The organism is Mycobacterium sp. 3519A (assembly GCF_900240945.1).
Taxonomy (GTDB): domain Bacteria; phylum Actinomycetota; class Actinomycetes; order Mycobacteriales; family Mycobacteriaceae; genus Mycobacterium.
On the sequence record NZ_OESG01000013.1, the window covers coordinates 2569305 to 2625181 of the forward strand.

At 67.5% G+C, this 55877-nt stretch carries 59 protein-coding genes (2 of these 59 cut by a window edge); 40 read left to right on the forward strand and 19 right to left on the reverse strand.

The features are described from left to right. Window positions 1-644 carry the final stretch of a DNA polymerase IV gene (locus tag C1A30_RS20190; RefSeq protein ID WP_200828381.1) on the forward strand. The gene continues 709 nt to the left of window position 1, outside the view, so only the last 644 of its 1353 coding nucleotides appear in the window; its start codon lies beyond the left edge, outside the window; the stop codon is at window positions 642-644. On the opposite strand, the gene C1A30_RS20195 is transcribed toward C1A30_RS20190, so the two are convergent. Both C1A30_RS20195 and C1A30_RS20200 read right to left on the reverse strand, forming a co-directional pair. Then, window positions 626-1078 (reverse strand): hypothetical protein, encoded by a 453-nt coding sequence (locus C1A30_RS20195; protein ID WP_101949897.1) that lies wholly within the window; start codon window positions 1076-1078, stop codon window positions 626-628. The genes C1A30_RS20190 and C1A30_RS20195 overlap by 19 nt on opposite strands. 12 nt (window positions 1079-1090) lie before the next feature. Next, window positions 1091-2023 carry an asparaginase gene (locus C1A30_RS20200; protein ID WP_101949898.1) on the reverse strand — a complete coding sequence of 311 codons (933 nt, stop codon included), beginning with the start codon at window positions 2021-2023 and terminating at the stop codon, window positions 1091-1093. A gap of 43 nt (window positions 2024-2066) precedes the next feature. On the opposite strand from C1A30_RS20200, the gene lspA reads away from it, so the two are divergent. From lspA to C1A30_RS36355, 7 genes are all read left to right on the forward strand, one after another. Beyond that, on the forward strand, window positions 2067-2630 hold the full coding sequence (gene lspA, locus C1A30_RS20205; RefSeq protein WP_101949899.1) for a signal peptidase II: 564 nt from the start codon (window positions 2067-2069) through the stop codon (window positions 2628-2630). Further along, window positions 2627-3556, forward strand: coding sequence for an RluA family pseudouridine synthase (locus tag C1A30_RS20210; protein ID WP_101949900.1), 930 nt, complete (start codon window positions 2627-2629; stop codon window positions 3554-3556). The genes lspA and C1A30_RS20210 overlap by 4 nt, the downstream gene beginning before the upstream one ends. Continuing rightward, complete coding sequence (gene rarD / locus C1A30_RS20215; RefSeq protein WP_101949901.1) at window positions 3553-4455, forward strand: EamA family transporter RarD; 903 nt, start codon at window positions 3553-3555, stop codon at window positions 4453-4455. The genes C1A30_RS20210 and rarD overlap by 4 nt, the downstream gene beginning before the upstream one ends. Window positions 4456-4485: 30 nt before the next feature. After that, window positions 4486-4866 (forward strand): YciI family protein, encoded by a 381-nt coding sequence (locus C1A30_RS20220; protein WP_101949902.1) that lies wholly within the window; start codon window positions 4486-4488, stop codon window positions 4864-4866. 22 nt (window positions 4867-4888) lie between these two features. Next, entirely contained in the window at window positions 4889-6091 is a 1203-nt protein-coding gene (locus C1A30_RS20225; RefSeq protein WP_235010009.1) for an RNA polymerase sigma factor, read from the forward strand. 31 nt (window positions 6092-6122) lie between these two features. Further along, window positions 6123-6836, forward strand: a complete 714-nt coding sequence (locus C1A30_RS20230; RefSeq protein WP_101949903.1) for a TetR/AcrR family transcriptional regulator — start codon at window positions 6123-6125, stop codon at window positions 6834-6836. Window positions 6837-6908: 72 nt separating this feature from the next. After that, window positions 6909-7043 carry a hypothetical protein gene (locus C1A30_RS36355; protein WP_255413236.1) on the forward strand — a complete coding sequence of 45 codons (135 nt, stop codon included), beginning with the start codon at window positions 6909-6911 and terminating at the stop codon, window positions 7041-7043. Here the strand turns inward: C1A30_RS36355 and C1A30_RS20235 are convergent. Continuing rightward, a complete protein-coding gene (locus tag C1A30_RS20235; protein ID WP_101949904.1) occupies window positions 7040-7378 on the reverse strand; it encodes a helix-turn-helix domain-containing protein in 339 nt (112 codons plus the stop codon). The genes C1A30_RS36355 and C1A30_RS20235 overlap by 4 nt on opposite strands. A 38-nt stretch (window positions 7379-7416) precedes the next feature. On the opposite strand from C1A30_RS20235, the gene C1A30_RS20240 reads away from it, so the two are divergent. Further along, window positions 7417-8037, forward strand: coding sequence for a carboxymuconolactone decarboxylase family protein (locus tag C1A30_RS20240; protein WP_142392635.1), 621 nt, complete (start codon window positions 7417-7419; stop codon window positions 8035-8037). A gap of 12 nt (window positions 8038-8049) precedes the next feature. After that, the gene (dnaE, locus tag C1A30_RS20245) at window positions 8050-11577 is read left to right on the forward strand and encodes a DNA polymerase III subunit alpha (protein ID WP_101949905.1); all 3528 of its coding nucleotides are present in this window, start codon (window positions 8050-8052) and stop codon (window positions 11575-11577) included. Window positions 11578-11664: 87 nt separating this feature from the next. On the opposite strand, the gene C1A30_RS20250 is transcribed toward dnaE, so the two are convergent. Together C1A30_RS20250 and C1A30_RS20255 are read right to left on the reverse strand one after the other, a co-directional pair. Continuing rightward, on the reverse strand, window positions 11665-12498 hold the full coding sequence (locus C1A30_RS20250; protein WP_101949906.1) for a class I SAM-dependent methyltransferase: 834 nt from the start codon (window positions 12496-12498) through the stop codon (window positions 11665-11667). Between the two features lie 35 nt (window positions 12499-12533). Then, window positions 12534-13280, reverse strand: coding sequence for a hypothetical protein (locus C1A30_RS20255; RefSeq protein WP_101949907.1), 747 nt, complete (start codon window positions 13278-13280; stop codon window positions 12534-12536). A 29-nt stretch (window positions 13281-13309) separates the two neighbouring features. Between C1A30_RS20255 and C1A30_RS20260 the strand changes: the two genes are divergently transcribed. Next, window positions 13310-13711, forward strand: a complete 402-nt coding sequence (locus tag C1A30_RS20260; RefSeq protein WP_101950343.1) for a polyketide cyclase — start codon at window positions 13310-13312, stop codon at window positions 13709-13711. Here C1A30_RS20260 and C1A30_RS20265 read toward each other — a convergent pair. Continuing rightward, window positions 13708-13899, reverse strand: a complete 192-nt coding sequence (locus C1A30_RS20265; protein ID WP_101949908.1) for a hypothetical protein — start codon at window positions 13897-13899, stop codon at window positions 13708-13710. The genes C1A30_RS20260 and C1A30_RS20265 overlap by 4 nt on opposite strands. An 86-nt stretch (window positions 13900-13985) precedes the next feature. Between C1A30_RS20265 and C1A30_RS20270 the strand changes: the two genes are divergently transcribed. Together C1A30_RS20270 and ilvA are read left to right on the forward strand one after the other, a co-directional pair. Further along, window positions 13986-14426 carry a nitroreductase family deazaflavin-dependent oxidoreductase gene (locus tag C1A30_RS20270; RefSeq protein ID WP_101949909.1) on the forward strand — a complete coding sequence of 147 codons (441 nt, stop codon included), beginning with the start codon at window positions 13986-13988 and terminating at the stop codon, window positions 14424-14426. 26 nt (window positions 14427-14452) lie between these two features. After that, window positions 14453-15733 (forward strand): threonine ammonia-lyase IlvA, encoded by a 1281-nt coding sequence (gene ilvA / locus C1A30_RS20275; protein WP_101949910.1) that lies wholly within the window; start codon window positions 14453-14455, stop codon window positions 15731-15733. Here the strand turns inward: ilvA and treZ are convergent. The 4 genes from treZ to C1A30_RS20295 are packed head-to-tail and all read right to left on the reverse strand — an operon-like array spanning window position 15721 to window position 23985. Next, window positions 15721-17457, reverse strand: a complete 1737-nt coding sequence (gene treZ / locus C1A30_RS20280; protein WP_101949911.1) for a malto-oligosyltrehalose trehalohydrolase — start codon at window positions 17455-17457, stop codon at window positions 15721-15723. The two genes, ilvA and treZ, sit on opposite strands and share 13 nt — an antisense overlap. Further along, on the reverse strand, window positions 17450-19654 hold the full coding sequence (gene treY / locus C1A30_RS20285) for a malto-oligosyltrehalose synthase (protein ID WP_101949912.1): 2205 nt from the start codon (window positions 19652-19654) through the stop codon (window positions 17450-17452). The genes treZ and treY overlap by 8 nt, the downstream gene beginning before the upstream one ends. A gap of 3 nt (window positions 19655-19657) precedes the next feature. Further along, window positions 19658-21808: a glycogen debranching protein GlgX gene (gene glgX, locus C1A30_RS20290; RefSeq protein WP_101950344.1), complete on the reverse strand. Its 2151-nt coding sequence runs from the start codon at window positions 21806-21808 to the stop codon at window positions 19658-19660. Then, window positions 21808-23985 (reverse strand): acyltransferase family protein, encoded by a 2178-nt coding sequence (locus tag C1A30_RS20295; protein ID WP_200828315.1) that lies wholly within the window; start codon window positions 23983-23985, stop codon window positions 21808-21810. Before C1A30_RS20295 ends, glgX begins: the two co-directional genes overlap by 1 nt. An 81-nt stretch (window positions 23986-24066) precedes the next feature. Here C1A30_RS20295 and C1A30_RS20300 point away from each other — a divergent pair, with 81 nt between their 5' ends. The 4 genes from C1A30_RS20300 to C1A30_RS20315 all read left to right on the forward strand — a co-directional run bounded on the left by C1A30_RS20300 (window position 24067) and on the right by C1A30_RS20315 (window position 27797). Beyond that, window positions 24067-25368, forward strand: a complete 1302-nt coding sequence (locus C1A30_RS20300; protein WP_200828316.1) for an adenosylmethionine--8-amino-7-oxononanoate transaminase — start codon at window positions 24067-24069, stop codon at window positions 25366-25368. A gap of 106 nt (window positions 25369-25474) precedes the next feature. Then, a complete protein-coding gene (locus C1A30_RS20305) occupies window positions 25475-26620 on the forward strand; it encodes an 8-amino-7-oxononanoate synthase (RefSeq protein WP_101949913.1) in 1146 nt (381 codons plus the stop codon). Continuing rightward, window positions 26617-27288 (forward strand): dethiobiotin synthase, encoded by a 672-nt coding sequence (gene bioD, locus C1A30_RS20310; RefSeq protein WP_101949914.1) that lies wholly within the window; start codon window positions 26617-26619, stop codon window positions 27286-27288. Before C1A30_RS20305 ends, bioD begins: the two co-directional genes overlap by 4 nt. Next, window positions 27288-27797 (forward strand): 2'-5' RNA ligase family protein, encoded by a 510-nt coding sequence (locus C1A30_RS20315; RefSeq protein WP_101950347.1) that lies wholly within the window; start codon window positions 27288-27290, stop codon window positions 27795-27797. The genes bioD and C1A30_RS20315 overlap by 1 nt, the downstream gene beginning before the upstream one ends. Here the strand turns inward: C1A30_RS20315 and C1A30_RS20320 are convergent. Continuing rightward, window positions 27790-28125: an MmcQ/YjbR family DNA-binding protein gene (locus C1A30_RS20320; RefSeq protein WP_101949915.1), complete on the reverse strand. Its 336-nt coding sequence runs from the start codon at window positions 28123-28125 to the stop codon at window positions 27790-27792. The genes C1A30_RS20315 and C1A30_RS20320 overlap by 8 nt on opposite strands. 96 nt (window positions 28126-28221) lie before the next feature. Here C1A30_RS20320 and C1A30_RS20325 point away from each other — a divergent pair, with 96 nt between their 5' ends. After that, window positions 28222-30978 (forward strand): LuxR family transcriptional regulator, encoded by a 2757-nt coding sequence (locus C1A30_RS20325; RefSeq protein ID WP_235010011.1) that lies wholly within the window; start codon window positions 28222-28224, stop codon window positions 30976-30978. 1 nt (window position 30979) lies between these two features. Here the strand turns inward: C1A30_RS20325 and C1A30_RS20330 are convergent, their stop codons facing one another. Next, window positions 30980-31558 carry a TetR family transcriptional regulator gene (locus tag C1A30_RS20330; RefSeq protein WP_101949916.1) on the reverse strand — a complete coding sequence of 193 codons (579 nt, stop codon included), beginning with the start codon at window positions 31556-31558 and terminating at the stop codon, window positions 30980-30982. A 96-nt stretch (window positions 31559-31654) separates the two neighbouring features. Here C1A30_RS20330 and bioB point away from each other — a divergent pair, with 96 nt between their 5' ends. The 3 genes from bioB to C1A30_RS20345 are packed head-to-tail and all read left to right on the forward strand — an operon-like array spanning window position 31655 to window position 33470. Beyond that, a complete protein-coding gene (gene bioB, locus C1A30_RS20335; RefSeq protein WP_101949917.1) occupies window positions 31655-32650 on the forward strand; it encodes a biotin synthase BioB in 996 nt (331 codons plus the stop codon). Then, window positions 32651-32851: a hypothetical protein gene (locus C1A30_RS36105; RefSeq protein ID WP_101949918.1), complete on the forward strand. Its 201-nt coding sequence runs from the start codon at window positions 32651-32653 to the stop codon at window positions 32849-32851. It abuts the gene before it with no gap. Further along, window positions 32838-33470 carry a DUF2567 domain-containing protein gene (locus C1A30_RS20345; RefSeq protein ID WP_101949919.1) on the forward strand — a complete coding sequence of 211 codons (633 nt, stop codon included), beginning with the start codon at window positions 32838-32840 and terminating at the stop codon, window positions 33468-33470. Before C1A30_RS36105 ends, C1A30_RS20345 begins: the two co-directional genes overlap by 14 nt. Here C1A30_RS20345 and C1A30_RS20350 read toward each other — a convergent pair. Together C1A30_RS20350 and C1A30_RS20355 are read right to left on the reverse strand one after the other, a co-directional pair. After that, on the reverse strand, window positions 33436-34773 hold the full coding sequence (locus C1A30_RS20350) for a lipase family protein (protein ID WP_101949920.1): 1338 nt from the start codon (window positions 34771-34773) through the stop codon (window positions 33436-33438). The genes C1A30_RS20345 and C1A30_RS20350 overlap by 35 nt on opposite strands. Before the next feature lie 43 nt (window positions 34774-34816). Next, window positions 34817-35518, reverse strand: coding sequence for an NUDIX domain-containing protein (locus C1A30_RS20355; RefSeq protein ID WP_101949921.1), 702 nt, complete (start codon window positions 35516-35518; stop codon window positions 34817-34819). 46 nt (window positions 35519-35564) lie between these two features. Here C1A30_RS20355 and nadA point away from each other — a divergent pair, with 46 nt between their 5' ends. The 4 genes from nadA (at window position 35565) to C1A30_RS20375 (ending at window position 39786) form a co-directional block, all read left to right on the forward strand. Further along, window positions 35565-36608 (forward strand): quinolinate synthase NadA, encoded by a 1044-nt coding sequence (gene nadA / locus C1A30_RS20360; protein WP_101949922.1) that lies wholly within the window; start codon window positions 35565-35567, stop codon window positions 36606-36608. Next, window positions 36605-38149, forward strand: coding sequence for an L-aspartate oxidase (locus C1A30_RS20365; RefSeq protein WP_101949923.1), 1545 nt, complete (start codon window positions 36605-36607; stop codon window positions 38147-38149). The genes nadA and C1A30_RS20365 overlap by 4 nt, the downstream gene beginning before the upstream one ends. After that, window positions 38149-39006, forward strand: coding sequence for a carboxylating nicotinate-nucleotide diphosphorylase (nadC, locus tag C1A30_RS20370; RefSeq protein WP_101950349.1), 858 nt, complete (start codon window positions 38149-38151; stop codon window positions 39004-39006). Before C1A30_RS20365 ends, nadC begins: the two co-directional genes overlap by 1 nt. Window positions 39007-39252: 246 nt before the next feature. Continuing rightward, the gene (locus C1A30_RS20375) at window positions 39253-39786 is read left to right on the forward strand and encodes a hypothetical protein (protein ID WP_235010013.1); all 534 of its coding nucleotides are present in this window, start codon (window positions 39253-39255) and stop codon (window positions 39784-39786) included. 119 nt (window positions 39787-39905) lie between these two features. On the opposite strand, the gene C1A30_RS20380 is transcribed toward C1A30_RS20375, so the two are convergent. Continuing rightward, window positions 39906-40496 carry a TetR/AcrR family transcriptional regulator gene (locus tag C1A30_RS20380; protein WP_101949924.1) on the reverse strand — a complete coding sequence of 197 codons (591 nt, stop codon included), beginning with the start codon at window positions 40494-40496 and terminating at the stop codon, window positions 39906-39908. Between the two features lie 64 nt (window positions 40497-40560). Here C1A30_RS20380 and C1A30_RS20385 point away from each other — a divergent pair, with 64 nt between their 5' ends. Continuing rightward, entirely contained in the window at window positions 40561-41586 is a 1026-nt protein-coding gene (locus tag C1A30_RS20385) for an alcohol dehydrogenase catalytic domain-containing protein (RefSeq protein WP_101949925.1), read from the forward strand. Here C1A30_RS20385 and C1A30_RS20390 read toward each other — a convergent pair. Next, complete coding sequence (locus C1A30_RS20390; RefSeq protein WP_101949926.1) at window positions 41576-42214, reverse strand: LysE family transporter; 639 nt, start codon at window positions 42212-42214, stop codon at window positions 41576-41578. The two genes, C1A30_RS20385 and C1A30_RS20390, sit on opposite strands and share 11 nt — an antisense overlap. A gap of 21 nt (window positions 42215-42235) precedes the next feature. Then, window positions 42236-42655: a nitroreductase family deazaflavin-dependent oxidoreductase gene (locus C1A30_RS20395; RefSeq protein WP_200828318.1), complete on the reverse strand. Its 420-nt coding sequence runs from the start codon at window positions 42653-42655 to the stop codon at window positions 42236-42238. Window positions 42656-42711: 56 nt separating this feature from the next. On the opposite strand from C1A30_RS20395, the gene hisD reads away from it, so the two are divergent. The 9 genes from hisD to C1A30_RS20440 are packed head-to-tail and all read left to right on the forward strand — an operon-like array spanning window position 42712 to window position 49861. Beyond that, on the forward strand, window positions 42712-44040 hold the full coding sequence (hisD, locus tag C1A30_RS20400) for a histidinol dehydrogenase (protein ID WP_101949927.1): 1329 nt from the start codon (window positions 42712-42714) through the stop codon (window positions 44038-44040). Further along, the gene (locus C1A30_RS20405) at window positions 44037-45143 is read left to right on the forward strand and encodes a histidinol-phosphate transaminase (protein WP_101949928.1); all 1107 of its coding nucleotides are present in this window, start codon (window positions 44037-44039) and stop codon (window positions 45141-45143) included. The genes hisD and C1A30_RS20405 overlap by 4 nt, the downstream gene beginning before the upstream one ends. Further along, the gene (hisB, locus tag C1A30_RS20410) at window positions 45140-45754 is read left to right on the forward strand and encodes an imidazoleglycerol-phosphate dehydratase HisB (RefSeq protein ID WP_101949929.1); all 615 of its coding nucleotides are present in this window, start codon (window positions 45140-45142) and stop codon (window positions 45752-45754) included. Before C1A30_RS20405 ends, hisB begins: the two co-directional genes overlap by 4 nt. Window positions 45755-45762: 8 nt before the next feature. Then, on the forward strand, window positions 45763-46395 hold the full coding sequence (hisH, locus tag C1A30_RS20415; RefSeq protein WP_101950352.1) for an imidazole glycerol phosphate synthase subunit HisH: 633 nt from the start codon (window positions 45763-45765) through the stop codon (window positions 46393-46395). Window positions 46396-46399: 4 nt separating this feature from the next. Beyond that, window positions 46400-47134, forward strand: coding sequence for a bifunctional 1-(5-phosphoribosyl)-5-((5-phosphoribosylamino)methylideneamino)imidazole-4-carboxamide isomerase/phosphoribosylanthranilate isomerase PriA (priA, locus tag C1A30_RS20420; RefSeq protein ID WP_101949930.1), 735 nt, complete (start codon window positions 46400-46402; stop codon window positions 47132-47134). Between the two features lie 6 nt (window positions 47135-47140). Then, window positions 47141-47956 (forward strand): inositol monophosphatase, encoded by an 816-nt coding sequence (locus tag C1A30_RS20425; RefSeq protein WP_101949931.1) that lies wholly within the window; start codon window positions 47141-47143, stop codon window positions 47954-47956. Then, window positions 47956-48738, forward strand: a complete 783-nt coding sequence (gene hisF / locus C1A30_RS20430; RefSeq protein WP_101949932.1) for an imidazole glycerol phosphate synthase subunit HisF — start codon at window positions 47956-47958, stop codon at window positions 48736-48738. The genes C1A30_RS20425 and hisF overlap by 1 nt, the downstream gene beginning before the upstream one ends. Continuing rightward, window positions 48735-49082 carry a phosphoribosyl-AMP cyclohydrolase gene (gene hisI / locus C1A30_RS20435; protein ID WP_101949933.1) on the forward strand — a complete coding sequence of 116 codons (348 nt, stop codon included), beginning with the start codon at window positions 48735-48737 and terminating at the stop codon, window positions 49080-49082. The genes hisF and hisI overlap by 4 nt, the downstream gene beginning before the upstream one ends. 5 nt (window positions 49083-49087) lie before the next feature. After that, window positions 49088-49861: an SDR family NAD(P)-dependent oxidoreductase gene (locus C1A30_RS20440; protein ID WP_101949934.1), complete on the forward strand. Its 774-nt coding sequence runs from the start codon at window positions 49088-49090 to the stop codon at window positions 49859-49861. A 100-nt stretch (window positions 49862-49961) separates the two neighbouring features. Here the strand turns inward: C1A30_RS20440 and C1A30_RS20445 are convergent, their stop codons facing one another. Together C1A30_RS20445 and C1A30_RS20450 are read right to left on the reverse strand one after the other, a co-directional pair. Continuing rightward, window positions 49962-50759 (reverse strand): ABC transporter ATP-binding protein, encoded by a 798-nt coding sequence (locus tag C1A30_RS20445; protein ID WP_101949935.1) that lies wholly within the window; start codon window positions 50757-50759, stop codon window positions 49962-49964. Beyond that, window positions 50756-51220, reverse strand: coding sequence for a peroxiredoxin (locus C1A30_RS20450; RefSeq protein WP_101949936.1), 465 nt, complete (start codon window positions 51218-51220; stop codon window positions 50756-50758). Before C1A30_RS20450 ends, C1A30_RS20445 begins: the two co-directional genes overlap by 4 nt. 68 nt (window positions 51221-51288) lie before the next feature. Here C1A30_RS20450 and C1A30_RS20455 point away from each other — a divergent pair, with 68 nt between their 5' ends. From C1A30_RS20455 to trpB, 5 genes are all read left to right on the forward strand, one after another. Further along, a complete protein-coding gene (locus tag C1A30_RS20455) occupies window positions 51289-52020 on the forward strand; it encodes a mitomycin antibiotics/polyketide fumonisin biosynthesis protein (RefSeq protein WP_101949937.1) in 732 nt (243 codons plus the stop codon). Continuing rightward, window positions 52021-53547, forward strand: coding sequence for an anthranilate synthase component I (locus tag C1A30_RS20460; protein ID WP_101949938.1), 1527 nt, complete (start codon window positions 52021-52023; stop codon window positions 53545-53547). After that, window positions 53544-54122: a TIGR02234 family membrane protein gene (locus C1A30_RS20465; protein WP_101949939.1), complete on the forward strand. Its 579-nt coding sequence runs from the start codon at window positions 53544-53546 to the stop codon at window positions 54120-54122. Before C1A30_RS20460 ends, C1A30_RS20465 begins: the two co-directional genes overlap by 4 nt. A 71-nt stretch (window positions 54123-54193) precedes the next feature. Then, entirely contained in the window at window positions 54194-55012 is an 819-nt protein-coding gene (gene trpC / locus C1A30_RS20470; protein ID WP_101949940.1) for an indole-3-glycerol phosphate synthase TrpC, read from the forward strand. A gap of 35 nt (window positions 55013-55047) precedes the next feature. Further along, a protein-coding gene (trpB, locus tag C1A30_RS20475) for a tryptophan synthase subunit beta (protein WP_101949941.1) crosses the window boundary here: on the forward strand, window positions 55048-55877 show its 5' portion. Its footprint extends 430 nt past the window's final position; 830 of the gene's 1260 nt are visible here — the first part of the coding sequence; its start codon is at window positions 55048-55050; the stop codon falls past the right edge of the window.

The following is a 55877-nucleotide window of genomic DNA, read 5'->3' on the forward strand; positions in this document are numbered from 1 at the left end:
CCCCCGCCAAACAGATCAGTGCGGAATCCACCTTTCCCGAAGACCTGACCACGCTCGATCAGCTGCGGGAGGCGTTGGGGCCCATCGGCGAACACGCCCACGCCCGGTTGGAGAAGGACGGTCGCGGCGCCCGCACCGTCACGGTCAAGCTGAAGAAATCCGATATGAGCATCCTGACGCGGTCCGCGACGCTTCCGTACGCCACCACCGATGCGTCGACGCTGACCGCGATGGCCCGGCGGCTGCTGCTCGACCCCCTCGAGATCGGCCCGATTCGTCTTGTCGGCGTTGGGTTTTCGGGGTTGTCCGACGTCCGCCAGGAATCGCTGTTCCCTGACCTGGAATTGGCGGCCGAGGACGTGTCGAACAGCACCAGCCTGCCGCCGACCGTCACCGAACTGGCGGCCACCCCGCCCGCATGGCGGATCGGCGACGACGTGGTGCACACCGACTACGGCCACGGCTGGATTCAAGGGGCGGGACACGGCGTGATGACCGTGCGGTTCGAAACGCGCGGCACGGGCCCAGGACCCGCGCGCACGCTTCCCGACGACGAGCCACGGATCGCGCGGGCCAACCCCGTCGACAGCCTCGACTGGCCGGACTACATCGAGGAGCTGAGCCGCTACCAGAGTTCGCCGTGAGAAGGGGCCAGCAGGAAGCCGTGGCTGTTGTACGTCTCGCAGCGCACCGCGCCGTCGTCAACGACGGCGCAACTCGCGCCCCAGTTCTCCAGCCGTTGTCCCGCAGGCAGGACGTCGACGTCACGGGTGAACGACCCGGTGTCCGAGTGGCGGTATTCCGCGGGCGCCCAGCTGTTGACGACGGTCTGGTTGGTGCCAGGCGGCGCATCAGTGGGCACGGCGTCGCAGCCCACCGGCCCGCCGTTCGGCCCGATGCCGCATGAGCGGCCGTCGGGTGTCCTGAAGAATACGTAGTAGAAGTCGTCAGGCGTGGTGTAGTGGCCCTGCGCGATCGGGTAGGCGCGAATGTCGTCGGCAGGCGGATCGGCGCCCGCAGGCGGTGCGGCGGCCAGCGCCAGACCGGCGATCGCGGCCGCGGTCCACCTCGACTCCATCGTCTTGTTCTATCAGCCCCAGCGGGCGACGACGTCGCCGACGGGCGAGCCCGCCGCCAGCGCGGCCATCACCAACACCCTCGCCTGCGCGGCGTGTAGTCGCGGCACCACGACCGCCCCGGCGTCCACCAGTTCGCGGCCGGGTCCGTAGCCGGCGCTGACGTGCCCGCCGGGCACCCGGGTCGACAGCGCCACCGTGACACCGTCGCGGCAGTGCCGCCGCGCCCCGTCGATCACGGCCGCGCCCGCATTGCCCGAACCGACGGTCTGCAGCACGATGCCGCGGGCGCCTGCGGCCACGCACGCATCCATCGCGACGGCGTCCGACCCGGCGTACACCGCGACGGTGTCGACCCGAGGCGCCTGCGCCGCCGACAGCGGCCCCAGGTACGGCCGGGCTTTGTCACGCTGCGGCAGATACCGACCGTCGACGACGGTGCCGACCACGTGGCCGGTGAACCCGCGCAGGTCGCCAGTCGCGGTCTTCTGCAGGCCCAGCGGCTGCCACACCGTGCCCGCCAGGCTCACCAGCACGCCGAGGCCGCGGGCATCCGGGCTGCCTGCCAGCGCCAGCGCGTTGCGCAGGTTCGCAGGCCCGTCGGCGTCCGGCGCGTCGGCGCTGTGCAGCGCACCGGTCATCACCACGGGCATCGCGCCGTCGTAGGTCAGTTCCAGCCAGAGCGCCGTTTCCTCCATGGTGTCGGTGCCGTGCGTGATCACGACGCCGTCGGCGCCCGCGTCCTTGCAGGCAGTCAGCACCGCATCGCGAATTCGAGCCCAATGCGCCGGTGTCAGCTGCGAGCTGTCGACCGACATCACATCGACCACGTCGACGTCGAGGCCTGCGGTCAGATCGGAGCCGCTGCGGGTCGGCCGCTTGATCCCGTGTTCGTCGCTGCTGGTGGCGATGGTGCCTCCGGTGGTGACGACGACCAGGCGACCCATGGGGGAAATCATCGCAAAACGACTCTCCTGCGATGATGGGGGAGTGACCGATGAATCCCCGGGGACGGCCGAACCCGTGACTGACGAGGCGGCCCCGTCCGAGCCTGCACCGAAGAGGCTGCGCCTGCTGCTAGGCGTCGCCGCGGTGGTGCTCATCCTGGACATCGTCACCAAGGTGCTCGCGGTCCGGTTGTTGACCCCCGGCCAGCCGGTGTCCATCGTCGGCGACACCATCACCTGGACGTTGGTGCGCAACTCCGGTGCCGCGTTCTCGATGGCGACCGGCTACACCTGGGTGCTGACCCTGATCGCCACCGGCGTGGTGATCGGCATCATCTGGATGGGCAGGCGCCTGGTCTCGCCGTGGTGGGCGCTCGGCCTCGGCATGATCCTCGGCGGCGCGATGGGCAACCTGGTCGACAGGTTCTTCCGCTCACCGGGTCCGCTGCGCGGGCACGTGGTCGACTTCCTGTCGATCGGGTGGTGGCCGGTGTTCAACGTGGCGGACCCGTCGGTGGTCGGCGGGGCGATCCTGCTGGTTGCGTTGTCGCTGTTCGGTTTTGACTTCGACACGGTCGGCCGTCGCAAGGCCGACTCGTCCGAGTGACGACGCGGTCGATGCCGGTCCCCGAGGGGCTGGCGGGTATGCGTGTCGACGCCGGGTTGGCGCGGCTGCTCGGGTTGTCGCGGACCGCTGCGGCGGCGCTGGCCGAAGACGGCGGCGTCGAGGTGGACGGTGCGCCTGCGGGCAAGTCGGACAAGTTGACGGCGGGCGCCTGGTTGGAGGTGCGGCTGCCGGAAGCGCCTGCCCCGGTGGAGAACACGCCCGTCGACATCGAGGGCATGGCGATCCTGTACTCCGACGCCGACATCGTCGCCGTCGACAAGCCGCCGGGGGTGGCCGCGCATGCGACGGTCGGGTGGCACGGCCCGACGGTGCTCGGCGGACTTGCCGCCGCAGGCTTCCGCATCAGCACCTCGGGCATCCACGAGCGGCAGGGCATCGTGCATCGCCTCGACGTCGGCACCTCCGGCGTCATGGTGGTGGCGCTGTCCGAGCGTGCCTACACAGTGCTGAAGCGGGCGTTCAAGCAGCGGACCGTCGAAAAGCGTTACCACGCACTGGTTCAGGGGCACCCGGATCCGTCGAGCGGAACCATCGACGCCCCGATCGGCAGGCACCGCGGCCACGACTGGAAGTTCGCGGTGACCGAACACGGCAGGCACAGTGTCACGCATTACGACACGCTGGAAGCGCACCAGGCGGCCAGTCTGCTCGACATCGAACTGGAGACCGGACGCACGCACCAGATCCGGGTGCACTTCGCCGCACTGCACCACCCGTGCGCCGGGGACCTCACCTACGGCGCCGATCCGACCTTGGCGAAAAAGCTTGGCCTGGAACGGCAATGGCTGCATGCACGGTCGCTGGCGTTCGCTCATCCCGCCGACGGTCGTCGCGTCGAGATCACCAGCCCCTATCCTGACGATCTGCAACACGCGCTGGACGTGTTGCGTAACCACGAACTGTGAGCGAGCAGCGTAGAGCGGGGTTGTTGTTCGGGGTCGGCGCGTACGCGTCGTGGGGACTGTTTCCCGCGTTCTTCCCGCTGCTGGAACCCGCGGGCGCGTTCGAAATCCTGGCCCACCGCATCGTGTGGTGTTTCGCGTTGATGGTCGTGGTCGTCGCGGCGGTGCGCCGACTCTCCGATATTCGCGCGATGTCGGGGCGCACCTGGCTGTTGCTGACCTTCGCGTCGGCGCTGATCTCCGCCAACTGGCTGATCTACATCTACGCCGTCAACAACGGTCACGTCGTCGACGCCGCCCTCGGCTACTTCATCAACCCGCTCGCCACCGTCGCGCTGGGCCTGCTGATCTTTCGTGAGCGGCTCAACCGAGCCCAGTTCGCGGCCCTGGCGGTCGCGGTCGTGGCAGTGGTGGTGCTGACGGTGGAGGTGGGTCAGCCACCGCTGATCGGGCTGGGGCTGGCGCTGTCGTTCAGCTCCTACGGCGCGGTGAAGAAGGTGGTCCCGGTCGATCCGCGGGTCAGCGTCGGCATCGAGGCGGCTATCGCGACGCCTTTTGCGCTGGCCTTCCTCGTCGTCATCGAGGTCACCGGCCACGCGACGTTCACCAGCCTCGGCGCGGGCCACATCGCGCTGATGGTGATGTCCGGCGTACTGACCGCGGTGCCGCTGCTGCTGTTCGCGGCCGCCGCACAGCGGCTGCCGCTGGTCACGCTGGGGCTGCTGTTCTACCTGACCCCGGCCATGCAGTTGACCTGGGGCGTGGTGGTCGGCCACGAGCCGATGCCGCCCGCGCGCTGGCTCGGCTTCGGGCTGATCTGGGTGGCGCTGGCCGTTTTCAGCGCCGACGCGCTGTGGCGGGCCCGTGTCGATCGGCGCGCACTCGAATCGTCATCCCTGTGATGACACCATCGAGTCAGGAGGAAACCAGTCATGCGCTACGGCCTGTTGATGCACTACCAGGAGGGCTCTGAGATCGGGTTGACGGAGGAGGACATGGCGCCGGCCATGGCCGCCTTCCAGCGGTACGCCGACGACCTGTCGGCCGCAGGCGTGCTCGTCAGCACCGACGTGTTCGAGTCCGTCGTCGCCACCACCACCGTCACCGCCAACAGCGGCACCCTCGAAATCCAGGACGGGCCGTTCGCCGACACCAAGGAGAAGCTCGGCGGCATCTTCGTCATCGAGGTCGACAATCTGGACGAGGCGCTGAAGTGGGCGCAGCGCAACCCCGCCAACAGTTGGGGCTGGATCGAGATCCGCCCGGTGGGACGGACCTACGCCGCGGACCGCGGGTGGTACACCCCTGAGTGAGCCTGCCGACGTAGGAGCCCGGGTGGCGGCACTCACCCGGGACTCCTACGGCAAGCTGCTCGCCGTCCTGGCGGCGCCGACCCGCGACATCGCCGCCGCCGAGGACGCGCTGGCCGACGCGCTGGAACGCGCGCTGGTCCGCTGGCCAGACGACGGCGTCCCGGCCAACCCGGAAGGCTGGGTGCTGACGGTAGCGCGCAATCGACTGCGGGACCTGTGGAAGTCTGCGGGGCATCGGATGACCGAATCGCTGGGTGAAAGCGACTACGCTGCAACGGCTTTCGATGATCACACGCCCGCCGTCCGCGACCGGAGGCTGGAGCTCATGCTGGTCTGCGCGCATCCGGCGATCGCGCCGAACATCCGGACGCCGCTGATGCTGCAGTGTGTGCTCGGCGTCGAGGCCGCCGCCATCGCCACCGCGTTCGCCGTTGCGCCTGCGACGATGGCGCAGCGACTGGTGCGCGCCAAGAAACGCATCCGCGACGCGGGCATCCCGTTCGTGCTGCCGGAGCCCGAGGATCTGGCACGGCGGCTACCGGCCGTGTTGGAGGCGGTCTACGGCGCCTATGCGATCGACTGGCAGTCCGCGCCGCAGGGCGCACCCGTCGAATCCCTGGCAGCCGAGGCGCTGCACCTGGCACTGGTGCTCGCCGAGTCACTGCCCGACGATCCGGAGGTGCTCGGCCTCGCGGCGCTGGTGTGCCTGTCGGAGGCGCGCAGACCGGCCAGGCGCACCGCCGACGGCTGCTTCGTCCCTCTCGACGAACAGGACAGCGGACTGTGGGATTCGGCGTTGATCACCCGCGGCGAGGCGTTGCTGCAGCGCGCCCATCGACACGGTGCCCCTGGCCGGTTTCAGTACGAGGCGGCGATCCAGTCGGCCCATTGCGCCAGGGCGGTGCACGGCACCGTCGACCTGGCCGCGCTGCGGAAACTGCACCGTGCCGTGCTGCGGGTGGCACCGTCGCTCGGCGCGGCCGTCGCGGCGGCGGCCGTCGACGGCCAGATCGACGGCGCGCCAGCAGGGCTGCGTGCGCTGGACGGCATCGACGACGCGGCCGTGGCGCGGTTCCAGCCGTACTGGACGACGCGGGCGCATCTGCTCGCCGAGGCGGCACGCCCCGCGGAGGCCGCGGGCGCCTTCCGCAGAGCGATTGCACTGACCGCCGACGCGGGGGTGGCCGAGTACCTTTTGCGGTGTTTGCGTACGATCACCGGTTGACCGGCCGATAGCTATGCCATAGCGTTTGCTCGTGGAGTCTGACGCGGAGCCGCTACCTGCTGCCAGGGGGCGGGGCCGCCCCGTAGGTGCCGATTCGGCCGAGACACGTGCGCGCATCCTTCGCGCGGCCCGCGATGTGATCAACGAACGCGGCTTCGAAGGCGCCAATTTCCAGGCCATCGCCTCCCGCGCCGGACTCAGCAGGCCGACCATGCACTACTACTTCCACGCCCGCGAAGAGATCTTCGAGTGTTTGATCGCGGAGTCGTATTCGATTGTCGCCGACTGCATTGCGCGAGCGAAACGCGAAGACACCCTGTTGAATCAGCTGTCGAAGTTCGTCATCACAGCACACCGGTCGGGACTAGCGGACCGGTCGATGCTGCAGTTCACGATCACCGCCAGGTTGGAATCCCAGCGCAGCTCCAGCCTGCGCGAGCAGCGCAGTCCGGTGCTATCGGCGGTCCACGGCTTCTACACCACGATCGTCGAACAGGCCGTCGCCCGTGGTGAGATCGCCGCAGACACCGACGTCGGCGCCGTGGTGAACATGCTGCTCGCGCTGTTCCTCGGAATGGGGTTCTACGCCGGATTCATTGCCGATGAAAACGATATGCCGGCCGTTGCCAAGCAACTTCATCGGCTGATGACGCACGGATTGCTGGATCGCCGCAGGAACGGTCGTCCGCTCACCGTCGCGCCGCCGGTGTCCGCCGGGGCGGGTGTCGACGCACTGACGGGCTGACGACTCGCGCGATCTTCTTTTCGAGGGAAACACCCGATTTCTTTCGGCGCCGGCCGCAATACCGTTCTGGGCATGGTTGGCATCTGGTTCGCAATCCTCGTCGCGGCATTCATCGCGGCCGGGATTCTCACCCAAGTCGGCTGGGAACTGCGTCCAATGCCCGCGGTGAAACGGATGCTGCGGCGCGGACGCTCACGCGTCGACTAACTCGCGTCGCGGGGAACCGCCGCACCCGCCCAGCGGTCGGCCCAATCCTGTAGTGGCTCAAGGGCAGTCATCAACGCCCGGCCTTGCGCGGTCAGACGGTAACCACCGGTGTCATGGTCGACTATGCCGAGGTCGCGAAGCTCGCGAAGCCGGGTGTTGAGGGACCCGGGGTTGGAGTCGCAGGCGTCCTGCAGGGCGCGGAAAGTCAGCGGCTCGCCGCGAAGCTCCCACAGCACCCGTAAGGCTCCACGCCGGCCCAACATGTCCAGTGCCGCCATGATCGGCCTGCCCGACGTCGACCCCCGCACCGGCGAACCGAATTTCGGTGAAGTCATGCTTCACATTTTGTAGCACGACCGCGTAGGGTGCCAGCATGACATGCTACAAATTTGATAGCGCCAGGATCGCTCCGCCGCCCGCGCCGCTCGACCCGGACATGCACGACGCGATCGATGCGGTCATGAAAGGCGCACCACCGCTGCAGTTTTTCCTGGTCATGGCCCGTGATCGACGGCTGTTCTTCAAGTTCTTCAACGCCGGCCTGCTCGACCGCGGGCATCTGACCATCAGGCAGCGCGAGATCGTCATCGACCGGGTGACGGCGTCGTGTGGTGCCGAATACGAGTGGGGAGTGCACGTCACGGCGTTCGCGGCGAAGGCCGACCTCACCGAGGCCCAGATCCTCTCGCTGGTCACCGGCGGACCCGACGACGACTGCTGGGCCGACGACGACCGAGTGCTCATCAGGTTGTGTGACAGCCTCCAGCAGACGTGCGCGATCGACGACGACCTCTGGGCTGAATTGACCGCGCGCCACAGTGACGAGGCCATTCTGGAGTTGCTCATGCTGGCAGGCACCTACCGGACCGTGAGCTACTTGGTGAACGGTCTGCGGCTGCCGCGGGAACCCGGCGCCCGCCGGTTCCCGGAACAGCGAACCGCCGCAAAAGACACGCACCTCGACACGCCGGGATCTGTCGGCGCTCGGTCATAGACTGGCGTCCCTATGAACTCCTTCGTGCACCTCCACAATCACACCGAGTACTCGATGTTGGACGGTGCGGCGAAGGTCAAGCCGATGCTCGCCGAGGCGCAGCGGCTGCAGATGCCCGCGATCGGGATGACCGACCACGGAAACATGTTCGGCGCCAGCGAGTTCTACAACGCCGCCACGGAAGTGGGCATCAAGCCGATCATCGGCATCGAGGCCTACATCGCGCCGGGTTCGCGCTTCGAGACCAAGCGCATCCTGTGGGGCGATCCGAGCCAGAAGGGTGACGACGTCTCCGGCAGCGGCTCGTACACCCACATGACCATGGTGGCCGAGAACGCCACGGGTCTGCGCAACCTTTTCAGGCTGTCGTCGATGGCGTCGTTCGAAGGCCAGCTCGGCAAGTGGGCGCGCATGGACGCCGAACTGATCGCCGAGCACGCCGAGGGCATCATCGCCACCACCGGCTGCCCGTCCGGCGAGGTGCAGACCCGGCTGCGGCTGGGCCACGACCGCGAAGCGTTGGAGTCGGCGGCGAAATGGCGCGAGATCTTCGGTGCCGATAACTATTTCCTCGAGCTGATGGACCACGGCCTCGACATCGAGCGCCGGGTCCGCGAGGGGCTGCTGGAGATCGGCCGCAAGCTCGGCATCCCCCCGTTGGCCACCAACGACTGCCACTACGTCACCCGCGACGCCGCGCACAACCACGAGGCGCTGCTGTGTGTGCAGACCGGCAAGACGCTGTCGGATCCCACCCGGTTCAAGTTCGACGGCGACGGCTACTACCTCAAGTCCGCCGCCGAGATGCGCCAGATCTGGGACAACGACATCCCCGGCGCGTGTGACTCCACCCTGCTGATCGCCGAGCGGGTGCAGTCCTACGCCGACGTGTGGGAACTGCGCGACCGGATGCCGATCTTCCCGGTGCCGGAAGGACACGATCAGGCGTCGTGGCTGCGTCACGAGGTCGACGCCGGCCTCGCGCGTCGGTTTCCCGACGGTGTGCCGCAGGAGTACATCGACCGCGCCGCCTATGAGATCGAGGTCATCTGCGCCAAGGGCTACCCGTCCTACTTCCTGATCGTGGCCGACCTGGTGAGCTACGCCAGGTCGGTCGACATCCGGGTCGGGCCCGGCCGCGGTTCGGCCGCCGGGTCACTGGTCGCCTACGCACTGCGGATCACCGACATCGACCCCATCGAGCACGGGCTGCTGTTCGAGCGGTTCCTGAACCCCGAACGCGCATCGATGCCCGATATCGACATCGACTTCGACGACCGCCGTCGCGGTGAGATGGTGCGCTACGCCGCCGACAAGTGGGGCAGCGACCGGGTCGCCCAGGTCATCACCTTCGGCACCATCAAAACCAAAGCGGCGCTGAAGGATTCGGCCCGCATTCACTACGGCCAGCCCGGCTTCGCGATCGCTGACCGGATCACCAAGGCGCTGCCGCCGCCCATCATGGCCAAGGACATCCCGCTGTCCGGTATCACCGACGCCAACCATGAGCGGTACAAGGAGGCCGCCGAGGTCCGCGGGCTGATCGACACCGATCCCGACGTCCGCACCATCTACGAGACCGCCCGCGGTCTCGAGGGTCTGATCCGCAACGCCGGCGTGCACGCCTGCGCAGTGATCATGAGCAGCGAGCCGCTGACCGAGGCCATCCCGCTGTGGAAACGGCCGCAGGACGGCGCGATCATCACGGGCTGGGACTACCCGTCGTGTGAGGCCATCGGCCTGTTGAAGATGGACTTCCTCGGCCTGCGCAACCTGACGATCATCGGTGACGCGCTGGAGAACATCAAGGCCAACAGGGGAATCGAGCTCGATCTGGAGTCGGTTCCGCTCGACGACCCCGCCACCTACCAACTGCTCGGCCGCGGTGACACGCTCGGCGTGTTCCAGCTCGACGGCGGGCCGATGCGTGACCTGCTGCGCCGCATGCAGCCCACCGGTTTCGAGGACGTCGTCGCCGTCATCGCGCTGTATCGACCCGGCCCGATGGGCATGAACGCGCACAACGACTACGCCGACCGCAAGAACGGCAAGCAGGCCATCAAGCCGATCCATCCCGAACTCGAGGAGCCGCTGCGCGAGATCCTGGCGGAGACGTACGGCCTGATCGTCTACCAAGAGCAGATCATGCGCATCGCGCAGAAGGTGGCCAGCTACTCGCTCGCTCGAGCAGACATTCTGCGAAAAGCCATGGGCAAGAAGAAGCGCGAGGTGCTCGACAAGGAGTACGAGGGCTTCTCCGAGGGCATGAAGGCCAACGGGTTCTCGGCGGCGGCCATCAAGGCGCTGTGGGACACGGTGCTACCGTTCGCCGACTACGCGTTCAACAAATCGCATGCCGCCGGGTACGGACTGGTGTCGTACTGGACGGCGTATCTGAAGGCGAACTACCCGGCCGAGTACATGGCGGGCCTGCTGACGTCGGTCGGCGACGACAAGGACAAGGCCGCGGTGTACCTGGCCGACTGCCGCCGGTTGGGCATCACAGTGCTGCCGCCCGACGTCAACGAGTCGAGCCTGAACTTCACCTCGGTCGGGGAGGACATCCGCTACGGCCTCGGGGCGGTGCGCAACGTCGGCGCGAACGTCGTTTCCTCCCTTGTCGCTACCCGCACCGAGAAGGGTAAGTACATCGACTTCTCGGACTACCTCAACAAGATCGACATCGGCCCCTGCAACAAGAAGGTGACCGAATCGCTGATCAAGGCGGGGGCGTTCGACTCGCTGGGGCATCCGCGCAAGGGGCTGTTCCTGATTCACACCGACGCGGTCGACTCGGTGCTCGGCACCAAGAAGGCCGAGGCGATGGGCCAGTTCGACCTCTTCGGCGGCGCGGACACCGCGACCGACGCGGTGTTCACCATCAAGGTGCCCGACGAGGAGTGGGAGGACAAGCACAAGCTGGCGCTCGAGCGCGAGATGCTGGGTCTCTACGTGTCGGGGCATCCGCTGAACGGCGTCGCGCACCTGCTGGCCATGCAGGTTGACACGCAGATCCCGGCCATCCTCGACGGGGACGTCGCCAACGACGCCCAGGTGGTGGTCGGCGGCATCCTCGCGTCGGTGAACCGCAGGGTCAACAAGAACGGTTTGCCTTGGGCGTCAGCGCAATTGGAAGACCTCACCGGCGGCATCGAGGTGTTGTTCTTCCCGCAGACCTACTCGATGTACGGCGGCGAGATCACCGACGACGCGGTGGTGCTGGTCAAGGCGAAGGTGGCCGCGCGCGACGACCGGATCGCGTTGATCGCACACGAACTCGTGGTGCCGGACTTCTCCAGCGCGCAGGTGGACCGACCGCTGGCGGTCAGCCTGCCGACGCGGCAGTGCACCGTCGACAAGGTGTCGGCGCTCAAACAGGTGCTGGCGCGGCATCCCGGCACGTCGCAGGTGCATCTGCGACTCATCAGCGGTGAGCGGATCACCACGCTGGAACTGGATGCCTCGCTGCGGGTGACACCGTCGTCGGCGTTGATGGGCGACCTGAAGGCACTGTTGGGACCCGGCTGCCTCGGCGGCTAGCACGCATACGGACCCGAGACTACGGTTTCTGACGAGATTCGGCCCAGAATTCGTCAGAATCCGTAGTCTCGCGGGTCATAAGTGAAATCAGAACGCGTAGCGCAGGATTCGGGCCTTACGCGCGCCGGCCTTGCTCGTGCCGGCCAGTTTGGTCGCCACCCGGATCCAGCCCGGGAACAGGTCGATCTCCGGTTGGTGGGTCAGACTGGCCTCCTCGACCAACGTCATCCGCGGGTTCCACGTCTCGGGGTGGTGCGCGTCCTTGAATCCTGCGTAGCCCCACTGGCTTCCGACGTCTTTGAACATCTTCTGCGGTGCGACCCTGATGGCCAGCTTGCTGAACCAGCCGATGCGTCCGTAGTCGTTGAATGCCAACTCGCCGGTGCGGAAGTGCTCGGTGATCCGCAGGAACACGTCGACGATGACCGCTTCTGGAAGGAAGGCGAACAACCCGTCGGCGATCAGTATCGTCGGGCGATCCGCCGGAATCGTTTCCGGCCAACGCTTTTCGGTCAGCGACACCGGCACCGAATGCGAATGCGGGTCGGCGGGCAGCACCTCGTCGCGCAGCGCCATGACGCCGGGCAGATCGACGCTGTACCAATCCACTGAGGCCGGTGGCTGCACCCGGTAGAAGCCGCTGTCGAGGCCGGCGCCCAGGTCGACGACAACGGCATCCGGATGCCGACGGATGAACGCGCGCACTCGATCGTCGAGCATTCTTGCGCGCAGCGCGGTCTGGCAGATCACACTGGTCTGCACGCCCAACCCGGCGAAGTCGTAGTCGATCTTGCCGACGACGTCGTCGGCAAGCGTGTCGCCGAGGATCGGTCGCGCCCAGCGGCTGTCCAACGCTCTGGCGTATTCGGTGAGAAATGCGGTCTGTTCGACGGGTGTCAGTGCAGCGGTTGCGATTCCCATGACCGTGAACGTACTCCTGTTTCTCGGCTGAACGATCAGCCCAAAACGTTCACCGCCCTTGCGATTACGAGTCCGGCGGTGGTCAGTGCGACCATCGCCTGCACCGTCATCATCATCTTCGCCCACCGCGACAACGGCATGGTGTCGGTCGGCGAGAACGCCACCACGTTGGTGAAGCTGACGTAGAGGTAGTCGACGAACATCGGGCGCCACCCGGGCCTGGCCAGCTTCGCGGTGTCGGGATCCATCTGAGGGAACATGAAATCGGGGTACGGACGCGTGCCCGCGCGCCGCGCGAACGGCCCGCCGCGGTCCAATTCCCAGTACCAGATACCGAACACGATGATGTTGGTGACGAATATTGCCGAGCCGCTGCCAAGCAGCAGGGCGGCGTCATTGCTCACTTCGCCGGTGATGATGCGGGCGTCCAACACGATGGCCGACAGCGTGTTGTCCAGCGTGATGGCGCCCAACAGCACCCACGTCGCGTACTTGCCGAGCAGCGTGGAACGGGTCAGTCGCAGCGGGTTGAGCACCACAAGGACGGCCAGCAGGAGCACCTCGGCGATGACCAGCGGCCAGCGCGGAACCAGCACATAACTCTTCGAGATCACCATTTGCAGCGTGATCGCGGCGATCAACGCGGCCAGCACCGGCAGCCGGCTTTCCGGATCGCCCGGCCGCAGCCACGACGGGATGTGGCGCTCGGTGTGCGAGGCAAGGAGTTCGGCGCGCTTCACGAACTCGTCGACGGCCTTCGACGGTTCCGGTGTGGTGTCCATCAGGTCAGTGTGTGCGCCACGATGGACAGATGGAGTCGCGACACGTCAGCAGATGGATCGAAGCCGGGCCAGGCACCGTCTACGAATTCGCCGCCGACCCGCACACCTGGCCGAGGTGGGCGGCCGGGTTGGCCGAGGGCGGCCTGCGGCAGACCGCCGACGGGTGGATGGCCAACTCGCCGATGGGACAGGTCACCGTCGAGTTCACGCCGGCCAACGCGTTCGGCGTGCTCGACCATGTGGTGCGACTGCCGACCGGCGAAGCGGTCTACAACCCGATGCGGGTGATTCCGGGCGGCGTCGGCGAGGACCGCTGCGAGGTGCTGTTCACCGTGCGCCGACGCGACGGTATGACGGAGGAGCAGTTCGACGCCGACGTCGCGGCGGTGGCCGCGGACCTGGAGACGCTGCGGCGGCTGGTGGAGGCCTAGCGGCGCTGGAACGCGCCCAGCGTCAACCAGACCATGGTGCCTGCGGCCGCGGCGGCCAGTACCGACGGCGCGGCGCTGCCGGTCGCGACGGCGACGATCACCAGGACGACGAACGCGATGGCAAGCGCGAGCAGCTTGTACACCGGCCATGGCACGCCGGCGATGCTGACTTCGTCCCGCACGGTCATGTTTTGACGATATCTCGCAATTGAGTTTTCGGTCAACCGAAACACGGGTCGGTGGCCTGCTTTGCTAGCGGGTCTAAGCTGGCGGAATGCCACTTTCCGGAGACTACGAACCGAGCCCATCCGACTGGGTGCGCGACCACGCCGACAAGATCATGCAAGCCGGCACCACCGACGGTGTCGACATGAAGGGCAAGCCCCTGATTCTGCTGACCACGGTCGGCGCCAAGACCGGCAAGATCCGCAAGACGCCGCTGATGCGGGTCGAGCACGACGGCCAGTACGCGGTGGTGGCTTCGCTGGGTGGGGCTCCGAAGAACCCGGTCTGGTACTACAACATCAAGGCACACCCGCGCGTCGAACTGCAGGACGGCGAGGTCACCAAGGAATACGAGGCCCGCGAGGTGGTCGGCGACGAGAAGGCCGTCTGGTGGGAGCGCGCCGTCGAGGCCTGGCCGGACTACGCCGAGTACCAAAAGAAGACCGACCGGCAGATTCCGGTCTTCGTGCTCACTCCGATTTCCGGATAACCGCTGGTTGGTGGCACCATTGATCGGTGTCCGCTGAACTGAGCCAGAGCCCCTTGACGTCACCGCTGTCCGCGGCCGACATCGACGAGGCCGCTCAGCGAATTTCCGGCGTGGTGCTGCGCAGCCCGCTGCAGTACAGCGAGCGGCTTTCGGAGGCCACCGGCGCGACGGTCTACCTGAAGCGCGAGGACCTGCAGGCGGTCCGGTCGTACAAGCTGCGCGGTGCGCACAACCTGCTGATGCAGTTGTCCGACGAGGAGATCGCCGCTGGTGTGGTGTGTTCGTCGGCGGGCAACCACGCCCAGGGTTTCGCGATGGCGTGCCGCTCGATGGGCATCCACGGCCGGGTGTACGTGCCCGCCAAGACGCCGAAGCAGAAGCGTGACCGCATCCGCTACCACGGCCGCGAATTCATCGAGCTGATCGCGGTCGGCAAAACCTACGACGAGGCCGCCGCGGCGGCGCTCGATGACGTCGCCAGGACCGGCGCGACATTGGTGCCGCCGTACGACGACCTGCGCACGATGGCGGGTCAGGGCACCATCGCCGCCGAGATCCTCGACCAACTCGACGAGGAGCCGGACCTGGTGATCGTGCCGGTCGGCGGCGGTGGCTGCATCTCGGGCATCACCACCTATCTGGCCGAGCGGACGACGAACACGTCGGTGCTCGGCGTGGAACCCGCGGGGGCGGCGGCGATGATCGCGGCGTTGGCCGCGGGGGAGCCGGTGACGCTGGAGCACGTCGACCAGTTCGTCGACGGTGCCGCGGTGAACAGGGCCGGGGCTCGGCCCTACGCGGCGTTAGCCGCGGCCGGGGACATGGTGTCGATCACCACGGTCGACGAGGGCGCGGTATGCACCGCGATGCTCGACCTGTACCAGAACGAGGGCATCATCGCCGAACCGGCGGGTGCGCTCTCGGTGGCCGCGTTGATGGAGGCCAACATCGAGCCGGAGTCGACTGTGGTGTGCCTGATTTCGGGTGGCAACAACGACGTGTCGCGGTACAACGAGGTGCTCGAGCGCTCGCTGGTGCACCTCGGTCTCAAGCACTACTTCCTGGTGGACTTCCCCCAGGAGCCAGGGGCGCTGCGCCGGTTCCTGGACACCGTGCTCGGGCCGAACGACGACATCACGCTGTTCGAATACGTCAAGCGCAACAACCGCGACACCGGTGAGGCGCTCGTCGGCATCGAGTTGGGTTCGGCGGCCGACTTCGAGGGTCTGCTGGAGCGGATGAAGGCGTCCGACATCCACGTCGAGCCGCTGGAGCCGGGCTCGCCGGCGTACCGCTACCTGCTCTGATCGGCGCGGCGCAGGACCGCGAACGAATGTCCGCCCAACCGGGTGGCTTTTGCCTGTACCGCGGGCTCGCCCGACGCCAAAGCCACTTCACCGGCGACGGGGACGTCGACGGGCTCGGTGCCGAGATTGCATGCGATGGCCAACGAACCGCGGTGCATCACGATCCATCGGGCGTCCTCGTCGTAGTCGACGGTCATGTCGTCCAGCCACGGATCGGCCATGTCGGGTTCGTTGTGCCGCAACGCGATCAGCTGTTGATAGAGCCTGCGCAGCCGACCGTGCTCGCCGTCGTCGATCTCGGACCAGTCGAGCTTGGACCGCTCATAGGTGGCGGGGTCCTGCGGATCGGGGATCTCGTCGGCGTTCCAGCCGTGTTCGGCGAACTCCCGCTTGCGGCCCTCCGCGGTGGCCCTCGCCAGCTCGGGTTCGGGATGCGAGCTGAAGAACTGGAACGGGGATGACGAACCCCATTCCTCGCCCATGAAAAGCATTGCGGTGTAGGGGGATCCGATTGCCAGCGCGGCCTTGACGGCCAGCTGTCCGAAGGTGAGGTTCTGCGACGGCCGATCGCCGGTCGCGCGGTTGCCCACCTGGTCGTGGGTCATGGTGTATGCCAGCAGCCGGGTGGCGGGGATGCTCCCGGTGTCCAGCGGGCGGCCGTGGCGCCGGTGCCGGAACGACGAGTAGGTGCCCGCATGGAAGTAGCCGTGTTTCAACGTCTGCGCCAGCGTCTGCAACGATCCGAAATCGGCGTAATACCCCTGCTGTTCGCCCGAGACCGCCGCGTGGATCGCGTGGTGGATGTCGTCGTCCCATTGCGCCGTCATGCCGTAGCCGCCGCGGTCGCGCGTGGTGATCAACCGCGGATCGTTGAGATCGCTTTCGGCGATCAACGACAACGGCCTGCCGAGTTCCTCGGCGAGCGCGTCGGTTTCGGCGGACAGTTCCTCGAGGATGTGGATCGCCGTGGTGTCGACCAGTGCGTGCACCGCGTCCAGGCGCAATCCGTCGGCGTGGAAGTCGCGCATCCACCGCAGCGCGCAGTCGATGATGTAGCGGCGCACCTCGTCGGCGTCGGCATCGGAGATGTTGATCGATTCGCCCCACGGGTTGCTGCCCGTCGACAGGTACGGCCCGAACTTCGGAAGGTAGTTTCCCGACGGGCCGAGATGGTTGAACACCGCGTCGATCAGCACGCCGAGGCCGCGTCGGTGACAGGCGTCGATGAACCGGATCAGACCGTCGGGGCCGCCGTAGGGTTCGTGCACCGCGTACCAGAGCACGCCGTCGTAGCCCCACCCGTACGTCCCGCCGAATGCGTTGACGGGCATCAGCTCGACGAAGTCCACACCCAGATCGACCAGATAGTCCAGTTTCTCGATGGCCGAGTCGAAGGTGCCCTGCGGGGTGAAGGTGCCGACGTGTAGCTCGTAGATCACCCGGCCCTCGATCGAGCGGCCCGCCCAGTCGTCGTCGGTCCACGCATCGGTGGCGGGCTGCCACAGCTGCGACCGTTCGTGTACACCGTCGGGTTGGCGGGCCGACCGTGGATCGGGCAGCACCTTCGGGTCGTCGTCCAGGACGAAGCCGTACCGCGCGTCGGGCGCCGTGTCGACCGAGGCTCGCCACCAGTCGTCGTCGGACCGGTTCATCGGATACAGGGTGCCGTCGACGTCGAGGCGTACTTGCTGCGGCCGCGGCGCCCACACTGCGAAATCAGTCATCGGTTCGCTCCAACAACGCGACCGGAGCCGCTGCGAAGAGGTCGGGTGCCGCGACACGTCCTGACCACCGGTTGCCGCTGATGCGGTCGGTCCATTCGCCGTCGGGTAGCACCAATGTGGTATCGCCCCAGCCGGTTTCGGCCAGCCGGACAGAATGCCGGGTCACCGCGGTCACTACGTCGTCACCGCGAAGAAAGGCCACGAGGTGTTCGGCGCCCGCGCCCTGGGGCAGCAGCGGCGTGTAGCCGCCGTCGACGAACGTGTCCGGACGGTCGCGACGCAGCCGCAGGGCGGCGCGCGTCACCGTCAGCTTCGGATGTTGCGAAGCCTGCTGTCGCGCAGCGTAATCCACCGGCCGCCGGTTGTCCGGGTCGACGAGGCTGTCCTCCCACAACTCGGTGCCCTGATACACGTCGGGCACCCCCGGCGCGGTCAGCGCCACCAGCTTCTGGCCGAGGCTGTCGTTGTGGGCGTGTTCGTCGAGTCGGCCGACCAACGACGTCAGGCCGGCCCCGATCGGACCGTCCAGCACCGCGTCCAGCCACTCGTGCACGGCTTTTTCGAACGCGATGTCGGGATCGTTCCACGACGTGTGCGTCGCGGCTTCCCGGATGGCCTTCTCGGCGTAACCGTGCAACCGGTCGCGCAGCTCGTCGGTCACCACACCGTCGACCGGCCACACGCCGAACATGTTCTGCAACAGGAAAAGCCCGGTGGACGCGTCCGGCGGGGGTGTCTGTAGCGCCCACTTGCCGACCAGCTCCGCCCACAGCGACGGCACCTGCGACAGCAGCCCGATACGGGCCCGCACGTCTTCACCGCGTTTGGTGTCGTGGGTGGTCAACGCCACCATGGCATGCGGCCAGAGCCGGGCCCTTGTCGCGGCGCGCTCGTGGAACTCCGCGACGCTGACCCCGAACCGCTTGGGCTCTCCGCCCACCTCGTTCAGCGACACCAACCGGGCGTCCCGGTAGAACAGGCAGTCTTCCATCGACTTCGCGGTCGCCGCACCACACAGCTGCTGCAGTCGCACCGCCGACTCGGTGCTGGCCGACACGGCCGACGCCACGATGGTCAGCGGTTCTGCCAATTCCGGGACGGTCGTGACTGTTTCGGCCAGCGCCTCGGACAGCACCAGCGACAGCGACCGGTAGTCGCAGCGGTAGACCGGCACCCGGCTGATCAGTTCGGCGACCGCCCTTGGGATTTCCGGGTGGTCGGTGCCCGTCGCGGAGACGATCGTGCGGTGCAGCCGCGCCAATTCGCTTCCCAGTGTGTCGGTGACCGCTTCGGCCTTCAGCCTGCGGGCCAACACCGGCATCTCGTCGTAGTCGGCGCCGGTCGAGTTGAACAGCGCGGTGAGCGGTTCGGCGCCCGCCGGATCGAGGAACAGCCCACCGATTTCGCGCAACGCGTCGTAACCGGTCGTTCCCGCCACGGGCAGCGTCGTCTCCAGTGGCTCGTCGACGGCCAGGATCTTCTCGATCACGATCCACGCCTGCGGCCCGACCAGTTCCCGCAACCATACGAGATAGCCTGCGGGATCTGACAATCCGTCGGGGTGGTCGATCCGGATGCCGTCGACGAGGCCGTCGGTGAACCAGCGCTTGACTTCGGTGTGGGTGGCGTCGAACACCGCGCGGTCTTCCTGGCGCAGCCCCGCAAGCGACGTGATGGAGAAGAACCGGCGATATCCGCAGATGCCGTTGCGCCACCCGATCGGGCGGTAGTGCGTCTGGTCGGCGGGATAGTTCGGCGGGGCGTCGTCGTCATCGGAACCCAGCACCGGCAGCACGATCCGGCCTTGCGGATCGAGGTCCCAGTCGATGTCGAAATACGAGGCGTAGGGCGAATTCCGGCCCTTCTCCAGCACGTCGCACCACCAGCGGTTCTGGGTCGGATCGTCGACGCCGACGTGGTTCGGCACGATGTCCACGACCAGGCCCATGCCGCGTTGTCTGGCCGCGGCCGAGAGCCGCGCCAATCCCTCCGCGCCGCCGAGGGCGGGGGAGACGGTGGTGGGGTCGGTGACGTCGTAGCCGTGTGTCGAACCGTCGGCGGCGGTGAGGATCGGCGACAGGTACAGGTGAGAGACGCCGAGGTCGTCGAGATAGTCCAGCACCGCGATGGCGTCGTCGAAGGTGAAGCAGTCACCCCGCATCTGGAGGCGATACGTCGAAAGCACTCGAGAAGCCATGTGTCAGGCGGTCTTACGCAGCACAAGCAGGGACCTCGAGTGCAGCGAGATCTTCTTGCCTGCCGTGACGACCAGTTCGGTGGATCCCGTCGCGTCGGCGGTGTCGAGCACGGCGGTCCACTCCTTGGCGTAGTTGCCCTTCGGGGTCACGAAGTCCTGCGGCTTGTCGTGTGCGTTGAAGCACAACAGAAATGAGTCGTCGACGACCCGCTCGCCGCGTGCATTGGGGGTGGGGATGGCCTCGCCGTTGAGGAACACCGCGACGCACTTGCCCAACCCGGTGCCCCAGTCCTCGGGCGTCATCTCCTTGCCCGCCGGTGTCAGCCACGAGATGTCGCGGACCTGGCCGCCGGTGCGGATCGGTTTGCCCTCGAAGAAGCGCCGTCTGCGGAAGACGGGATGGTCGTGCCGCAGCTTGGTGACGCGACGGGTGAAGTCGAGCAGGTCGGCGTTGGTCTCGCACAGTGACCAGTCCATCCAGGAGATCTCCGAGTCCTGGCAGTAGACGTTGTTGTTGCCGCCCTGGGTGCGCCCGATCTCGTCGCCGTGCGAGATCATCGGGGTGCCCTGCGAGATCATCAGCGTGCCCATGATGTTGCGCATCTGCTTGGCGCGCAACGCCAGGATCTCCGGATCGTCCGTCGGGCCTTCCACGCCGCAGTTCCACGACCGGTTGTGGCTCTCGCCGTCGCGGTTGTCCTCGCCGTTGGCCTCGTTGTGCTTCTCGTTGTAGGACACCAAGTCCGCCAACGTGAAGCCGTCGTGGCAGGTGACGAAGTTGATGCTCGCGCCAGGGCGGCGGCCGGTGGCCTCATAGAGGTCCGAGGAACCGGTCAGCCGCGAGGCGAACTCGCCGAGGGTTGCGGGCTCGCCCCGCCAGTAATCGCGCACAGTGTCGCGATACTTCCCGTTCCATTCGGTCCACAAACCTGGAAAATTGCCGACTTGGTAGCCGCCTTCGCCGACGTCCCACGGTTCTGCGATCAGCTTCACCTGGCTGACCACCGGATCCTGCTGCACCAGATCGAAGAACGCGCTCAATCGGTCGACCTCGTAGAACTCGCGGGCCAGCGCCGCTGCGAGATCGAACCGGAAGCCGTCGACGTGCATCTCCAGCACCCAGTACCGCAGCGAGTCCATGATCAACTGCAGCGTGTGCGGGTGGCGTGCGTTGAGGCTGTTGCCGGTGCCGGTGAAATCCCGGTAGAACCGCAGGTCACCGTCCTCCAACCGGTAGTAGGCGGCGTTGTCGATGCCGCGAAAGTTGATGGTGGGGCCGAGGTGATTGCCCTCGGCAGTGTGGTTGTAGACGACATCGAGAATCACCTCGATGCCCGCTTCGTGGAACGACCGCACCATGGTCTTGAACTCGGCCACCGCACCGCCGGCGTGCTTGTTGGCCGCGTACTGGTGGTGCGGCGCGAAGAAGCCGAAGGTGTTGTACCCCCAGTAATTTCGCAACCCCAGGTCGATCAGCCGGTGATCGTGCAGGAACTGGTGCACCGGCATCAGCTCGATCGCGGTGACGTTCAACGACTTGAGGTGGTCGATGATCGCCGGATGGCCCAGCCCGGCGTAGGTGCCGCGGAGTTCCTCCGGGATGCCCGGATGGGTCTGCGTCATGCCCTTGACGTGAGCCTCGTAGATGATCGTCTCGTGATACGGCGTGCGCGGAGCGCGATCCGATCCCCACTGGAAGAACGGGTTGATCACCACGCTGGTCATCGTGTGGCCCAGCGAGTCGATCCGCGGCGGTGTGCCGCCCGACGCCAGGTCGTCGGCCTGCAGGTCGTAGGAGAACAGCGCCTGGCTGAAGTCGAAGTCGCCGTGGAATGACTTGCCGTACGGGTCGAGCAGCAGCTTGCTTGGATCACACCGGTGGCCGGCCGACGGATCCCACGGGCCGTAGACGCGGTAGCCGTAGCGCTGGCCGGGAGTGACCGTCGGCAAATAGCAGTGCCAGACGTACCCGTCGACCTCGTCCAGGTTGATGCGCTGCTCGCTGCCGTCCTTGGCGAGCAGGCACAGCTCAACCCGCTCGGCCACCTCGGAGAACAGCGAGAAGTTGGTGCCTGCGCCGTCGTAGGTGGCCCCGAGTGGGTAGGCCTCACCAGGCCAGACGGTCGGCACCGATGCAGGCCCCGGGGATGACATCAGGGCTGCCACCAGCCGGTGGCCAGGCCGATCTGGCGCCCCAGTTCGTTCGTCATGGTGCGCATGTAGGTGGTCGAGATGTGGTGGGAGTCGCGGTACAGCAACACATTCCCCTCCACGGCGCGGCAGATGTCCTTCCGACACACCGCATCGCTCATGTCGAGCGGCTTCAGCAACGGAAACTGCCTGACGAAGTCCAATGTCTGGTTGTGCTCTGACAGTACGTCGGATCGCTTCATGCCGCAGGAGTTCGCGTTACCGCCGCGGGCCAGACAGTCGGCGGGGAAGAACGGTTTGTTGTTACGGACCATCCACGGGGTGTCACGCATCGCGAGGATCGGAATGTTGTTGTCGGACAACGCTTGCCAGATGCCGATGTAGAACGACGGCATCACGTCACCGGGTTTGATGTTCCACGGCCTTGTCGACGTCGTGAACACGAAATCGGGACGATCGGCGATCAACTTCGGCAGCACCCGGTTGTTCCACACCCGGCAGCCCGGGTACGGGCGGTTGTCGCCCATCACCAACGGCAACTGTTCGGTGGTCAACGGGCAACCCATCTTCAGGTAGGTGACGACCCTGAAGTGGTGCATCTGGCCGAGCAGGTCCAACGCGGTGATCCAGTGCTCAGCATGGGAACTGCCCGCCAGCGCGATGGTGCGGGTGGCTTCCTTGTCGCCGAACGTGCAGTCGACGACGTCGCTGTTGTCGAAGTCGCTGATGCAGCCGTCGAGCGTGGTTTCCGGCAGGTCGTCCTTGGCCTCGAGCACCGTCGGGCGCATCGGCAGCTTGGGCACCTTCGCGTGATTGATCAACGCGGTGGCGCCGGGATAGTCGCGCAGCGAAAGGTTCGCCAGCTCTTTGCCGTTCGCGCGTTGCACGGTGACGTGTTCGCGCCATCCGAACGCGGTCGCCGTCAACGCGACGCCCAGCAGTCCGACGATCGAACCCATCACGATCGTCGGGCGGCGCAACCGGGTCCACAACGGCACGGCGGGCGCAGGCTTGGCCGCCTTCGCCGAGGCGCGGTACCGCAGCGGTGTCTCCACGTACCGCAGCGTCAGCCAGGCCAGCAGACCGGAGACCAGTAGCACCGCGGCGCCCTCGACGAAGTTGACCTTCGGCTCACCGGTGTACGACAGCCAGAAGATCAGCAGCGGCCAGTGCCACAGGTACAGCGAGTACGCCATGCCGCCGAGCGTCACGAACGGGGCGGTGGCCAGTAACCGGTTCGGAGCGGGCAGGCGCTCCGCGGTCTTCGGATCGGTCTGCCGATTGGCCGCCGACAGGATGAACAGCATGGTGGCGCCAACGGGCACCAGGGCCAGCGGACCGGGGAACTCCTTGACCCCGTCGATCAGCGCGCCGCACGACAGAATCGCCGCCAACGACACCACGGCGACCGTCGTGCGCAACCACATCGGCCAGCGCACGTACGGCACCACGGCGCCAAGCAGCGCACCCAGCAGCAACTCCCACGCCCTGGCGAAACTGTTGTAATAAGCGGTCGCCTGATCGGCGTTGTGAGCAAATATCGCGTAGACGAACGACGCGATGGTCAACGCGCTCAGTAGGAGCACGAACGTAATCCGCATGTACTTGCCGAGTCTGCGACGCAACAGATAGGCGAACCCGAAGATCAGCGCCAGGAAGCCGATGTAGAACTGCCCCTGCACCGACATCGACCAGATGTGTTGCAGCGGGCTGACCGCCTCGCCCGCGCGAAGGTAGTCCGAAGCGGTGTTGGCAAGCTCCCAGTTCTGGAAGTAGCCGAGACTGGCCAGACTCTGGTCAGCAAACGTCTCCCAGCGCGTCTCCGGCTGCACCAGGATGGTGAGCACCGCGGCGGCGGCGAGCACCACGACGAGAGCGGGCAGCAGCCGACGAACAAGTCGGGTCACTTCGGGCACGGGGGACAGCGACGTGCCGGGCTTCAGCGCGGTGCGCAGCAGGCGGCCACCGAAGAAGAAGCCGGACAACGCCAAGAAGACGTCGACGCCGCCGGAAACCCGGCCAAACCACACGTGGAACACCGCGACCAGCGCGATGGCGATGCCACGCAGGCCGTCCAAATCGTGGCGGTAGAAACCCGATTCACGCGTCCCCATGGCGACGCGCGAGTTGGCACCCGGATCGGTGACGGCCGCAGGCCGGGCAGGAGCGAGGGTCATCATGGTCGACGGTTAATCTACCCAAGATCGGCTGCCGCCTCATGCCGCAGCCGACCGGTCGCAGCCACCGAGCAAAGGATCAGGGTGGTTTTACAGAAGGCGTTGACCCCCGCGGAGATCAGCGCGATCGACGCCGCGCACGTCTGGCACCCGTACAGCACCATCGGTGCCGAGGCGCTGGCCCCGGTGGTGGCGGTCGGCGCCAAGGGCGCCTGGTTGACACTGATCGACGACGGTGAGCGGATCGAGGTGCTCGACGCGATGGCGTCCTGGTGGACCGCGATCCACGGCCACGGACATCCCGCGCTGGATGCGGCGATCACCCGCCAACTGGCGACGATGAACCACGTCATGTTCGGTGGGCTGACGCACGAACCGGCCGCCCGGCTGGCCGAGCTGCTGGTGCAGATCACGCCTGACGGGCTCGACACGGTGTTCTTCAGCGACTCCGGTTCGGTGTCGGTGGAAGTCGCGGTCAAGATGGCGCTGCAGTACTGGCGCAGCATCGGACGTGGCGACAGGCATCGGCTGATGACGTGGCGCGGTGGCTACCACGGCGACACGTTCACACCGATGAGCGTGTGCGACCCGGACGGCGGCATGCACCAGTTGTGGACCGACGTCCTGGCCCGCCAGGAGTTCGCACCCCAGGTGCCCACCGACTACGACGACGGCTACGTCGCGGCGTTCGAGAAGCAGTTGGCCGAACACGCCGACGAACTCGCCGCGGTGATCGTCGAACCCGTCGTGCAGGGCGCGGGCGGGATGCGGTTTCACGACCCCCGGTATCTGGTCGATCTGCGCGCGATCTGCGACCGCCACGGTGTGCTGCTGATCTTCGACGAGATCGCCACCGGCTTCGGCCGCACGGGTGAGCTGTTCGCGGCCGATCACGCGGGGGTGCGCCCCGACATCATGTGTGTCGGCAAGGCGATCACCGGCGGTTACATCACGCTGGCCGCGACGCTGTGCACCCGCGACATCGCGGACACGATCAGCACGCATGAGCCCGGTGCGCTGATGCACGGTCCGACGTTCATGGCCAACGCGCTGGCGTGCGCTGTCGGTGTGGCCGCGGTCGAGCTGCTGGTCGAACAGGATTGGCGGGCAAGGGTTTCCACGATCGAGGCAGGGTTGCGGCAGGGGCTGGCCGGCGCGGCGGACCTGCCTGGGGTCGCCGATGTGCGGGTGCTCGGGGCGATCGGGGTGCTGGAGATGACCAAACCGGTCGACCTGCGCATCGCGACACCCGCGGCGCTGCGGCACGGCGTCTGGCTGCGCCCGTTCCGCAATCTGATCTACGTGATGCCGCCCTACATCTGCACCGATGCCGAGATCGCGCAGATCACCTCGGCGATGTTGGGCGTCGCCGATGCGCTAACCTGAACACCGTTCAATTGTCGGCTCAGCCGACGCGTTCAATTGTCGGCTCAGCCGACGCGTTCAATTGTCGGCTCGGCCGACGCGTGCAAGTCCGTCCGGAGGTGACCAGGTGACGCGTGTCGGTCTTTCCCCGCTGGCCTGGCTCGACGACGTCGAGCAGCAGCGCCGCGCGGCCGGGCTTCGTCGCTCCCTGCGCACGCGTCCGCCGGTCGGCGCCGACCTCGACCTGGCCTCCAACGACTACCTCGGGCTGTCGCAACACCCCGCCGTGATCGACGGCGGCGTCGACGCGCTGCGCACCTGGGGCGCCGGTTCGACCGGGTCGCGACTGGTCACCGGCAACACCGAACTGCACGAAGGCTTCGAGGCCGCGCTCGCGGAGTTCGTCGCCGCGGAATCGGCACTCGTGTTCTCGTCGGGCTACACCGCCAACCTCGGGGCGGTCGTGTCGCTGTCCGGGGCGGGGTCGCTGTTGGTGTCGGATGCGCTGACCCACGCGTCGCTGGTGGACGCCTGCCGGTTGTCGCGGGCCCGCGTCGTGGTGACGCCGCATCGGGACCTCGCCGCTGTGGAGGCGGCACTGGCCGCCAGGGATGAAGAGCGCGCCGTCGTGGTGACGGACTCGGTGTTCTCCGCCGACGGTGTGCTGGCACCGCTGCGCGCCCTGCACGACGTGTGCCGCAGGCACGGCGCACTGTTGATCGTCGACGAGGCGCATGGCCTCGGCGTGCGCGGCAGCGGAGGGCGGGGCCTGCTGCACGAGGTCGGCCTCGCCGGTGCGCCCGACGTGGTGATGACGACGACGCTGTCCAAAGCGTTGGGCAGCCAGGGTGGCGTGGTGCTCGGGCCCGCCGCGGTGCGGGCGCATCTGATCGACGCGGCGCGACCCTTCATCTTCGACACCGGCTTGGCGCCCGCCGCGGTCGGCGCCGCGTGGGCCGCGCTTCGCGTGCTGATCGACGAGCCATGGCGAGCCACGGCGGTGCTCGATCACGCGGCCGCGCTCGCCGAGATGTGTGGGGTGGCCGAGCGTCCGGATTCGGCGGTGGTGTCGGTGATCCTCGGCGAACCCGAGGTGGCCTTGGCGGCCGCCGCGGCCTGCCTGGAGCGCGGGGTGCGGGTCGGCTGCTTCCGCCCGCCGACCGTCCCCGCTGGGACATCACGGCTGCGGCTGACGGCGCGGGCGTCGCTGTCCGACGACGAAATGGCTTTGGCGCGCGAGGTTCTCACCGAAGTACTCGCAGATCTGCCGTGAGCACGCTTGTCGTCACGGGCACCGACACCGGGGTGGGCAAGACGGTGGCCACCGCCGCGCTCGCATGTGCGGCCCGACAGGCCGGTGTCGACGTCGCCGTGTGCAAACCCGTGCAGACCGGTAGCCCCCGAGACGACGACCTCGCCGACGTCGCCCGACTTGCGGGCGTGACTGCGCTTTACGGCACGTGGCGGTATCCCGAACCGCTGGCACCGGCCGCTGCCGCCGAGCGGGCGGGTATGGCACTGCCCACCCGCGACGAGCTGGTCCGGTCGGTGACCGCGGTCGATGCAAAGCTGACGTTGGTCGAGGGCGCGGGCGGTCTGCTGGTCGAACTCGGCCAGGGCGGGGTGACGTTGCGCGACATCGCACGCGACCTGGCCGCCCAGGTGCTGGTCGTCGTCTCACCCGGCCTCGGCACGCTCAACCACACCGCGCTCACGCTGGAAGCGCTTGCCGCGCAGCACATTCCATGCGCCGGCCTGGTGATCGGGGCGTGGCCGCGCGAACCTGGCGTCGCCGAGACAGGCAACCGTGACGCGCTGGAACGGATGGCTGCAGTGCGCGCGGTGCTGCCTGCGGGTGTCGGAGCCTCGAGCGCCAGCGACTTCGAATCGATGAGCGCCGCCGCCTTCGACACCCAGTGGGTCACGAGCCTGGCGGGCTGATGGTCCACTCCGTCGAGGTGGTCTTCGATCCGGACACCGAAGAGGCCGTCCGGCACATCTGGGACGGGCTGCGGGAGGCGGGAATTCCCAGCCAGGCTCCCGCGAGCAGGCCGCATTCGACGTTGACCGTCGCCGAGCACATCGACAGCGACGTCGACGCGGTGCTGCAGTCGCTGACGACGCGGTTTCCCCTCCCGTGCCGGATCGGCGCGCCGTTGTTGTTCGGCCGGTCCCAGTTCATCCTGACCCGGCTGCTGGTACCGACGGCGGCGCTGCTGGACCTGCATGCCGAAGTCTGCCTGCGCTGTCTGCCGTTTCAGCGCCCCGAGCCGATGGCAAACTCGCTGCCAGGGCAATGGACCGCACACGTGACGATGGCCCGCCGACTGCACGCCAGCCAGCTGGGGCGCGCGCTGCGGATAGCCGGTCGACCGTCGGAGATCGTCGGTCAGGTGATCGGCATTCGTCGCTGGGACGGCAACGCCAAACGCGAATACCGGATCAGTTGACTTCTGCGGCAACCTTTTTGGGTACGCACATCCGCCATGCATCGACGACGAGTTCGCGTACCTCGTCGAGGTCGATGGCGTCGAGTCGGACGGCGATCCAGTTGTACCGCATATCCGATGGACGCGGCAGCATGAACTTGTCGGGCTCGGCGGCCGCCATCGCCGCCCGTTCTTCCTTGGGGAAGCCGACGCCCATCACCGTCTCATCGCGCGAAAACGCGACGAAAACGATCCGCCCCACCCGGAACTTGATCCGGTCGCGCACCACCACCTCGTAGGCCCGGGGCAATCCCGCGGCGATGCGCCGCACGTCGTCGACGGTGATCACATTTCGAGACGCTAGCCCAGCCATCCGACAACATCCGGGCTGACTGGGAAATTGGTTGCGCTGACAACCTCAGCAAAACCTGAGATTCTTCTGTACGTGTCGGGGATTATTAGCCGACCTGATGAAGAACGGGCAGTTGACGACTTCTTGGGTTTGGCGAGTAAAAGCCCGGCGGCGTTGCTGGTCGAGGGTGCAGCCGGGATAGGCAAGACCACGTTGTGCCTGCACGCTCTCGATGCGGCGCGCGGGCGTTCGATGCAGGTGCTCACCACCCGACCCGCGCAGGCCGAATCCGTCGTCGCGTACAGCGCGTTGGCCGACCTGCTCGGGGGAACCGAGGCACGGTTACTCGAGCATCTGCCGCAACCCCAGATGAAAGCCGTCGACCAGGTGCTCCTGCGAGCCGACGAAACCGACGGAGTCACCGAACCCCGCGCGGTCGCGGCGGCCTTCCTGGCCCTCGTCGAAGCGCTCGCCGCGGAGACCCCGGTGCTCGTCGCCATCGACGACGTGCAGTGGCTGGACCCTTCGTCGCTTTTTGCAGTGAGTTTCGCTGCGCGGCGGTTCATCGGCAGGGTCGGCGTGCTGGCCACTCGTCGCACCGAGCCCGGTACGCGGGCGGCGACGGAACTGCTTCAGGTCAGGGACCCGACGGCGATGCGGCAGATCGCATTGTCTCCGTTCTCGATCGGTGAGTTGTCAGACCTGCTCACCGGTCGCCTGGGCAGGCACTTCACCCGCTCAGAGGTCAGGCGGATACACGAAATCTCGGGCGGCAACCCCTTCTACGCGCTCGAGTTGGGCCGTGTTTTTCACGGTGCGACATCCAGCGGAGAGGTATCGCTTCCTGATTCGCTTTCGGACGTGGTCGAGGCGCGCATCCACGGGCTGAATCCGGACACTCGGCACATTCTGCTGGCGGCCGCATGTCTGTCCGCACCCTCGACCGAGGTCATCGCGAAGGCGATGGGGACCTCGACGGAACGCGTCGCGAAACTGCTCGAACCGGCTGAGGCGGACGGGATCGTTCGCCTCAACGGAGGTAGCCTGACTTTTTCTCATCCACTGCTGGCGCACGGCGTCTACGCCGGCTTCGCGCCGTCCGAACGCCGGGCGATGCACCGCGCCATCGCCGACGTGGTGGAGCAGCCGGAGCTGCGTGCGCGCCACCTCGCCCGCGGGGCGACGAGCGCCGACGCGACGACGCTCGCGGCTCTCGACGAGGCCGCCCAGATGGCGCGGAACCGCGGCGCACCTTCGGCCGCCGCGGAGCTGCTCGACCTCGCGATCGCGCTCGGTGGCGACGACCCCGATCGGCAAATACGCTCTGCGACACATCACTTCGAAAGTGGGGCTGCGGAGGCAGCGCGGTCGCTGCTCAACGTTGCGATCAAGCGGCTCAAACCGGGCCGGACCCGTGCCGCCGCGGCCAGCCTGCTCGCCACCATTGTCATGTATGCCGACGGATTCGGTTCGGCGGCAAGCCTTTTGGAAGGCTTCCTGCCGGAAGCCGCTGACGACGCGGGGTTGTCGGTTCAGATGCTGATGGCACTCGCATACGTGCTGATCAACATCGGGCGCAAGCGAGACTCGGCAAACCGCATCGACGAAGCCGTCCAGCGCGCAGAGGCGCTCGGTCAGCCCACGTTGCTGAGTCGCGCCCTCGGCCTGCAGGTCGTGTTGCGGTTCATGTGCGGCGCAGGGGTAGACGAGGCGAAGCTGCAGCGCGCGTTGGCGCTGGAGGACGACAAATCACCGGCGCAGGTCGCGTTTCAGCCCAGAGTGCAGAACGCGATCCTGCGGGCGTGGATCGGTGAACTCGCTGTCGCGCGCCGAGAGCTTCGGTCGATACACCAGCAGCGGATCGAGAACGGCGAGGAAAGCGAGTCGATCTTCATCTCGTATCACCGCGCGATGGTCGAGATCTGGAGCGGCGAGTTCGACGAGGCCCGGCGCATCGCGGACGACGCCATGGACCGCGCGGCGCACCTCGACGGCGATGTCCATCTGTTCAGCGCGATCGCGATCCGCTCGTCACTCGCCGCATTCGCGGGCGAGGTGGAGGCGGCCCGCAGCGACGCGAGGGTCGCCCTCGATGCGTCTGATCGTAGCGAGGGCCGTGAATTGGGCGGCTGGATGGTGGCGAATCTCGGTTTCCTCGAGACGTCGCTGGGCCGTTATGCGGAGGCCGTTGCGGTCATGCAACCGGTCATCGACGGCCTGCTCGCGGATCCGGACTACTCCGAGATCATCGTGGCGTCCTGCGTCGGCGACGCGGTCGAGTCGATGGTCCAGTTGGAGCGACTCGGCGAAGCGCAACGCCTGACCGATCTGATGGGGCGCAACGGCACTCGACTGGATCGTGCGTGGATGCTTGCGGTGGCGGGGCGGTGCAGTGGAATGCTGCTCGCCGCCAGGGGTGACCTGGCCGGCGGGATACGCGCCGCCGAGGCGGCAATGACGCAGCACGACCGGGTCCCGATGCCGTTCGAGCGTGCCCGAACTCAGTTGCTGCTCGGGCAGTTACAGCGCCGGTTGCGAAAGAAACATGCGGCTTCGGCATCGCTGCGCGAGGCGCTGGACACGTTCGAGCGGCTGGGGACTCCGTTGTGGGCCGACCGCGCGCGTGCCGATCTGGCCAGGGTGACGGTCAACGCCGGTGTCGCGGTGCTGACGCCGTCCGAACGACAGGTCGCCGAACTCGTCGCGTCGGGCATGACCAATCGTGCCATTGCCGCCGAACTGTTCATCAGCCCGAAGACCGTCGACACCAATCTCTTTCGCATCTACCGCAAGCTGAGCATCCACTCGCGCGCCGAATTGGCCCGGTGGGTGTCCGAGCAACTGGGATGACCTACAGACGATGGCTTTGCCGCGCTTCGATTCCCGCGAGGAGCAGGCCGATCCCGAACGCGAAGCGACCGGTGTCGTCATCCGACCAGATCGACTGCGCTTCCGGTAGTTCGGCGCCCGCCGCGTCCCACTGAAGCCGCGACTGCTCGTCGGCAGTGAAGCCGAGGACGTAGTACAGGATGGTGCGGGCAGCAAGCCCGGCGTGCGCGGCTTCCACGCCGGCGTCGGTGACCGCATCGGTCAGCCGCAGCAGGATGTGCGCCATCGCGGTCGACTGTCCTGACGCGAAACTCGCCGACACCAACTCGGCACCGTCGGTGTGGGACAACAGCGCGTCACGCAACCGGCCGCACGTCCCGGTCACCCGCTGCTGCCAAGCGCCGGGCTGGTCGTCGACCGACTCGAGGATCCGGTCCGCGACCGCACCCAACAACTGCTGCTTGTTGGCGAAATGCCAGTACAACGCGCCGGGGGAGACGGTGAGCTCCCGGGCCAGCCGCCGCATCGTCAGGTCCGCGATCCCGTAGGAGTCGAGCAGCGCGGTCGCCGCGTCGACCACGTCGCGTTTGTGGAGCTGCACACCGGTACCCTAACCTGAACGGTGTTCAACTGTCGGCCCGGCCGACGTGTTCAACTGTCGGCCTGGCCGACGTGTTCAAGTCACGATGGAGGACCGGTGAGCGACATTCTGGCGGAGGCCCGCGAGCAGGTGCTGGAGCGCGGCGAGGGCCTGAACCAGGATCAGACGCTGCGAATCCTGCAACTGCCCGACGACAGGCTCGACGACCTGCTCGAACTGGCCCACGAGGTGCGGATGCGCTGGTGCGGGCCCGACGTCGAGGTCGAGGGCATCATCAGCCTCAAGACCGGCGGCTGCCCCGAGGACTGCCACTTCTGTTCGCAGTCCGGGCTTTTCGCCTCACCGGTGCGCAGCGCGTGGCTGGACATCCCGAGCCTGGTCGAGGCGGCCAAGCAGACCGCCAAGACCGGTGCGACCGAATTCTGCATCGTGGCCGCTGTACGCGGACCCGACGAGCGACTGCTGGCTCAGGTCGCCGCAGGCATCGAGGCCATCCGCAACGAGGTCGACATCCAGATCGCGTGTTCGCTCGGCATGCTGACCGCCGAGCAGGTGGACCGCCTCAAAGAGATGGGTGTGCACCGCTACAACCACAACCTGGAGACCGCGCGGTCGTTCTTCACCAACGTCGTCACCACCCACTCGTGGGAGGAACGCTGGGAGACGCTGCAGATGGTCCGCGAGGCGGGCATGGAGGTGTGCTGCGGCGGCATCCTCGGCATGGGCGAAACCCTGGAGCAGCGTGCCGAATTCGCGGCGAACCTGGCCGAGCTCGATCCGCACGAGGTGCCGCTGAACTTCCTCAATCCGCGGCCGGGCACCCCGTTCGGCGACCTCGACGTGCTGCCCGCATCGGAGGCGCTGAAGGCCGTGGCCGCGTTCCGGCTGGCGTTGCCGCGCACCATGCTTCGCTTCGCGGGCGGCCGCGAGATCACCCTGGGCGACCTCGGCGCCAAGAAGGGCATCCTCGGCGGCATCAACGCCGTCATTGTCGGCAACTACCTGACGACGCTCGGCAGGCCGGCCGAGGCCGATCTGGAACTGCTCGAGGATTTGCAGATGCCGATCAAGGCGCTCAACGCCAGCCTGTAGATGGCGGCCAAGTTCAACGTCTACACTGGCGAGCCCGCGGGCGGAGCCGTTCCCACGGCCGCCCAACTCGGTTTGGAGCCACCCCGGTTCTGCGCGGAGTGCGGCAGGCGCATGGTGGTGCAGGTGCGTCCAGACGGCTGGCTGGCGAAGTGCTCGCGCCACGGTGAGCAGGATTCGAAGGACCTAGATGAGCGACGTTGAGGCACCCCGCATTTCGCGAGCCAGAGCCGCGCTGACCACGGTTGCGGCGCTGACTGCGACCGGCGCGGTGGTGGGTGCGCTGTGGGCGTGGCTGGCGCCGCCGATCCACGGCGTCGTGGCGCTGACCAAGAGCGGAAACCGGGTCACGGCGTATCTCGGCAACGAGGGCGATCACTTCTTCATCGCGGCGTTCATGGTGGTGGGGATGGCATCTGCGGTGGCCGTCGTCGCCGCGGTGCTGGTGTGGAAGTGGCGAGCCCACCGGGGTCCGGTGATGACCGCCGCGCTGACGCTCGGTTGCGCCGCAGCGGCTGGCGCCGCAGCGGGTGTCGGTGCGGCCCTTGCACATTGGCGCTACGGCTCGATCGACGTCGCGGCCGCTCCGGTCACACCGGAACATCGGGTGCATTACGTCGTCGAGGCGCCAGCGGTGTTCTTCGGCCACGGGCCGCTGCAGATCGCCGCGACGATCCTGTTTCCTGCCGCCGTCGCGGCGCTGGTTTACGCGCTGATGGCCGTATCCACCCAGCGCGACGATCTGGGGGCGTGGCCGCCGGTCGAGGAACCCGTGCCGGCCCCGGCCGTCACAGCGGAGAACGCTCTACCGTCCGCCCAGTGACGACCTTCGCGGCGATCTTGAGCAGCCGCGCCATGCCGACATAGGTCATCGGGTTCAGCAGCGTCGGCCAGGTGGTCCGCACCAGGTGCTCGTCGAGCGGCTTGCCGTTGAAGCGGTCGGTCAGCCAACGCAGCGTCATCGGCGCCGACATCGGGTGCAGCAGCATGTGCTCGCTGAACATGTCGCGGTGGTAGGTCACCGACGCGCCGCCGGACTGGTAGGTGTGCGTCAGTTCGTCGATGTCGTCGACGGAGACGATTCTGTCGTGCACGGCCTGCACGATCAGCACCGGCGGCGTCGGCACCGCGGTGCCCAACTTGATGCTGTCGAACACGTGCTGGACTTCTGGTGTCTGCAGGATCTGCTCGAGCGGCTGATCGACCAGCTTGCCCATGTCCATACCGACGAAGCGCAGCACCGCGTGGGCGGTCGTCATCTTCTCGATCCGGGTCAGCATCGCCTTGCCCTGTTCGGTGGCGTGCTCCTGGATGACCTTGTCGAGTTCCGGATAGACATGGGTGAGCGCGGCCACCACCATGCCGGGCAGCCCGGAGTAGAAGCTTCCGTTCAGGCGCCGGAACGCGTGGCCGAGGTCGGCGACCGGCGACCCGAGCACCGCCCCGACGATGTTGAGCTCGGGCGCATACGACCCGCTGACTTCGGCGGCCCATGCGGTGGCCAGGCCGCCGCCTGAGTAACCCCAGAGGCCGACCGGCCCGCCCGCGGACAATCCGAGACGGTCGTAGTTCAACGCGGCGCGGACACCGTCGAGCACGTGATAGCCGGGCTCATACGGCGCGCCCCACAGTCCGCCCGGTCCCTCGTGGTCGGGTACCGACACCGCCCAGCCTTCCGCCAGTGCAGCGGCCACCAGGAAGAACTCGATCTGCGCCAGCGCGCCCAGCGCCTTGGCGCCGCGCCGCATCGCGTACGACGGGAAACAGCGGCCCGCCACCGCGTCGATCGCGCACTGGTAGGAGATGAGCGGAATCGGACCCGCTGACGCGCGTTCCGCAGGCACGATCACCGTGGTAGCCGTGGCCTGCGGCAGGTCGTTGAGGTCGGTCGTGCGGTACAGCAACTGGGTGGCGGTGAACCGCTGGGGAACCAGGCCCATGAACGCCAGTTCGACGTCGCGCGAGCGCAGCACCGTGCCGGGCCGGGCGTGCTCGAAGCCGGCAGGCGGCTGGTAGAAGGGGTCTTTCGCGGGGACGACGGGCCGGGCCCTGCGCTCTAGCTCCTCGTGGAGTGGCTGGCCGATCCATTCGGCGCCGGTCGACCGCGCCGCGCTGCCCAAGTCCATCCGGTCATTCTTACCTTAAGAGGCCGTTAAGAATCCAGCCGACTCACCCGGGCGGGCGCAACGCGGCGAACTCGTCGGTCACCCGGTAGTGCGAGTCGGTGAAGCGGTACAGCGCGGCGGGCCGACCGCCGCTGCGGCCCGAGCGTGCAGTGGTTCCGGTCCGGGTGATGACGTGCCGACGCTCGAGGACGCGTTGCAGGTTCGTTGCGTCGACCTGGTAGCCCAACGCCGCGCTGTAGATGTCGCGCAGCGTGGACAGCGCGAATTCCGTTGGCGTCAAACCGAATCCGATGTTCGTATAGGACAGCTTGGCGACGAGGCGGGTGCGGGCGTGCTCCACCATCGGGGCGTGGTCGAACGCCATCGGCGGCAGGTCGCTGACCGGATGCCAGCGGGTGTCCGGCGGGAGTTCCGGCGTTGCGGCGGAGGGCACCAGACCGAGGAACGTCGACGCGATCGTGCGCACGTCGGGCACGCGCTTCGGGTCGGAGAACACAGCCAACTGCTCCAGGTGAGCAAGTTCACGCAGGTCCACCTTCTCGGCGAGCTGCCTGCGAACCGAACTGGTCAGATCCTCGTCGACGCCGAGACGGCCACCAGGAAGCGACCACTTTCCGGCCTCCGGTTCCAGTGCACGCTGCCACAACAGCACGTGAAGTGCGGGTTTCGGGGGCCTTGCGGAAGTCGGGCCCCGAACCTGAAACACGACGGCGAGCACCTCGTGGGCGGTGCTAGTATGTGACATGTTTTCGATTATAAGTCGAAAACCTCGACGGATTGGAGAGTTGGCTATGACGGTTCTCGACCGTATGGCTACGAACGATCTCGCGGACCGCATCGTCGCTGGCCCGACCGGATATTCCGGGGTGGACGGCGACGAGAAATGGGCCGCGGAGGTGCGCCGCCTCGCCGACCTGCGAGGTGCGACGCTGCTCGCGCACAACTACCAACTGCCGGCCATCCAGGACGTCGCCGACCATGTCGGCGACTCCTTGGCGCTGTCGCGGATCGCCGCGGACGTACCCGAGGACACCATCGTGTTCTGCGGTGTGCACTTCATGGCCGAGACGGCCAAGATCCTCAGCCCGGACAAGAAGGTGCTGATCCCGGACCAGCGCGCAGGCTGCTCGCTGGCCGACTCGATCACCGCCGACGAGTTGCGGGCCTGGAAGGCCGAACATCCCGGCGCAGTCGTGGTGTCCTACGTCAACACCACCGCCGCGGTGAAGGCCGAGACCGACATCTGCTGCACGTCGTCGAACGCGGTCGAGGTCGTCGCGTCGATCCCCGAAGACCGTGAGGTGTTGTTCTGCCCCGACCAGTTCCTCGGCGCACACGTGCGTCGCGTGACTGGTCGGCAGAACCTGCACGTGTGGGCGGGTGAATGCCATGTGCACGCCGGCATCAACGGCGACGAACTGGCCGACCAGGCCCGCACCCATCCCGACGCCGAACTGTACGTGCACCCCGAATGTGGTTGTGCCACATCGGCTCTCTACCTGGCAGGCGAAGGCGCCTTCCCCGAGGACCGGGTCAAGATCCTGTCCACCGGCGGCATGCTGGACGCCGCGCGCGAAACGAACGCCCGCCAGGTGCTGGTTGCCACCGAGGTTGGCATGCTGCACCAATTGCGCCGCGCCGCACCGGAAGTCGACTTCCGCGCGGTCAACGACCGGGCGTCGTGCAAGTTCATGAAGATGATCACCCCCGCAGCGCTGCTGCGGTGCCTGGTGGAAGGCCGCGACGAGGTCGACGTCGATCCCGAGACCGCCCGATTGGCGCGCGCCAGCGTGCAGCGGATGATCGAGATCGGTACACCCGGCGGCGGCGAATGACCGGCTGCGGAGGTCGCGGATACTGGCAGCAGCGTGCCGACGTCGTCGTCCTCGGCACCGGCGTCGCCGGTCTGGTCGCGGCATTGGCGGCGCACCGCAGCGGCCGAAAGGTCATGGTGCTGAGCAAGGCAGGCGACACCGCCACCTTCTACGCCCAGGGCGGCATCGCCGTGGTGCTGCCGGACGCACTGCGCGACGACGGCGATTCGATCGACCGGCATGTGGCCGACACGCTGGCCGCGGGCGCCGGACTCTGCGATCCGGTGGCCGTGCGCTCGATCGTGGCCGACGGTCACCGTGCGGTCCGCGAATTGGTCGACGACGGAGCGCATTTCGACGAGGCGGCACCCGGACAGTGGGCGCTGACCCGCGAGGGTGGACATTCGCGGCGGCGGATCATTCACGCCGGCGGCGACGCGACCGGCGCCGAAGTCCAGCGCGCACTCGACAACGCGGCAGCGCGGTTGGACGTCCGGCGCAACCACGTGGCGCTCGAACTGCTGCACGCCGACGGCGCCGTGACCGGGGTGCTCGTCCTCAACGAGGACGGACTGGGCATCGTGCATGCGCCGTCGGTGATCCTGGCGACCGGGGGACTGGGCCACCTGTACACCGCGACCACCAACCCCGAGGGGTCCACCGGTGACGGTGTCGCGCTGGCGATGTGGGCGGGCCTGCCCGTCAGCGACGTGGAGTTCATCCAGTTCCACCCGACCATGCTGTACGACGGCGACGCCGGCGGCAGGCGGCCGTTGATCACCGAGGCGGTCCGCGGCGAGGGCGCGGTTCTCGTTGACGGCCAAGGACGTTCGGTGACCGCAGGCGTCCATCCGATGGGTGATCTGGCGCCGCGCGACGTGGTGGCCGCAGCCATCGACGCCCGCCTGGTTCAGACCGGCGACCCGTGTGTGTACCTCGATGCACGCGGCATCGACGGCTTCCCGGCCCGGTTCCCCACCGTGACCAAGGCCTGCCGCGCTGCCGGTATCGACCCCACCCGCGAACCGATCCCCGTCGTTCCCGGGGCACACTACAGTTGCGGCGGCGTGGTGACCGATCTGCACGGGCGCACCGAACTCCCCGGATTGTTCGCCGCGGGCGAGGTGGCGCGCACCGGTCTGCACGGAGCAAATCGACTGGCGTCCAACAGCCTTCTCGAGGGGTTGGTCGTCGGTGGCCGTGCGGGTAGGGCCGCCGCCGACCATGCGCTGGCCGCCGGTCCAGGTCGCGCGGAGTACCCGGAACCGTCGAAGCGACGCGCGTTGCCGCGGGGCGACCTGCAGCGCGCGATGACCCGGTACGCATCCGTCGTGCGCGACGCAGACGGCCTGGAGCGGCTTGCCAAGGAGATCGACACCGCGCGGCCGCGAAACATCCTGTCCCGCAGTGACTTCGAAGATGTCACGCTGACCACCGTGGCGGGCGCGGGCGCCCCCGCGGCGATGGCCCGCACCGAATCCCGCGGCTGCCACCACCGCGCCGACTTCCCGGACACCGATCCGGCGTTCGCCCACAGTCTGCTTCCGGCGGTGGCGTGCTGATGGAACTCAGCGCCGACGAGCTGACCGAAGCTCGAAGGGTGATCGCCCGCGCCCTCGAGGAGGACCTGCGCTACGGGCCGGATGTCACCACGTTGTCGACGGTGCCTGCGGACGCGACGACCACCGCGTCGATGGTGACGCGTGAACCCGGCGTCATCGCAGGCGTCGACTTCGCGCTGCTGGTGCTCGACGAGGTGATCGGGCCCGACGGCTACCGCGTCAAGGAGCGGGTCGATGACGGGGCGCGGCTGGATGCCGGCGGGGTGCTGCTCGTCGTCGAGGCGCCGACCCAGGGTCTGCTCACCGCCGAGCGCACGATGCTGAACCTGGTGTGTCACCTGTCGGGCATCGCGACGACCACTGCGGCGTGGGTCGCCGCCGTCGAGGGCACCAAGGCGAAGATCCGCGACACCCGCAAGACCCTGCCCGGTCTTCGCGCGCTGCAGAAATACGCGGTGCGCGTCGGCGGCGGTGTCAACCACCGGATGGGGCTGGGCGACGCGGCGTTGATCAAAGACAACCATGTCGCGGCCGCCGGTTCGGTGGTGGCGGCGCTGCGTGCCGTTCGCGGTGCCGCACCTGAGCTGGAGTGCGAGGTGGAAGTCGACTCGCTCGAACAGCTGGACGAGGTGCTCACGGAGAACGTCGAGCTGGTTCTGTTGGACAACTTCCCCGTCTGGCAGACCCAGATCGCCGTGCAGCGCCGCGATTCCCGTTCTCCCGCAACGAAACTCGAGTCCTCTGGGGGCCTGTCGCTGGAGACCGCGGCCGAGTACGCGGGTACGGGCGTCGACTATCTGGCGGTCGGTGCCCTCACCCACTCCGTGCGTGTGCTGGATGTCGGACTAGACGTCTAACCGGCCTTGCCGTCTGCGCCGTCGCCGCTTGCCGGGGTGGTGCCGGTTCCCGTTCCGCTTTACCGGATGAATTGGCTAACCGCTAAACCAATCTGAGCAACGTATTTAGCACTTTCTGGAGAGGGGAAAGGCAATTCATTGGTGTAATTGTAATTATTCTGCAAATGGGGCAGCGAAACCGTCCGCCGCGACTCGCAGGGCGCGACGCGACGCCTGATCGGCTGCTCGCGCCGTTACTATCGCCTCATGCCGGAGTCATCATCGATCGAGTCCACCGCCGACTACCCCGAATCCGGCGGGTCGCGCTGGACCCGAATTCTTCTTCCCATCACTCTTGTCGTGGCCGTCGCAGCGGTCGTTCTGGCCGGTTGGGCGTTGTACCGCCTGAGCCAGGAAGGCACTCCCGAGTCACCGAATTACTCAGGGGCACAACGGACTGACGCCAAGACAAAGGTCTGCGCCGCCGCGGATGTGGTCCGCAAGGGCGTCTCGTTGAACACCAATCTGCAGCCCCCCGGCGGGCCAGAAGACGTGACAGGCACCCTGGCAGTGGCGGCCAACGCACGCGTCTCGCTGTACGACGGGGGCCAGTATCTGCTCGCCAGGATCGACCCGGCCACGCCGCCGGAGCTCGCCGACGCGGCAAAGAAGTTCGCGAACCTGTTGATGGACATCGGCGCAAACGCCACCGCAGGATCGCAGAATTCGGAGCCCGAACAAGCCGCGCGGCTGAAGGAAGCGGACGCCAGCAATGCCTCAATTATGCAATTGTGTAAATGACACTTCCGCAATTAACTGAATTCTGCATCGCAATTTAACGACAGCGGACGTCAATTTCAAGATCTCGCCGATACGCGATCGACGGCGTAGTCAGCTAACTTTGCTCGGGTGACCCGGCCTCAGCTCCCGTCGTGAGCTCCGCGCGCTGGGCTGAGCAGCGTGCGCGCCGCGGCTTTCGCCGCGGTCAGGGATCCGGTGTTGCCCGCGATACGGGACAGAATCAGCGCACCCTCGAGCAGGGCGATGACCGCGAGCGCGGTCTGTTGCGCGTCGTCGTCTGGCCACCCGTCGGCCGTCAGCCTGTCGGCGACAGCGGCGCACCAGCCCGCGAACGCCCTGGCCGAGGCATCGCGCACTTGCCGGCTGGCGTTCACGGACTCGGTGGCTATGGGCTCGATGGGGCAGCCGTCGCGGTGATCGGACGACAGCCCGGCGCTCATCAGGTCGATCCACGCGTCGACGATGTCCGCGACCGGCAGGTCGCTGTCGAGGAACGACCGCAGCCGTCGCTCGATCCCGCTGCCGACGATGTCCACCACCGCCGCCGCGAGCTGCTGCTTGCCCTCGGGGAAGTGGTGATACAGCGAACCGGCCTTGACGTCGGCCGATTCCAGGATCTGGTTGACACCCGTGGCGGCGTAGCCCTGCCTGCGAAACAGCAGGGCGGCGCTGTCCAGCAGCGCGGCGCGGCTTCGATCCGGACGAGGCATGCCCTTGACTTTACTTGAATGGTCGCTCAACAATACTTGAAAGGTCGCTAAAGAAAGGCCGGTCATGCAGCAGTTGATGTTCGAGGCGGCGGGCGAATACGCGTGGCGAGACGCTCCTGACCCGCAGCTAACCGCCGCTGAACAGGCGATCGTCCGACCGGTCGCGGTGGCGTGTTGCGACCTGGACGTGGCAGTCGCCGAGGGGCGGCTGCCGATGCCGCCCGGGCACGCCGTCGGCCACGAAGGGGTGGCGGAGGTGGTCGCGGTCGGCGACGCCGTGCGCGACGTGAGAGTCGGCGATCGGGTGATCGTGCCGTTCCAGATCAACTGCGGCACGTGCGCCGCCTGCCGGCGCGGCGTCACGGGGTCGTGCGCCTCGTTGCCGTTGATGGCGATGTACGGCATGGCGCCGCTGGCAGGTCTGGACGGCGGCGGCTTCATGGCCGACCTGCTGCTGGTGCCCTACGCCGACGCGATGCTGGTGCGGCTTCCCGACGACGTCGACCCAGTGGCCGTCGCGTCGTTGTCCGACAACATCCCCGACGGCTGGCGCGCCGTCGGGCCGTATCGGCGTGAGCTGGATGCGCTCGATCCCGCCGAGCGCCGGGTGCTGGTCGCGGGCAGGCTGTCGATCGGCCTGTACGCCGCGGCGTTCGCATCGGCCTACGGCGCACAGGTCGACTACCTGGACACCGACCCGCAGCGGCTGGCGATGGCCGAGAAGCTGGGCGCCACCGTGCACGACCGGGTCAAGCCCGACAAGTCCTGGGAGCCCTATCCGATCACCGTGCACACCACCGCCGACCCCGCCGTGCTGGCGGCGACGATGCGCGCCACCTGGCCCGACGGGGTGTGCACCGATACCGGCATCTACTACCAGGGTGGCGTCGAACTGCCGCTGCTGTCGATGTACACCAGGGGCCTGCGGTTCGTCACCGGCCGGGTGAACGCGCGCGCGGTCATTCCCGAGATCCTCGAATTGCTCACGGCGCGTTGTGATCTCGCCCCCGCAGTGGACCGCGTCGTCGCGTTCCAGGACGCCCCGTCGGCCTGGCCGGCGATGACGGGTAAGACGGTGTTCACGCGGTGATCGGCCCGCGGCGCACCAGTGACAGCACGACGGCCGCGCCCGCGAACAGCCCGGAGAACACGCGATTCATCACCGTTTGCTTGCGCGGCGTGTGCAGCCACTTCAGCAGGCGCACCGACAGCCCGGTGTAGAACCCCATCACCACGAGGTCGACCGCCACCATCGTCACGCCGACCGCGAGGTATTGCGGAAGCAGCGGTTGGGTGGGCACCACGAATTGCGGCAGCACCGCCAGGAAGAACACCAGGCCCTTGGGGTTGGTGGCGTTCACCAGGAAGCCACGCACCAGCAGCGCGAGGCGGCCGCCGTCCATCGCCTTGCCGACCTGCTCGCGCAGGTCGATGGTCGCGGTACGCCATTGGCGCACAGCCAGATACACCAGATACGCCACACCGATCCACTTGATGATGTTGAACGCCAGGATCGAGTTGGCCACCGCCGCACCCAGGCCGATCGCGACGAGAGCGAGTTGCAGCATCAACCCGATCTCGAGTCCGAGGATGCTCCAGTAGCCGCGCCGCACACCGTGTGTCAGGCCGGTCGCCATCGACTGGATGGCGCCTGCGCCCGGTGACACGCTGATCGCGATCGCCGCACCGAAGAACGTCAGCCAGACTTCCCACGCCATGAAGTCAGTCTGTCAGCGCGGTCAAGCGATATCGGCGACGAAGATGGCCATGTTCTTCACCTGCGCGCGGGCCATGAACGGCAACCCGTCGGCGCTGCCGCCCGCCGGCACGATGCGTGGATTGGTGAGGTGCACCTCGCGGCGAATGAACTTCAGGTCGGCCTCACCGGCCGCCAGCACGTTCTTCACCCAGTCGGTCTTGCCGTGGCCGAGCGCGATCGCGACGAGGTTTCCCTTGCGATACGCGGTGACGATGGTCTCGTACGGCTTACCCGACTTGCGGCCGCGGTGCTTGATGGTCGCCATTCCCGGCAGGAACCGCGCGATCGGCTTGAAGACCGGGTTGAAGTACTTGACCTGGAAGTTCTCCACCGCGACCGGAAACACCATCGGCACACCGGGCGCGTTATTGGGGTGGTCTTTACGAGATACGGCGGACATGGTCATGAAAGTAATGGATTTTTGTTCGCGCAGGCCGATCAGGGACAATTGAGCCGATGACCCCGTTCACGATGACCCGCGTCGACCTGCGCAACCGCACACTGAGCGCTGCGCAACTCAGGGCCGCGCTGCCACGCGGCGGCGTGGACGTGGACGCGGTGGTGCCCAGGGTGCGGCCCATCGTCGACGCGGTCGCCGAACGGGGCGCCGCCGCCGCCCTCGAGTACGGCGAATCGTTCGACGGGGTGCGGCCGGCAACCGTCCGGGTGCCCGCCGCCGAATTGGAGGCGGCACTGGCCGCCCTCGACGTCGACGTCCGCGCGGCCCTGCAGGTGTCGATCGACCGGGCCCGCGCCGTGCACGCCGACCAACGCCGCACCGACACCACGACCACGTTGGCGCCGGGTGCCACCGTCACCGAACGCTGGGTACCGGTCGAGCGGGTGGGCCTCTATGTGCCCGGCGGCAACGCCGTCTACCCGTCCAGCGTGGTGATGAATGTGGTGCCTGCACAACTGGCGGGCGTCGACTCGTTGGTGATCGCCAGCCCGCCGCAGGCCGACTTCGGCGGCCTGCCGCACCCGACCATCCTGGCCGCCGCCCGGCTGCTCGGCGTCGACGAGGTGTGGGCCGTCGGCGGCGCACAGTCGGTGGCGCTGTTGGCCTACGGCGGCACGGACACCGACGGCAGCGAGTTGGCGCCGGTCGACATGATCACCGGGCCGGGCAACATCTTCGTCACCGCCGCCAAGCGGATCTGCCGTTCGCAGGTGGGTATCGACGCCGAAGCCGGCCCCACCGAGATCGCGATCCTCGCCGACCACACAGCCGACCCGGTGCACGTCGCCGCGGACCTGATCAGCCAGGCCGAGCACGACGAGATGGCGGCCAGCGTGCTGGTGACCGACAGCGTGACGCTGGCCGACGCCACCGACCGGGAACTGGCGAACCAACTGCAGACCACCGTGCACCGTGACCGGGTGACCGCCGCGTTGACGGGCAAGCAGTCCGCCATCGTGCTGGTCGACGACATCGATGCCGGTGTCCGAACCGTGAACGCCTACGCCGCAGAACATCTGGAGATCCAGACCGTCGATGCGCGCGAGGTGGCCACCCGGATCCGTTCGGCGGGGGCGATATTCGTCGGCGCGTACTCGCCGGTGAGCCTCGGCGACTACTGCGCCGGGTCCAACCACGTGCTACCCACCGCCGGCTGCGCCAGGCACTCCAGCGGGCTGTCGGTGCAGACCTTCCTCAAAGGCATCCATGTCGTCGACTACGACGAAGCAGCGCTCAAAGACGTGTCCGGGTACGTGATCACGCTGTCGCAGGCCGAGAATCTGCCCGCCCACGGCGAGGCGGTCCGACGGAGGTTCGAGGCGTGACCATCGGCAAGAACGTGACGCTCGACGACCTGCCCCTGCGGGACGATCTGCGGGGCAAATCGCCGTACGGCGCACCGCAACTGGACGTCCCGGTGCGGCTGAACACCAACGAGAACCCACATCCGCCGACTCAGGCGCTGATCGATGACGTGACGGCCTCCGTGCGCGCGGCGGCGGGGGATCTGCACCGCTACCCGGACCGTGATGCGGTCGCGCTGCGCAGCGACCTGGCCGCCTACCTGGCGGCACAGACCGGTACGCCGCTGAGTGTCGAAAACCTGTGGGCCGCAAACGGTTCCAACGAGATCCTGCAGCAGTTGTTGCAGGCGTTCGGCGGGCCGGGCCGCAGCGCGATCGGATTCGTGCCGTCGTATTCGATGCACCCGATCATCTCCGACGGCACCCAGACCGCGTGGCTGGTGGCCAACCGGGCCGACGATTTCAGCCTCGACACCGACGTCGCGGTGCAGGCCATCAAGGAGCACACGCCGGACATCGTGTTCGTGGCCAGCCCGAACAACCCGTCGGGCCAAAGTGTTTCGCTGGACGACCTGGATCGACTGCTCGGCGCCATGTCTGGCGGCATCCTGATCCTCGACGAGGCCTACGGCGAGTTCTCGTCGCAGCCGAGTGCGGTCAAGTTGATCGACGACCATCCGACCAAGCTCGTCGTCACCCGCACCATGAGCAAGGCGTTCGCGTTCGCAGGCGGCCGCCTCGGCTATCTGATCGCCGCACCCGCCGTCATCGACGCGATGTTGCTGGTGCGTCTGCCGTACCACCTGTCCTCGGTCACACAGGCCGCCGCCCGCGCCGCCCTGCGGCACGCCGACGACACGCTCGGCAGTGTCGCGAAGTTGATCGCCGAGCGCGACCGGGTCACAGCAGGGTTGACCGGCATGGGTTTCCGGGTCATTCCCAGCGACGCCAATTTCGTGCTGTTCGGTGAGTTCAGCGACGCCCCCGCCACCTGGCAGCGCTACCTCGATGCGGGAATCCTCATCCGCGACGTCGGCATCCCCGGCTACCTGCGTGCCACCACGGGACTGGCCGCCGAGAACGATGCGCTGCTCGAAGCGAGCGCCCGAATAGGAGCACAGTGACCGAACACCGTCGCGCGAAAGTCGAACGCAAGACCAAGGAATCCGACATCGTCGTCGAACTCGACCTCGACGGCACCGGCGTCGTCGACGTCAGCACCGGGGTGCCGTTCTTCGACCACATGTTGACGTCGCTGGGCAGCCACGCGAGTTTCGACCTGAGCATCAAGGCCACCGGCGACATCGACATCGAGGGCCATCACACCATCGAGGACACCGCCATCGTGCTGGGTCAGGCCCTCGGTCAGGCGCTTGGCGACAAGAAGGGCATTCGCCGGTTCGGCGACGCGTGGATCCCGATGGACGAGTCGCTCGCGCATGCCGCCGTCGACGTATCGGGCCGGCCGTACTTCGTGCACACCGGGGAACCGGATTTCATGGTCGAGTTCACCATCGCCGGATCCAGCGCGCCGTATCACACGGTGGTCAACCGGCACGTGTTCGAGTCGCTGGCCTTCAACGCCCGAATCGCCCTGCACGTGCGCACCCTGTACGGCCGGGACCCGCACCACATCACCGAGGCGCAGTACAAGGCCGTCGCGCGCGCGTTGCGGCAGGCCGTCGAGTACGACCCACGGGTCAGCGGGGTGCCGTCGACCAAAGGCACGTTGTGACAAGCAAAGTGCATTCGCGGCCCCGCCGCGGTGTCGTCATCCTCGATTACGGCTCGGGCAACCTCCGGTCTGCGCAGCGGGCATTGGCCAGGGTCGGCGCCGACGTCGAGGTGACGTCCGACCGCGACGCGGCGATGAACGCCGACGGCCTCGTGGTGCCCGGGGTCGGCGCATTCGAGGCCTGCATGACCGGCTTGCGAAAGATCAGCGGCGACAAGATCATCGCCGACCGCATCGCGGCGGGCAGGCACGTGCTCGGCGTGTGCGTCGGGATGCAGATCATGTTCGCCCGCGGTGTCGAGTTCGGTCAGCAGACCGCGGGCTGCGGGCAGTGGCCGGGCGCCGTGGTGCGGTTGGACGCGCCCGTGATCCCGCACATGGGCTGGAACGTCGTCGACGCACCCGCGGGCACGACGCTGTTCAAGGGCATCGAGCCCACCACCCGGTTCTACTTCGTGCACTCGTATGCCGCCCAGCAGTGGGAAGGCAACCCGGACGCGCTGCTGACCTGGGCCACGCACAACGTGCCGTTCCTGGCCGCTGTCGAGGACGGGCCGCTGTCGGCCACCCAGTTCCATCCCGAGAAAAGCGGTGACGCCGGTGCCGCATTGCTCAGCAATTGGGTGAAAGCACTAGGTTGAGCCCGTGTCTTTGATTCTGTTACCCGCTGTCGACGTCGTCGACGGCAAGGCTGTCCGGCTGGTGCAGGGCCAGGCGGGCAGTGAAACCGATTACGGCTCTGCGCTGGATGCCGCGATGACGTGGCAGCGCGATGGTGCCGAGTGGATCCACCTCGTCGACCTCGACGCCGCGTTCGGCCGCGGCTCCAACCGCGAACTGCTGGCCGAGGTGGTCGGCAAGCTCGACGTCGCGGTGGAATTGTCGGGAGGGATCCGCGACGACGAATCGCTGACCGCGGCGCTGGCCACCGGTTGCGCGCGGGTCAATCTCGGCACGGCGGCGCTGGAGAATCCGCAGTGGTGCGCGAAGGTGTGCGCCGAGCACGGCGACAAGATCGCCGTTGGCCTGGACGTGAAGATCGTCGACGGGGAGCACCGACTCCGCGGCCGCGGCTGGGAGACCGATGGCGGCGACCTGTGGGAGACACTCGATCGTCTTGACCGCGAAGGCTGTTCGCGGTTCGTCGTCACCGACGTCACCAAGGACGGCACGCTCAACGGGCCCAACCTCGAACTGCTCGGAAAGGTCGCCGAACGCACCGACGCCCCGGTGATCGCCTCCGGCGGGGTGTCCAGCCTGGACGACCTGCGCGCCATCGCCACGCTGACCGGCAGCGGTGTCGAGGGTGCCATCGTCGGGAAAGCCTTGTACGCCGGGCGATTCACACTGCCGCAGGCGCTGGCCGCGGTGGCGCAGTAGGCCCCGATGGCCCTCGACGAAAACGACCTCGACGCCCTGGTCACCGAGGCCGCGGCAATCCTCGACGCCGCCGCAGTGCCATTCGTCGACGGGCATCGCGCGGACTCCGCGGTGCAGAAGAAGGGCAACGATTTCGCCACCGAGGTCGACCTGGCGATCGAACGCCAGGTGGTTCAGGCGCTGAACGACAAGACCGGGATCGAGGTGCACGGCGAGGAATTCGGCGGAGCGGACGTCGATTCACCGCTGGTGTGGGTGCTCGACCCGATCGACGGCACCTTCAATTACGCCGCGGGCTCGCCGATGGCGGCGATCCTGCTCGCCCTGGTGCGTGACGGTGAACCGGTCGCCGGGCTGACTTGGCTGCCGTTCACCGGCGAGCGGTTCACCGCTGTGGTCGGAAAACCGCTGCGCAGCAACGGCGTCGAACAACCGCGGCTGCAGCCCACCAGACTCTCCCAGACGATCGTGGGCGTCAGCACCTTCAACGTCGACTCACGCGGTCCGGTGCCGGGCCGGTACCGGCTTGCGGTGATCGCAAACCTGAGCCGCAAGTGCTCGCGGATGCGGATGCACGGCGCCACCGGGGTCGACTTCGCCTACACCGCAGCCGGAATCCTGGGCGGCACAATCAGCTTCGGCGCCCACGTGTGGGACCATGCGGCGGGCGTCGCTCTGGTGCGGGCGGCAGGCGGCGTCGTCACCAACCTCGACGGCAGCGACTGGACGACGAAGTCGCGCTCCGCGGTGGCCGGTGCACCGGGTGTGCACGCCGAACTGCTGGAATTGCTGAACTCCGTCGGCGATCCGGAGACCTTCTGATGGACCCGAAAGATCTTGCGGTTCGGATCATTCCATGCCTCGATGTCGACGCAGGCCGAGTGGTCAAAGGTGTCAACTTCGAGAACCTCCGGGATGCAGGCGATCCGGTGGAGCTGGCGGCCCGCTACGACGCGGAGGGCGCCGACGAGCTGACGTTCCTCGACGTGACAGCGTCGTCGTCGGGCCGAGCCACCATGTTGGAAGTCGTCAAGCACACCGCCGAACAGGTGTTCATTCCGTTGACCGTCGGCGGCGGCGTGCGGTCGGTCGAGGACGTCGACGCACTGCTTCGGGCAGGCGCCGACAAGGTCTCGGTCAACACCGCGGCGATCGCGAGGCCGGAACTGCTGGCCGAGTTGTCGCGGCAATTCGGATCGCAGTGCATCGTGCTGTCGGTCGACGCGCGCACCGTGCCCGAGGGTGATCAGCCGACCGTGTCAGGCTGGGAGGTCACCACGCACGGCGGCAGGCGCGGCACGGGCATCGACGCCATCGAATGGGCCAGTCGCGGAGCCGAACTCGGAGTGGGGGAGATCCTGCTCAACTCCATGGACTACGACGGCACCAAGGCCGGTTTCGACCTGAAGATGCTGCGCGCGGTGCGCGGCGCGGTGTCCGTTCCGGTGATCGCCAGCGGAGGCGCGGGCGCGGTGGAACATTTCGCGGCCGCCGTCGTTGCAGGAGCCGACGCCGTACTGGCGGCCAGCGTGTTCCACTTCGGCGAGCTGACCATCGGCCAGGTGAAGGCGGCGATGGCGGCTGAAGGGGTCGTGGTCAGGTGACGTTGGACGAGGGCATCGCGTCGCGGCTGAAACGCGACGCCAACGGGCTGTTCGCCGTGGTGGCGCAGGAACGCGGCACCGGCAAGGTGCTGATGGTGGCGTGGATGGACGACGAAGCGCTGGCGCGCACGCTGGAGACCCGCAGGGCGACGTACTACTCGCGTTCGCGACAACAGCAGTGGGTCAAAGGGGAGACGTCGGGGCACACCCAGTACGTGCATTCGGTGCGGTTGGACTGCGACGGCGACACCGTACTGCTCGAGGTGGATCAGGTCGGTGCGGCCTGCCACACCGGTGAGCACACCTGCTTCGATGCGGACCAGTTGCTGGGGCCCGAAGCCTAGCCCGCATGGTGACTTCCGTTGTCCTGATCACCGGCGCCAGTTCCGGAATCGGCCGGGCCACCGCCCTTCGACTGGCCAGTGACGGCGCGGCCGTGGCGTTGGTCGCGCTGCCGGGTGACGACCTCCACGAGACCGCTCAGGAATGCCGGTCCTTCGGATCAGCGGCGCTGGCCATCCCGGCCGACGTCGCGGATCCCGGTCAGGTGGCCGCAGCGTTCGACCGCGCCGAGGCGCTGGGCGCCGTCTCGGCGGTGTTCAGCAATGCCGGTATCTCGATCGTCGGCCCCGCAATCGAATTGGCTGACGACGACTGGCTGCGCCAACTGCACGTCAACCTGTCGGGCAGCTTCTATGTGGTGCGGGAAGCCGCCCGCCGGATGATTCCGCGCGGCGGTGGCGCGATCGTCGTCACCGGGTCAGAACTCGGATTGCTCGGCCAGGCGGGATATGTCGGCTACACCGCGACCAAGGGCGGCGTGCTGGCGATGACGCGCGCGTTCGCCGCGGAACTGGCGACACACGGCATCCGCGTCAACAGCATCTCGCCCGGAACCACCGAAACCCCAATGCTGCTAGCGGAATTCGCCGCCGCACCCGATCCGGACAGAGAGCGCGCCGAGAACGAATCGACGATCCCGCTCGGCAGATTCGGTCAACCGGGCGACATCGCGGCGGCCGTCGCGTTCCTGCTGTCAGACGAGGCGCGTTACATCACCGGAGCGAACCTCGTCGTCGACGGCGGGCGCACATCGTGTTTCACCGCGGGCACCCTCGGTTAACCCTGTGAGCCATGGTGATGCTTCGCAACGTCCGGCCAGTGAGAGCGGACCTCGCCGACGAAGACTGGCTCTCGCTACTGGACTCCGAGCTAGGTCCGGATTAAACGTCGATGCGGGTGGCCTTCGCGCGCGCCGACCAGCGGCCCTCGTCGTAGCGCACCTCGACGGGATGCGAGAAAGCGGCCGTGACGTTTTCGGTCGTCACGGTGTCACGAGCGGGCCCGGTGGCCACTGTGCGACCGTCCGCGATCAACAGCGCATGCGTGGTCGTCGTCGGCAGTTCCTCGAGATGATGCGTGACCAGAATGGAGGCCACTTCGGGATGCGTCTCGTCGAGTGTGTCGATGGTTTCCAGGAGTTGCTCGCGCGCGGCCACGTCCAGACCCGTTGTGGGTTCGTCGAGCAGCAGCAACCGCGGCTCCGAAATCAGTGCGCGTGCAATGAGACTGCGGCCTCGTTCGCCCTGCGACAGGGTGGGCCAGATGTCGTCGGCCTTCCGCGACAGGCCCACCGTCGCGATCATGTCCTCGGCGTGACGTAGTTCGTCGTCGCTTGGCGTCCACCGGTTCGGTATGTCGATGGTGGCGGTGATGCCGGTGAGCACCACGTCTCGAACCGTGAGCGGGTACTGCAGGCGGTGGCGTGGATTCACGTGGCCGATCGAATGCCGCAGCCGCGACAGGTCGACGCGGCCCATCTGCTCGCCGAGGATGCGCACGGTGCCCGACGTCGGGAAGGTGACTGCCGCGCAGAAGCCCAGCAGTGTGCTCTTGCCCGCGCCGTTGGGGCCGAGCAGCGCCCAGTGCTCGCCCTCTTGCACAGTCAACGAGATGCCGTCAATGATCTGCTTGCCGTCGCGGCGGAACGTCACATCGGCGAGTTCAAGGACCGCGGTCACGCTGATTGCCGTTGCCGCAAGGTTTCCAGCGCCTTGTCCGCGTGGGTGTCCATGCTGAACTCGCTGGCGATCACGTCGAGCACGGTGCGGTCGGTGTCGATCACGAAGGTGGTGCGCTTGACCGGCATGAACTTGCCGAGCAGGCCGCGCTTGACGCCGAACTGCGTGGCGACCGTGCCGTCGGCGTCGGACAGCAGCGGGTAGTCGAACTTCTCCTTGTCGGCGAACTGGGCCTGCTTTTCGACCGCATCCGCGCTGATGCCGACGCGGCTTGCGCCGACAGCGGCGAATTCCGAGGCGAGATCGCGGAAGTGGCAGGCTTCCTTGGTGCATCCCGGCGTCATCGCGGCAGGGTAGAAGAACAGCGCGATCGGGCCGTCGGAGAGCAACTCGGTGAGGCTTCGTACGGTGCCCGTCTGGTCCGGCAATTCGAACTCGGCAACCTGGTCACCACGTTTCATAGCCCCCCACGCTACGCCCACCGAAAATTGTTGGAGCTGCGCGTCGTTCCTGTGAAAGCGTGCAAGAGATGCTGTGTGTCCCCGACATCGACGCCTTCGCGGCCGACGGTTTCGTCAAGATCGAGCAGGCCGCTGCCCGTCGCGCCGCGGATGCGGCCCGAGCGGCGCTGTGGCGGCAGCTGGGTCTTTCACCGGACGACCGCGACGGCTGGTCGCAACCGGTGCTCTGGGCCTCAGATGTGATGGGCCACGGTCCCTTCGGTGAACTCGTCGCCAGCTCCGCGTTGGCGACGGCGCTCGACACCGTCTGCGGCCGCGGCGGGTGGGTGCCGCGCGGCTCGCTGGGCAATGTTCCGGTCCGGTTCCCGGTGTCACCGCCCAACGACGACCGCGGGTGGCACATCGACGCCAACACGCCGCAGCCCGACGGGACGTGGGCGGTGACGGGGCGTCCGCACACGGTGCTGCTACTCACGCTGCTCTCGGAAGTCGGTCGCGACGATGCGCCGACCCGGATCCGGGTGGGGTCGCATCGCGACGTGGCCCGCGTGTTGGGACCGGATCCGCTGGAGTTGGCCGAGATGGGCCGCCTCGTCGACGCCGTCAGCAGCGATCGCGCCGTGGCCTACGCCACCGGTGCACCCGGCGACATGTATCTGCTGCATCCGTTCACCGCACATGCCGCCGACGAACACCGCGGCACCAGTCCGCGGTTCATGGCGCAGGCGCCCGTCGTGCTGACCAGCCCGCTGACACCGGCGTCGTCGTCGCCGTTGGCGCGCGTCTGGGAGAATTGGTGAGTGCAATCGACCGCCAACCTCGCCCTGACGACCTCACGCGAGGACTTCCGCGCGCTGGCCGCCGGGCACCGCGTGGTGCCGGTGACCCGCAAGGTGCTCGCCGACAGTGAGACCCCGCTGTCGGCGTACCGGAAGCTAGCTGCGAACCGGCCAGGAACATTCCTGCTGGAGTCGGCCGAGAACGGTCGGTCGTGGTCACGATGGTCGTTCATCGGTGCAGGCGCGCCGTCGGCACTGACCGTGCGCGACGGCGAGGCGGTATGGCTGGGCACCACCCCGAAGGACGCGCCGAAGGAGGGCGATCCGATCCAGGCCCTGCGCGCGACGCTCGAATTGCTGAAAACCGAACCGGTGCCGGGTCTGCCGCCCTTGTCCAGCGGTCTTGTCGGGTTCTTCGCCTACGACATGGTGCGCCGCCTCGAGCGGCTGCCGTCGCTTGCGGTCGACGACCTCGGGCTGCCGGACATGCTGTTGCTGCTGGCCACCGACATCGCCGCAGTCGACCACCACGAGGGCACCATCACACTGATCGCCAACGCGGTGAACTGGAACGGCACCGACGAGCGGGTGGACTGGGCGTACGACGACGCGGTCGAGCGTCTCGACGTGATGACCGCGGCGCTGTCGGAGCCGCTGCCGTCGACCGTGGCGACCTTCAGCAGGCCGGAGCCGCTGCACCGCTCACAGCGCACGGTGGAGGAGTACACGGCCATCGTCGAGAAGCTCGTCGGCGACATCGAGGCGGGGGAGGCGTTCCAGGTGGTGCCGTCGCAGCGCTTCGAGATGGACACCGACGCCGATCCGCTCGACGTGTACCGGATGCTGCGCGTGACCAATCCCAGCCCGTACATGTATCTGCTGAATGTCCCGAATGACGTTGGCGGACTGGACTTTTCGATCGTCGGATCCAGCCCCGAGGCGCTGGTGACCGTCAAGGACGGGAGGGCGTCGACGCATCCGATTGCGGGCACGCGGTGGCGGGGCGCCACTGAGGAAGAAGACGTGCTGCTCGAAAAGGAGTTGCTGCACGACGACAAGGAGCGCGCCGAGCACCTGATGCTGGTCGACCTCGGCCGCAATGACCTGGGCCGCGTGTGCCGGCCAGGCACGGTGCGGGTCGAGGACTACAGCCACATCGAGCGCTACAGCCACGTCATGCATATCGTATCGACGGTGCACGGCGAGCTGGCCGACGACAAGACCGCGCTGGACGCGGTCACCGCGTGCTTTCCGGCGGGCACGTTGTCCGGAGCGCCGAAGGTGCGGGCGATGGAGCTGATCGAGGAGGTCGAGAAGACGCGCCGCGGCCTCTACGGCGGTGTGCTCGGCTACCTGGACTTCGCGGGTAATGCCGATTTCGCGATCGCGATCCGCACCGCGCTGATGCGCAACGGCACGGCGTATGTGCAGGCAGGCGGGGGAGTCGTGGCCGACTCCAACGGCCCGTACGAGTACAACGAGGCGTCGAACAAGGCCAAGGCCGTGCTGAACGCGATCGCGGCGGCGGAAACGCTGACCGGGCCGTGATCCGCCTGGCTCAAGTGCTGCTCCTGGTGTCCGCGGGGGCGCTGTGGGCGGCGTCGCGGATGGTGTGGGTCGACGTGCAGTCGTTCGACGGGCTCGGCCAGCCCAAGACGACCGCGCTCAACGGCGCGGCATGGTCGACGGCGCTGGTGCCGCTCGCGGTGCTCCTGGTGGCCGCCGCGGTGGCGGCGCTGGCGGTGCGCGGCTGGCCGCTGCGGCTGTTCGCGGTGCTGGTCGCCGCGGCCAGCGCATTGATGGCCTACCTGGCGATCAGCTTGTGGGTGGTCCGCGACGTCGCGGTGCGGGCCGCACACATCGCGGACGTGCCGATCACGAACCTGGTCAACACGCAGCGGCATTACGGCGGTGCGATCGTGGCTCTGGTGGCGGCGGTGGTGACGCTGGCCGGCGCCGTGCTGCTCGTCCGTTCGGCGGGCAGGGCCAAACCGGAAGCCGCACGCTACGAGCGTCGCGTCACGTCGTCGCCGCAGGAGGCCGCCGCACCGTCGGAGCGGGCGATCTGGGACGCCCTCGACGAGGGTCGCGACCCGACCGATCCGGACAACAAGGGTCGGTGATCGATGGTGCTGCGGTGGCGACTACCCTTCCCTGAAGATCAAACATGCTCCTAGGAAGGACCGCAGCGGGGATGAGTTCGGCGACTGTGCTCGACTCCATCATCGAGGGAGTTCGCGTCGACGTTGCCGCCCGCGAGGCCGCCGTTCCCCTCGTCGAGATCAAAGCGATGGCCAAGGATGCGCCGCCGCCGCTGGATGTGCTCGCGGCGTTGCGTGAACCGGGCATCGGAGTGATCGCGGAGGTGAAGCGGGCGAGCCCGTCGCGCGGTGCGCTGGCGTCGATTTCGGATCCGGCAGAACTGGCCCGCGCATACGAGGACGGCGGGGCGCGCGTCATCAGCGTGCTGACCGAACAGCGCCGGTTCAACGGCTCGCTGGACGATCTCGACTCGGTCCGCGCGGCGGTGTCAATCCCGGTGTTGCGCAAGGATTTCATCGTCGGGCCCTACCAGATTCACGAGGCTCGCGCGCACGGCGCGGACATGCTGCTGCTGATCGTCGCGGCGCTGGAGCAGTCAGTGTTGGAGCCGATGCTCGACCGCACGGAGTCGCTCGGCATGACGGCGCTTGTCGAGGTGCACACCGAGGAGGAGGCCGACCGCGCGCTGGAGGCAGGCGCGAAGGTGATCGGTGTCAACGCCCGCAACCTCAAGACGCTTGAGGTAGACCGTGATTGCTTTGCGCGCATCGCGCCCGGGTTGCCGAGCAATGTGATTCGCGTTGCCGAGTCGGGGATCCGTGGCACCGCCGATCTGCTCGCCTACGCAGGAGCGGGCGCCGATGCGGTGCTCGTCGGCGAGGGACTTGTCACCAGCGGCGACCCCCGCAGCGCCGTTGCCGATTTGGTCACTGCAGGCACCCACCCGTCCTGCCCGAAACCCGCACGCTGACTGGCGATGAGCCGCTTGCGCGAAGAGCATCACTGATGGCGGACATCACCGGCCCCGAGCTGCCGCGTTCCAGCGCGGCGGTGGCCGAACCCACCGCCCACGATCCCGACGAGCGTGGTCATTTCGGTGTGTACGGCGGGCGGTTCGTCGCCGAAGCGTTGATGGCCGTGATCGAGGAAGTCACCGCCGCATACGAAAAGGCCCGTGGCGACCAGGCTTTCCTCGACGAGTTGGACCGGTTGCAGCGCCACTACAGCGGCCGACCGTCACCGCTGTACGAGGCGGAGCGGTTGTCGGACCACGCCGGCGGGGCGCGGATCTTCTTGAAGCGAGAAGACCTCAACCACACCGGTTCTCACAAGATCAACAACGTGTTGGGACAGGCGTTGCTGGCGCGCCAGATGGGCAAGACCCGGGTGATCGCCGAGACCGGTGCCGGCCAGCACGGCGTGGCGACGGCGACGGCGTGCGCGCTGTTGGGTCTCGAGTGCGTGATCTACATGGGGGCCGTCGACACCGCGCGGCAGGCGCTGAATGTGGCGCGGATGCGCTTGCTCGGCGCGACGGTGGTGTCGGTCGAGGCCGGTTCGAAGACGCTGAAGGACGCGATCAACGAGGCGTTCCGTGACTGGGTCACCAACGCGGACAACACGTATTACTGCTTCGGCACCGCGGCGGGTCCGCATCCGTTCCCGACCATGGTGCGCGATTTTCAGCGGGTGATCGGGCTGGAAGCGCGTGTGCAGATAGTGGAACAAGCGGGGCGCCTGCCGGATGCGGTGACCGCGTGTGTCGGTGGCGGGTCGAACGCGATCGGCATCTTCCACGCGTTCATCGACGATCCCGGCGTTCGGCTGGTCGGCTT

What these genes read in the sequence shown, in the direction of transcription:
- C1A30_RS20195 (WP_101949897.1), bottom strand. Translation starts at nt 1,078, where the DNA reads ATGGAGTCGAGGTGGACCGCGGCCGCGATCGCCGGTCTGGCGCTGGCC.
- C1A30_RS20200 (WP_101949898.1), bottom strand. Translation starts at nt 2,023, where the DNA reads ATGGGTCGCCTGGTCGTCGTCACCACCGGAGGCACCATCGCCACCAGC.
- C1A30_RS20220 (WP_101949902.1), top strand. Translation starts at nt 4,486, where the DNA reads ATGCGCTACGGCCTGTTGATGCACTACCAGGAGGGCTCTGAGATCGGG.
- C1A30_RS36355 (WP_255413236.1), top strand. Translation starts at nt 6,909, where the DNA reads ATGGTTGGCATCTGGTTCGCAATCCTCGTCGCGGCATTCATCGCGGCC.
- C1A30_RS20235 (WP_101949904.1), bottom strand. Translation starts at nt 7,378, where the DNA reads ATGACTTCACCGAAATTCGGTTCGCCGGTGCGGGGGTCGACGTCGGGC.
- C1A30_RS20240 (WP_142392635.1), top strand. Translation starts at nt 7,417, where the DNA reads ATGACATGCTACAAATTTGATAGCGCCAGGATCGCTCCGCCGCCCGCG.
- dnaE (WP_101949905.1), top strand. Translation starts at nt 8,050, where the DNA reads ATGAACTCCTTCGTGCACCTCCACAATCACACCGAGTACTCGATGTTG.
- C1A30_RS20250 (WP_101949906.1), bottom strand. Translation starts at nt 12,498, where the DNA reads ATGGGAATCGCAACCGCTGCACTGACACCCGTCGAACAGACCGCATTT.
- C1A30_RS20255 (WP_101949907.1), bottom strand. Translation starts at nt 13,280, where the DNA reads ATGGACACCACACCGGAACCGTCGAAGGCCGTCGACGAGTTCGTGAAG.
- C1A30_RS20260 (WP_101950343.1), top strand. Translation starts at nt 13,310, where the DNA reads ATGGAGTCGCGACACGTCAGCAGATGGATCGAAGCCGGGCCAGGCACC.
- C1A30_RS20265 (WP_101949908.1), bottom strand. Translation starts at nt 13,899, where the DNA reads ATGACCGTGCGGGACGAAGTCAGCATCGCCGGCGTGCCATGGCCGGTG.
- C1A30_RS20270 (WP_101949909.1), top strand. Translation starts at nt 13,986, where the DNA reads ATGCCACTTTCCGGAGACTACGAACCGAGCCCATCCGACTGGGTGCGC.
- treZ (WP_101949911.1), bottom strand. Translation starts at nt 17,457, where the DNA reads ATGACTGATTTCGCAGTGTGGGCGCCGCGGCCGCAGCAAGTACGCCTC.
- treY (WP_101949912.1), bottom strand. Translation starts at nt 19,654, where the DNA reads ATGGCTTCTCGAGTGCTTTCGACGTATCGCCTCCAGATGCGGGGTGAC.
- glgX (WP_101950344.1), bottom strand. Translation starts at nt 21,808, where the DNA reads ATGTCATCCCCGGGGCCTGCATCGGTGCCGACCGTCTGGCCTGGTGAG.
- C1A30_RS20295 (WP_200828315.1), bottom strand. Translation starts at nt 23,985, where the DNA reads ATGATGACCCTCGCTCCTGCCCGGCCTGCGGCCGTCACCGATCCGGGT.
- C1A30_RS20315 (WP_101950347.1), top strand. Translation starts at nt 27,288, where the DNA reads ATGGTCCACTCCGTCGAGGTGGTCTTCGATCCGGACACCGAAGAGGCC.
- C1A30_RS36105 (WP_101949918.1), top strand. Translation starts at nt 32,651, where the DNA reads ATGGCGGCCAAGTTCAACGTCTACACTGGCGAGCCCGCGGGCGGAGCC.
- C1A30_RS20345 (WP_101949919.1), top strand. Translation starts at nt 32,838, where the DNA reads ATGAGCGACGTTGAGGCACCCCGCATTTCGCGAGCCAGAGCCGCGCTG.
- C1A30_RS20350 (WP_101949920.1), bottom strand. Translation starts at nt 34,773, where the DNA reads ATGGACTTGGGCAGCGCGGCGCGGTCGACCGGCGCCGAATGGATCGGC.
- C1A30_RS20355 (WP_101949921.1), bottom strand. Translation starts at nt 35,518, where the DNA reads ATGTCACATACTAGCACCGCCCACGAGGTGCTCGCCGTCGTGTTTCAG.
- nadA (WP_101949922.1), top strand. Translation starts at nt 35,565, where the DNA reads ATGACGGTTCTCGACCGTATGGCTACGAACGATCTCGCGGACCGCATC.
- C1A30_RS20365 (WP_101949923.1), top strand. Translation starts at nt 36,605, where the DNA reads ATGACCGGCTGCGGAGGTCGCGGATACTGGCAGCAGCGTGCCGACGTC.
- nadC (WP_101950349.1), top strand. Translation starts at nt 38,149, where the DNA reads ATGGAACTCAGCGCCGACGAGCTGACCGAAGCTCGAAGGGTGATCGCC.
- C1A30_RS20375 (WP_235010013.1), top strand. Translation starts at nt 39,253, where the DNA reads ATGCCGGAGTCATCATCGATCGAGTCCACCGCCGACTACCCCGAATCC.
- C1A30_RS20380 (WP_101949924.1), bottom strand. Translation starts at nt 40,496, where the DNA reads ATGCCTCGTCCGGATCGAAGCCGCGCCGCGCTGCTGGACAGCGCCGCC.
- C1A30_RS20385 (WP_101949925.1), top strand. Translation starts at nt 40,561, where the DNA reads ATGCAGCAGTTGATGTTCGAGGCGGCGGGCGAATACGCGTGGCGAGAC.
- C1A30_RS20390 (WP_101949926.1), bottom strand. Translation starts at nt 42,214, where the DNA reads ATGGCGTGGGAAGTCTGGCTGACGTTCTTCGGTGCGGCGATCGCGATC.
- C1A30_RS20395 (WP_200828318.1), bottom strand. Translation starts at nt 42,655, where the DNA reads ATGTCCGCCGTATCTCGTAAAGACCACCCCAATAACGCGCCCGGTGTG.
- hisD (WP_101949927.1), top strand. Translation starts at nt 42,712, where the DNA reads ATGACCCCGTTCACGATGACCCGCGTCGACCTGCGCAACCGCACACTG.
- C1A30_RS20425 (WP_101949931.1), top strand. Translation starts at nt 47,141, where the DNA reads ATGGCCCTCGACGAAAACGACCTCGACGCCCTGGTCACCGAGGCCGCG.
- hisF (WP_101949932.1), top strand. Translation starts at nt 47,956, where the DNA reads ATGGACCCGAAAGATCTTGCGGTTCGGATCATTCCATGCCTCGATGTC.
- C1A30_RS20440 (WP_101949934.1), top strand. Translation starts at nt 49,088, where the DNA reads ATGGTGACTTCCGTTGTCCTGATCACCGGCGCCAGTTCCGGAATCGGC.
- C1A30_RS20450 (WP_101949936.1), bottom strand. Translation starts at nt 51,220, where the DNA reads ATGAAACGTGGTGACCAGGTTGCCGAGTTCGAATTGCCGGACCAGACG.
- C1A30_RS20455 (WP_101949937.1), top strand. Translation starts at nt 51,289, where the DNA reads ATGCTGTGTGTCCCCGACATCGACGCCTTCGCGGCCGACGGTTTCGTC.
- trpC (WP_101949940.1), top strand. Translation starts at nt 54,194, where the DNA reads ATGAGTTCGGCGACTGTGCTCGACTCCATCATCGAGGGAGTTCGCGTC.